Below are 57,031 nucleotides of genomic sequence, written 5' to 3'. Positions count from 1 at the left end.
TCGACGAAGTCGGCCCGATCAACGCCGAGGACCATTGGGTCATCCACCGCGAGGCGCCCTCGTACGACGAGCAGGCCCTCGCCAACGAGCTGCTGGAAACCGGCATCAAGGTTATTGACCTGGTCTGCCCGTTCGCCAAGGGCGGCAAGGTCGGCCTGTTCGGCGGCGCCGGCGTGGGCAAGACCGTCAACATGATGGAACTGATCAACAACATCGCCAAGCAGCACAGCGGCCTGTCGGTGTTCGCCGGCGTGGGCGAGCGTACCCGCGAAGGCAACGACTTCTACCATGAAATGGAAGAGTCGAACGTGCTGGACAAGGTCGCGATGGTGTTCGGCCAGATGAACGAACCCCCGGGCAACCGTCTGCGCGTGGCGCTGACCGGCCTGACCATGGCCGAGAAGTTCCGCGACGAAGGCCGCGACATCCTGTTCTTCGTCGACAACATCTACCGCTATACGCTCGCCGGTACCGAAGTCTCGGCTCTGCTGGGCCGTATGCCGTCCGCGGTGGGTTACCAGCCGACGCTGGCCGAGGAAATGGGCAAGCTGCAGGAGCGCATCACCTCGACGAAGACCGGCTCGATCACCTCCATCCAGGCCGTCTACGTGCCCGCGGATGACTTGACCGATCCGTCGCCTGCCACGACCTTCCAGCACTTGGACTCCACCGTGGTGCTGTCGCGTGACATCGCTGCGCTGGGTATCTATCCCGCCGTCGACCCGCTGGATTCCACCAGCCGCCAGCTGGATCCCCAGGTGGTGGGCGAAGAGCACTACGCCGTTGCCCGTGGCGTGCAGCAGACGCTGCAGCGCTACAAGGAACTGCGCGACATCATCGCGATTCTGGGCATGGACGAACTGTCGCCCGAAGACAAGCTGGCCGTGGCCCGGGCCCGGAAGATCCAGCGTTTCCTGTCGCAGCCGTTCCACGTGGCCGAAGTGTTCACGGGTTCGCCGGGCAAGTACGTGCCGCTGGCCGAAACCATCCGTGGCTTCAAGATGATCGTGGACGGCGAGTGCGACACCCTGCCGGAGCAGGCCTTCTATATGGTCGGCACCATTGACGAGGCCTTCGAGAAGGCCAAGAAACTGCAATAAGGATTCGGTATGGCTACCCTGCATGTCGACGTGGTCAGCGCGGAAGCCGCGATCTTCACCGGTGAGGCGAAGTTCGTGGTCCTGCCTGGCGAAGCGGGCGAACTGGGCATCCTGCCCGGCCACACCCCGCTGATCTCGCGAATCCGCCCGGGTACGTTGAAGATCGTCCGCGAGGACAATAGCGAAGAGAACGTCTTTGTCGCCGGCGGGATTCTGGAAGTCCAGCCGGGCAGCGTGACGGTACTGGCCGATACGGCCATCCGCGCTTCCGACCTGGACGAAGCCAAGGCCGAGGCCGCGCGCCAGAAGGCGGAAGAAGCCTTGCGCAATGCCAAGGACAAGGCGGATATCGCCGTGGTGGAAGCCGAGCTGGCCATGCTGGCGGCGCAGGCTGCCGCCGCGCGTCGCCTGCGGGCAAGCTCGGGCCGCCGCAACTGAGTCCACATGCCGTTTCTCGCAGCCCGCGCAACCGCGCGGACAGCGGGCCAGCGGCACGGGTGACAGCACGGCGGTATGGGCGGAATGCCCGCTCGATGGCCCTCTGCCGGATGCGGGTACGTTCCTTCGTAAAAAAGCCAGGCTTTTGAACTGACCCCCGAAAGTTGGATCTCGTCCAACCTTCGGGGGTCAGTTCATTTTGCCCGGCTTTTTCTATTTCTCGCGTGGGGGCGTCCCACCTTGACGGGTCGCCGCTTGAAAGGGCGTTCAACCTGGCGGGCAGCGCTTGAAAGCGCGTCCACCCTGGCGGCTTGCGGCTTCAGAAGGAGCCCCCCAGGCGGACGCCCGGCGCGTGGTCCCGGGCGGTCGTCGGCCGGCTTACTTCAGGCCGGCCTTGCCCAGGCCGAACATCTCGTCCGCCGAGCCGGGAACCGGCCGGAATGCCACGCTCAGGCGATTCCAGCCATTGATGCCGACGATCAGGAATGTCAGGTCGGAGACCTCCTCTTCGCTGAAATGCTCGCACACGCTTTCGTATGCCTCGTCAGGCACGCCGTGGGCAGGCAGATGCGTGACGATTTCGGTCCAGGCCAGGGCCGCCTTTTCGCGTTCGTTGAATTGCGGCGATTCCCACCAGATGGCCACGTGGTGCAGGCGCAGCTCGCGTTCGCCGTGGATCTTCCCTTCCTTGACGTGCATGTCCACGCAGAAGGCGCAGCCGTTCAGTTGCGAGGCGCGCAGCGTGACCAGGTGCCCGAGTTCCGCGATGACGGGGCGGTTCTTCAGGGACTGGCTGAAATCGATGTACTTCTTGGCGGTTTCGGCGCTGGCTTTGTAGTAGTTCAGGCGTTGGCTCATGGCACTTCCTTGGCGCAGGGTGGATCGGCGAGGAACTGCCGTCGATGCGCGGGCGGGGTGACGTCCGGGATCGGCGGGGTACTGCCGGGTTGACGCCATGATGGTCCAGTAAAAAACCTCTGTGAAGCACCAAGAATATGCACCGGCGCTGGACCATCCCGCGCAAGGCTTCAAATGACTACAATAGTGAGATAGATTCTTATTATTAACATCGTGGGCGTGGCCTGGAGCTCGGCAGCATGGGGAAACTGTCCCTCAAGACCTGGTTTGAAATACACAAGTGGAGCAGCCTGGTGTGCACGGTGTTCCTGCTGCTGCTGTGCGTGACAGGGTTACCGCTGATTTTCTCGCACGAGATCGATCATTGGCTGGACGATGCCAAGCCGTATGCCGAGGTCGCGTCCGGGACACCGCGCGCGAGCCTGGACGCCATGGTGGCGGAAAGCAAACGGCTGTATCCGGACGACGCCATCGAATTCGTCTTCATCGATGACGACGATCCCCAAGTGGTGATCGGGCTGAACCCGGAACTGGGAAACCAGGATCGCGCGCACCGCTTGCGCTTCGACGCGCATACGGGCGAGCTGCTGAAGCGATTCCCGCCCGCCGAACAGGAGGGCCACGGCTTCATGGAGATCATGCTGCACCTGCATGTCGATATGTTCGCCGGGCTGGCCGGCGAACTCTTCCTGGGCTTCATGGGGCTGCTGTTCTGCGTTGCCGTGGTTTCCGGCGTGGTGCTGTACGGACCCTACATGAAGAAGATCCCGTTCGGCAGCGTGCGGGCCGAGCGTTCGGCCCGCATCAAATGGCTGGACCTGCACAACCTGCTGGGTGTCGCCACGTTGGCGTGGGCGTTCGTGGTGGGGTTCACGGGTGTCATCAATGAGTTGTCGACGCCGATGTTCAAGTACTGGCAGGGCACGGCGATGCAGACGCTGCTGGCGCCGTACCAGGGTAAATCCACACCGCAATCCACGGAACTCAGCTCCGTCGATGCCGCCTACGCCGCGGCCCAGAAGGCACAGCCGGGGATGAAGGTCAATGTGGTGACGTTTCCGGGCAATCCCTTCGGCAGTCCGTATCACTATTTCGTCTGGCTCAACGGCGATACCGCGTTGACTTCCCGCCTGTTCAGCCCCGTCCTGGTGGACGCGCGCACCGGCGCCGTGGACACGCAGCTGGAGATGCCGTGGTACCTGCGGGCGCTGGAGGTGTCGAGGCCGCTGCACTTCGGCGATTATGCCGGCATGCCGCTCAAGATCATTTGGGCGGTGCTGGATGTGATCACGATCATCGTGCTCGCCACTGGGGTGTACCTGTGGATCGCCCGGCGCAGGTCCGCAGCCGCCCGTATCGCGGAACTGGAAGCCCGGCACAAGGCATGGGCCCGGGAGGCCAAGGCCTGAGTCGGTTCCTGCGTGCTTTCCCCTACGTACAAGCCGCAGTGTGGACTTTGCGAATTGCCGGACACGGCACCGCTATCTAGGCTTGCTGCTTCGACCAATACGGAGGAGTAGCGATGCGCGAGACGCTAGATTGCGGCGTACTCATGGTGCCGGAACATACCGGCTGGATAAACGAGTGGATGGAGCGGCATGCGGCGCATATGGCGCGCGTGCGGCTGCACGCGGTGACGCTGGATAACGGCGCGCTGCTGGTCGCCGCCGGCGGCGTGGCCGCCGCGTACTCGGGGACGCAGGCGGCCACGCACTCGCTTGCCCGCCTGGCGATGTCCCTGCGTCGCTTCGACGCCTGCCTGTTGCCGGTAGCTCCCGACACGCTGGGCTGGACCCGGACGGCGCTGTCCTGCGCGCGCGGCGGCCTGCGCACGCCGCTGATCGGGCTGGCCCGGGGGCTGAAGGCGGCGGCGGTAGAGGACCTGCTGGCCCTCGGCATGTGCGATTTCGTGCGCGACCCCTTATGCCCGGAAGAGCTGCGGGTCCGTGTCGACCGGGTGGCGAGCGGCCGCCGGCCGCTCGCCGGACCGTCCCCGGCAGACGCGGCTGTCGAGGACACCGCCGACGCCGCCCCGCGCGACACGTTTGCCGCGATCTACGATGCCCGGACGGACGCCGCGGATCCCGATCACGGCGCTGCCCCGGCACCGGCCTCGGGTTCGGCTATGCGTTCCTGCAAAACCCTGCGCGAAGCGGGCGTGCGCTATGCCGGCCATGATGCCGGCCCCGCCGCCTGGGCCATCGCCTCCGCCCCCATGGCCGGCAGAATGGCATCGCTGCAAAGCGAAGGCCGGCCGCGCTTGCCCCGCGAGGCCATCGACAGCAGTCTGCTGGCTATCCAGGCCGCGCCGCGCGTTCATCCCGACGAGCCGTTCCGCATCGCCAAGTCGCGCGTCGTCGACAGCTTCGAACGCGATTATGTGCGCACTGCATTGTCGCGCCACGCCGGCAATGTCGCGCGTGCCGCCCGCGCTTCCGCCAAGCATCGCCGTGCCTTCTGGGCGCTGATGCGCAAGCACCATATCGATGCCGCGCCGTACCGCCCGCGCCAGTCGTGCAAGGACCCGGCGGCTTGACGGCGTCCCGCCGGGTAAAATCCAGGCCGTGGATCTTTCAAGGAAAATCGTGTCAGCCGTCGCCTTGCAAAACGATGTATTCCTGCGCGCCCTGTTGCGCGAGCCCGTGCCTTACACACCTGTCTGGCTCATGCGGCAAGCAGGGCGGTATCTGCCCGAATACAACGCCACACGATCGCGCGCCGGTTCTTTCCTGGGCCTGGCGCAGAATCCGGAATACGCCACCGAAGTCACGCTGCAGCCGCTGGCGCGGTTTCCGCTCGATGCGGCCATCCTGTTTTCCGACATCCTGACGGTGCCGCATGCCATGGGCCTGGGCCTGGATTTCCGTGCCGGAGAAGGGCCGTACTTCGAGCGTCCGGTGCGTACCGAGGCGGAGGTGCAGGCCCTGGCCGTGCCGGACCTGGACCGCCTGCGCTATGTCTTCGACGCCGTCAGCCTGATCCGCCGCGAGCTCGACGGGCGTGTGCCGCTGATCGGCTTTGCCGGAAGCCCCTGGACCATCGCCTGTTACATGGTCGAAGGCAAGGGCAGCGATGACTATCGGCTCATCAAGGGCATGGCCTACGGCCGTCCCGACCTGATGCATCGGATCCTGCGCGTGAACGCACAGGCGACCATCGAATACCTGAATGCGCAGATCGCCGCTGGGGCCCAGGCCGTGATGGTGTTCGACAGCTGGGGCGGGGTGCTGGCCGATGGCCTGTTCCAGGAATACTCGCTCGCCTATACGCGTCAGGTCGTCGCCGGCCTGACGCGGGAACAGGGCGGGCGGCCGGTCCCGGCGATCGTCTTCACCAAGGGGGGCGGCATGTGGCTGGAGCAAATCGCAGCCTGTGGGGCGGACGCGGTGGGCGTGGACTGGACGGTAAACCTGGCCCAGGCCCGCCGGCGCGTGGCCGACGCGGTGGCGCTGCAGGGCAATCTGGACCCTATGGCATTATTCGGCGGCGCCGCGGTGGTGCGCGCGCAAGCCAGGCGAGTGATCGACGATTTTGGCCAGGTCGGGAAGGGCGGACATGTGTTCAATCTGGGACATGGGATATCGCAATTTACTCCGCCGGATGCCGTAGCCGAGCTGGTGGATGAGGTCCATACCTACAGCCGCGCATTCCACGGTGCTCTGCCATGAAGTAAGTGATTGCTTTGGTGTGGAAAACGGCGATCCGCGCCTGATTTTCCCGACTTGTGCACAGCAGCGAATATTGGCCCTTGACAGCGCATCGCAGTCTGTGCCTTTTGAAGGCCGAATGTAAGTGCATGATTTATCGAGGGAAACCTCTTGGGAGATTTCCTTTCCCACTTTGACGCTGTTGTGGTACATGCACCTCTATTCAAAAAGCCAGGGCTTTTCCCCAAAGTTATCCACAGCGGCGTTCCGGCCACATTTTCTATCGCAGGCAGTACAGGCGCTTAGCGGGAACTTCGAGAATTCACTTTAAATAGAATGATGCGGGAACCCATGCTTTTGGCTTATGGCAATGATTGAGGCCGCCGCGCAGGATTGCCCCCGCGCGGCGCCAGGGCAAGTCGTCGCCTGGGTGAGGGTGGCACTGGACGTACCGCTGCAGGGACCGTTCGACTACAGCCATGCCAGCCTGCTCGCGCCGGGGGTAAGGGTGATCGTCCCGTTCGGCCGCCGCCGCCTGGTAGGTATTGTTACGGAGACGCTGGAAACGCCCTCCATCGACCCCGTCCATATCAAGCCTATAGAGCGCGTCCTGGACGACCTTCCTGCCTTCACGCCGGACTGGATGCGTCTGGCCCGCTTCGCGGCCGCCTACTACCACCGGCCCCTTGGCGAGGTCATGCTGCCGGCCCTGCCGCCCCCCCTGCGCAAACCGTCCGCCTACGAAGGCAAGCGTTCCGGGGCGGGGCCGGTTGCGCGGCTGGATGCCAGGCAAGCGAAGCGCCGCGGGCCGGCTCGCGCGCCCGCGGCTACCGGCGACGAGGCGGCGGCCGAGACCGGCGTCGCGCCGGTGGAACCGGTCCTGAACGCGGAGCAGGAAACCGCCGTGCAAGCCATCCGCGACTTGCGCGGTTTCAAACCGGTCCTGCTGCATGGGGTCACCGGTAGCGGGAAGACCGAGGTCTACCTGAGGGCAGCGCGGGATGTCCTGGCGCAGGGCAGGCAGGTGCTGCTGATGGTGCCGGAAATCAACCTGACGCCGCAGTTGCAGGCCGTGCTCGGCAGCCGCCTGGAAGCCGTGGCGGGTCCGGACTGCCTGGCCGTGCTGCACAGCGGCCTTTCCGATGGCGAACGCCTGCAGGCGTGGGTGCGCGCCCAGCGCGGCGAGGCGCGGGTACTGCTGGGAACCCGCATGTCGATCTTCGCGCCCTTGCCGGAACTGGGCCTGATCGTCGTCGATGAAGAACATGACGCGTCCTACAAGCAGCAGGACGGCTTGCGCTATTCGGCGCGCGACCTCGCCATATGGCGCGCGCGGGACCGCGATATCCCCGTGCTGCTGGGTTCGGCGACGCCATCCCTGGAAACCTGGCAGCAGGCCGAGCGCGGCCGCTACCTGCGCCTGACGCTGCCGGCACGCGCCAAGGCCAGCCAGTTGCCGGCCGTGCGGCTCGTGGATACGCGGCGCCTGCCCATGAAGCAAGGCATGTCGCCGCAATTGGTCGATGCGATCGGCAAGCGGCTGGAGCGCGGCGAACAGTCCCTGGTGTTCCTGAACCGCCGCGGCTACGCGCCGGTGCTGCATTGCGCCTCCTGCGCCTGGGTCAGCCAGTGCCCCCGCTGCACCGCCTTCACGGTACTGCACCGGGGGGCGGGGCCGGGAGGGCACGTCCTGCAATGCCATCACTGCGGCTATCAGGCGCGTGTGCCGCGCGCCTGTCCCGAGTGCGGCGACCAGGATCTGCAGCCCATGGGGCGCGGTACCCAGCGGGTGGAGGAACACCTCGCCGATCTGTTTCCGCAAGCCCGCATCCTGCGCATCGACGCCGACAGTACGCGCCGCAAAGGAAGCGCGCAGGCGCTCTTCGCCAGCGTGCATGCCGGCGCGGTGGATATCCTGGTGGGCACACAGATGGTGGCCAAGGGACATGACTTCGCCCGCCTGGGCCTGGTCGGCGTACTCAACGCGGACGCCATGCTGTTCGCGCATGACTTTCGCGCGCCGGAGCGGCTGTTCGCCCAACTGATGCAGGTTGCCGGCCGCGCCGGCCGGCATACGGAAGGCGGCGAGGTGCTGATACAGACCGGCTACCCCGAACAGCCCGTCTACCAGGCGCTGGTGCGTCACGATTACGCCGGCTTTGCCGGGCCCGCACTGGCGGAACGCGAAAGCACGGGGCTGCCGCCGTTCGCCCATCAGGCACTGTTGACGGCGGAAGCGCGCGAACTGGCCCAGGCGCTGGCATTCCTGCAGGAGGCCCGCGATCTTCCGGATGCGGGAATGGCCGATCGCTTTCCGACGGCGGCCGCCGTAACGCGCTACGATCCTGTTCCCCTGCGGGTGGTGCGGGTGGCCAATATGGAACGGGCGCAGTTGCTGGTCGAAAGCGCCAGCCGTCCCGCCCTGCAGGCTTTCCTCGGCACGTGGTCCGCGATGCTGCACGATCTGCCCGCCGCGTCCCGCGTGCGCTGGCAGCTAGAGGTCGATCCCCTGGAAATCTGACGCCCCATGTCCGAGTCCCTACCCGCCGGCTTGAACCCCGCGCAACGCGAAGCGATCCTGTATCTGGGCGGCCCCTGCCTGGTACTGGCTGGCGCCGGCAGCGGCAAGACGCGGGTCATTACGCAGAAAATCGCCTACCTGCTGCGCGAATGCGGCTACATGGGCCGCAATATCGTGGCGCTGACGTTCACCAACAAGGCAGCGCGCGAAATGGACGAGCGCGTCAAGACCCTGGTGGACCGCAAGCTCGCCAAGGGCCTGACCATCAGCACCTTCCATGCGCTGGGTGTGCGCTTCCTGCGCGAGGAAGCGCGCAATGCCGGCCTGAAGCCGCAGTTCTCCATCCTGGACGCGGACGACGCCATGGGCATCATCCAGGAGCTGCTCGCGACGACGGATCGCGGCTGGCTGCGTACCGTGCAGACGACGATTTCGCTGTGGAAGAATGCCCTGCTGGACCCGGACGCCGCGGCGGCGCAGGCCACGACCAAGGCCGATGTGGAAGCCGCGCGCGTGTATCGCAGCTATGCCGCCACCCTGGCCGCCTACCAGGCGGTGGACTTCGACGACCTGATCCGCATTCCAGCCCTGCTGCTCGAAGGGAACGAAGAAGTCCGCACCCGCTGGCAGAACCGCGTGCGCTATCTGCTGGTGGATGAATACCAGGACACCAACGTGTGCCAGTACCGCCTGGTCCAGCTGCTGAGCGGCGACCGCGCCATGTTCACCGCGGTGGGGGACGATGACCAGGCGATCTACGCGTGGCGCGGCGCCACCATCGAAAACCTGGCCAAGCTGACGACCGACTACCCCAATCTGAAGCTGATCAAGCTGGAGCAGAACTACCGGTCGGTGCAGCGCATCCTGGCCGCCGCCAACAAGGTGATCGAAAAGAATCCCAAGCTGTTCGAGAAAAAGCTGTGGTCCGACCTGGGGGTGGGCGAGCCCATCGTCATTACGCCGATGGATAGCGAAGAAGCCGAAGCGGAGGCGATCGCGATGCGGATCTCCGCCGCCCGCTTCGAACGGCAGGGGCAGTGGAAAGACTATGCCATCCTGTACCGCAGCAACCACCAGTCGCGGATCCTTGAGCAGGCGCTGCGCAATCTGAAGATACCGTACACGATTTCCGGCGGCCAGAGCTTCTTCGACAAGGCCGAAGTGCGCGATGTGCTGGCCTATCTGCGGCTGATCGCCAACGACGAGGACGATCCCGCCTTCATCCGCGCGGCCACCACCCCCAAGCGCGGCATCGGGCAGGGCACCTTGCAAACGCTGGGGCAGTACGCCGCGGAACGCCAGCTTTCCCTGTTCGCCGCCGTGTTCGAGCAGGGCGTGGATGCGTTGCTGCAGCAACGCCAGCTGGAATCCCTGCGTACCTTCGCGGAATTTGTCCGGCGCATGCAATGGCGGGCCGGACGCGGCGCTCCGGACGGCAGCAAGCCGGCATCGGCCGAGCCCGCGGGCGTGCTGCTGGATGACCTGCTGGGCGCCATCCAGTATGAACGCTATCTTTACGATATGTTCGACGAGAAGCCGGCGCAGACACGCTGGCAGAACGTCCTGGAACTGACCGGCTGGCTCAAGCGCAAGGCCGACGAAGACGGCATGACCTTGTTCGAGCTGGTGCAGCACGTCGCGCTCGTTACCATGCTGGAACGTGGCGAGGAAGAGGAACCCGACGCGGTCAAGCTCTCGACGCTGCATGCGTCCAAGGGGCTGGAGTATCCCCACGTCTATATGGCGGGGGTGGAAGAGGGGCTGCTGCCCCACCTGGGCAAGGACGACGAAGAAGGCGATCCCGCGCGCGCCGCCGAATCCCTGGCGAGCCGCATCGAAGAAGAGCGCCGCCTGATGTACGTGGGCATTACGCGCGCGCAGCGCAGCCTGAACCTTAGCTGGTGCAAGAAGCGGCGGCGCGCGCGCGAAGACCTGGTGCGCGAGCCTTCCCGTTTCATCGAGGAAATGGGCCTGGGCGACGCGCGCTTTCCCGAAGACGAAGCGACGCGCGCCCTGAGTCCCAAAGAACGCCTCGGCATGCTGAAGGCGCTGCTTAACAAAGGCCCGGCATAAAGCAAAGGCCCGGCGGCTGCGGACATCGGCGGGAACGGACCGGTGGGTGGCTGCCGGCGGCGGCTTCCTCGAGATACGCGCCGGGGCGGCGTCGATTCGCCGCTTGGAGTGCATTGAATCCTACATGGCGACACAATCTTCGCCTCATTCAAACATCCGATTGCCAGCCCTTCGTGAACGGTTCCTACATCTCGATGGGACGCTTATGACAGGTCGTTCGGCAATCCGCCCGAATGGCGTCTTCGCCACTGTGTTCGCCGTGACGCGTTCAGGATTTTCTCGTTAGGACACGCGAGAAAACTCCCTATCCTGCCGCGACTCGAGTGCCGGAATACACATCAGCGGCGGTGGAGATGGCGCGATGCCGCGCATCGCTCACCAGGCCCCGCGGGTGGACGGCATTCTTCAATGAACGAATGCAGTGGGGTTCAAATGACAGTATTCACCGTCTTCAATCACGGGACATGCGCAAGCCGCGATGATCAAGGGGAAATCGTTGCGGAGTTCGGTCGCCTGGCCGCGGGCAGGGAATATCGCGATTTCCTGATATGCGATGGTCCGGGCAGCAGTCCGACCAGCAGCGTGACGCCGGGCCAGTTCAATCCTTTCACGCGCGACAAGCAGTCGAAGTCCGCCCTGGGCAACAAGGAACTTGGCAATACCCATATCAACTGGACCTTGACGGGGATGGCGACGGGCGCCGGCTGGGACGACAACGTCATACATGCCATCGCCACGATCGCCGAACTGGATCGGCTCCCTCACGTCATCAATATGCTGGGCTGGAGCCGGGGCGCGGTGACGTGCACGAAGCTGGCGTACAAGCTGAACGAGTTCTTTCCCCAGGTCGGCGTCAATATCTTCGCCGTCGACCCGGTGGCGGGTCTCGGGCACAAAAGCGATATCGACACCAGCGTGATCCCGCGCAACGTCAGGAATTACTGCGCCGTCCTCTCCATGCACGAGACGCGCGGGTTCTTCAAGCCCCAGGACGCGCAACGCGTCAAGTTCATGAGTCCGGCCACCAATGCCATTTTCATACCGTTCCCCGGCAATCATGGCGGCCAGGTCAACCTCGATAAGAACGTGAAGCGAAACCTCGGCGAGGCGGCGCAAATGACGTGGTTTCTTGCCTGGAAGTTCCTGCAGAAGTTCGGGTCCCGGTTCACCGCGGCGCCTTCGCCATGCTACGACGGCCTGGAGCAATGCAACCTGTATGCCCGGATGAAGCTCAAGATGCCGGAATACAGGGAAACCAGCCCCGGCGCCGGCGAAGCCTTGCTCATGGGCGGCGCGTCTACGCGCGACTTCCTGGCCAAGAACATCGATCGCTACGTGGAGCATGCGAAGTTCTTTATCAACGAGCATCATCGCCGCATATTCCAGCGCACGCTACCGTATCTGTACAGCTGGGTCTTCGACGGCCGCGAAACCGATCGCATCGCCGTGATGCAGGACTTCAAGAAGACGGAGTTCTATTCCGCGCTGAACCGGACTTTGCTGGATATCGGTTTCCGGCCGGCGAAGTCGGTGGCTTCGTCGGCGACGCTTCCGCCCGGTGGCGTCGGCAGGCAGCCCATACAGATCGACCGCAGCCAGATCAGGGCCGACATGTCCAGGATGGGTTTCTACGCCTGAGGCGATCTCGTGGCCAGGAGCCGCGGGGGGGACGCGCGGGCACGCCTTGGCGGCGCGCGGGAACGTGCGGTGCGCGCGGCCGACCGAGGAACGGTGCGGTCGCCGGTGGTCCGGCCCTAGGGGGAACACCATGGCAAACCGGCGTCATCCCTGGTAAGGTGCGAGGCGCGCGTTTTTGTATCCAAGCGGATACCAAGCCCTATCCATCGCCCATTCGTTTCCGTGTCCATCGACGCTTCCGCAACCCCGGCCGCCCGTGACGGGGCAGTACCTGGCCCCATCATCGTGTTCGATCGCGTCGATGTGGCGCTGGGCGGCCAGCGCATTTACGACAAGCTCAGCTTCCAGGTCAGGCGGGGCGAATTCCTCTGCATCCTGGGCCCATCGGGCTGCGGCAAATCGACTTCCCTGCGGGTGATGGGCGGGCTGCTGCCGGTCGCCGGCGGCCAGGTCAGCGTGGCCGGACGGGCTCCCGGCGAAGCCTGGCAGGAAATCGCCTTCGTGTTCCAGTCGCCCCGGCTGGTGTCGTGGCGCAATGCCGTGGACAACATCCTGCTGGCGTCGGAACTCCGCTTCGGCAGGGCCACCAGGCTGGAGGCCGGGCGCCGCCGCGAGCGGGCCCTGGAACTGCTGGCCATGGTGGGGCTTGCGGCCGACGCGCAAAAATACCCGTCCGCGCTGTCCGGCGGCGAGCGCCAGCGGGTGGCGATCGCCCGCGCGCTGGCGGTGGACCCGCAGATCATTTTCATGGACGAGCCGTTTTCCGCGCTCGACCCCAACACCCGCCAGCGCATGCGCGCCGAGATCGAACAGATCTGGCAGCGCACCGGCAAGACCGTGGTGTTCGTGACGCACGACATCGACGAAGCCTTGCAGTTGGCCGACCGCATCGTCCTGTTTTCCGGCAAACCGACCACCGTGCTGGAGACCCTGACGATCGATACCCCGCGGCCGCGCCGCGCGGACCATGCCGGTCTCGCGGCCCATCGCGATCATCTCGTCGGCCTGTTCCGCGCGATGGAGGCAATGCCCGTCGACGAACGGGCCGCGATGTCCTAGGAGTTTGCCCATGCATCGTCGCAGTGTTCTGAAACTGGTCGCGCTGCCCGCGCTCTATGGGATAGCGGCGCCCGTGCTGGCGCAACAGCGCCCCACCATCACCTACGCGTATCTGCTGGACCCGGCCTACGACGTCGTTACCTGGGCGATGCGCAATGGCAAGGTGCCGTCCGCCACGATCGATGTGCAGGCGCGCGCGCTGGCGATTCCGCAATTGATCCAGGCCACCTCGGCCAAACAATACGACGTCATCATGGCGGCGGTGGTCAGCCTGCCGGCCGCCGCGCAACGCGGCCTGGCGGTGAATGTCCTGGCGGCCTCCCTGCGCGCCGCCCCCGCCGGCGAAGGCGCCGGCGTATGGGTGCCGCGCGATAGCGCTCTGAAGACGCCCCAGGACCTGAAGGGCAAGACGCTGGGGTCCTACGGATTGCGCTCGACCGGCTATACGCAGATCCGCATCGCGCTGGCGAAGAAGTACGGGCTGAACATGGCGCTGGAGGGCGGCGATGTCAACCAGGTGGAAATCCAGGCGCCCAATCTGCCGGGCGCGCTGGCCTCGGGCAAGCTCGACGCCGCGACGCTGATACATAGCCAGGCCTACCGCGCGCTGAAGTCGGGCGAATACCGGCTGATCGCGGAAACGGCGCGCGACAACAACGAGATCTTCAAGACGCGCTTCGTCAGCGCCGTCAACATCGCTTATCCGGAGCGCCTGTCCAAGCAGCCGGACGCCTACGTCGAATTCTGCCGCGTTTTCCGCGAGTCCCTGAAATACGCCATGGCGAACAAGGCGGAAGTCTTCGGCGCGGTGGGCAAGGAAAGCGGCCTGGAGCCGGATTTCTTCGAGTGGTGGTTCAGCAAGAATTCCGAAGTGCCCGGCTACTTCAGCGAGGAACATGCCGAGGCGATCATGCTGTTCTACCAGCAGGCGCGCGACCTCGGCGTGCTGAAGTCCTATCCGGACATCCGCACGCTGGTGTGGGACAAGGCCCCGCGCGCCTGAGGCCGGCTTCATGTCATCCAGTATCAGCGCGCGCGGCCCCGCGCCGGCACGCATGCCGCGGCGGTCCTGGGCGCCGCATCTCTTTACCCTGGCCTTCCTGGCGGCGTGGGAAGGCGCGTCGTGGCTGCTGCCGCCGTTCCTGCTGCCGGGGCCGGGAGAAGTGGCGCGGGGGCTGTACCGCTTCCTGCTCAATCCGCATCAGTTGTGGCACCTGGCGGTGTCCATCGGCCACGTGCTGGGCGCGATCGCGCTGTCCTTCGTCATCGGTGCCCTGCTGGCCCTGCTGCCGTACTACTTTCCGGTCTGGCGCTTCGCGGTCCAGCACCGGCTCGCGCCCCTGTTGAACGCCTTTCCCGGCGTGGGCTGGACCTTGCTGGCGGTGATGTGGTTCGGCATCAACTCCGGCGCGGTGATCTTCGCCATCAGCGCCGTATTGACGCCGTTCGCGCTGGTGAACCTGTGGGCGGGGCTGCGCAGCATGGACGACGAACTGCTGGAGATGTCGCGCAGCTATACCCGCTCGCGCTGGCGCCAGTTCCGCCATGTGGTCGTGCCGCTGCTCTATCCGTTTGTGTTCGCCACGCTGCGCATCATGTTCGGCGTGGCCTGGAAGGTGACCCTGACGGCCGAGCTTTTCGGCGGCAATTCCGGCCTGGGCTACCTGATCAACATGGCGCGCCAGGATTTCGATACCACTACGATTTTCGTGTCCATCGTGCTGATCGTGCTGTTCGTCTACGGCACCGATCGCTTCGTCTTCTCACCCCTGCAGCAGCGGCTGTCACGGCAATATGCGCAATAGCTCCGCACCCGTGCGCGGCGCCGAGGCGCCCGGTTGGAAAGCCCGCCTGCTGGGCGAAGGCCTGGTCGTGGCACTGCTTGCCGGATGGTGGCTGACGGCGCGCGGCCTGCCGGAGTTCGTGCTGCCCGGACCCTTGGCCGTCGGGCGGCGCTTGCTCGATCTGTTCATCGATCCGGCGTTCCTGGGCCACACCGCCATTTCGACGCTGCGCGTGGTCGTTTCGGTGCTTCTGGCCGGGCTCATCGGCAGCGCGCTGGCCTTTTTGTCGCAGGCCGTGCCGGCGTGCGAAGCGATCGTGCAGGAACGGATCAAGCCCGTACTGAATTCCTTTCCTTCCATCGGGTGGGCGATCCTGGCGGCCATCTGGTTCGATGCCGGGGACTTCAGCGTCATCTTCGTGGAAGTGGCCATCCTGATCCCGTTCTGCCTGGTCAACGTGACGGAGGGCCTGCGGGCGATCGACCGCGAGCTGATGGAGATGGGCCGCAGTTTTACGCGCCACGCGCTGCGGGTGTGGTGGCGCATCACCTTGCCGCTGCTGGTGCCCTACCTGTTGTCCGCCATTCGCATCGCCTACGGTATCGCCTGGAAGATCGCCCTGGTGTCGGAGCTGGTAGGCGCGCCCAGCGGCCTGGGATACCTGATGCTGCGCGCCCAGACCACGGCGGACAGCGTGACTTTCCTGGCGACCTGCTTCGCCATCGTGTTGCTTTTCGTGGCGGGGGAGCGGCTGGTCATCGTGCCGCTGGAACGCCGCTTTGCCGCGCGATAAGGCGCGGGCGACCACACCATGACATTGTTGACCCCATGCCGCCGGCCGACGGAATCCAGATTCCGCAAGTCGCCCGGCCCGCGGGTCTGGAGACTTTCATGACAGATGCAAGCCTATCCATGCCCGTTGTCGCCACCCGCGCCGGCAAGCTGCGCGGCCGCATGGAAAACGGCGTCGCGGTGTTTCGCGGCATTCCCTACGCCGCGCCGCCGGTGGGCGAGCTGCGCTTCGAGCCGCCGCGCGATCATGCCGCCTGGCCGGGCGAACGCGACGCGCTGGCCGACGGCCCCATCGCGCCGCAAGGCCGCTCGCGCCTGGCGCACATCATGGGCGACTTCGAACGGCCGCAAAGCGAGGATTGCCTCACGCTGACGCTATGGACGCCGAAGGCCGATGCCGGCGCGCGACCCGTCATGGTGTGGCTGCATGGCGGCGCGTATTCCAGCGGGGCGGGATCGCTGCCGTGGTACGCGGGCGACCGTTTCGCGGCCAACGGCGACGTGGTCTTCGTGTCCGTGAATTATCGCCTGGGCGCGCTGGGCTTCCTGTATTTGCCCGGTACCAGCGAGGGCAACCTGGGCCTGCTGGACCAGATGCAGGCCCTGCGGTGGGTGCGCGACAACATCGCCGCCTTTGGCGGCGATCCCGGCAACGTGACGGTGGTCGGGCAATCCGCGGGCGGCGGCTCCATCGCGGCCATGATGACCATGCCGGATGCCAAGGGCCTGTTCCATCGCGCCATCCTGCAAAGCCCAGGCATGGGGCGCCCTTCGCGCGGTGCCGCGGAAGCCGCCGAACTGGGCGCGCGCTACGCGCATATCGTCGGCATCGAACCCGGCGACGAAGCGGCGCTGAAGCAGGTGCCGGTGGGCAAGCTGCTGTCCGCGCAGGGCGAGCTGGCGCGCAGCCTGGCGGGCTTTGCCGTGCTGTCGCTGCCGTTCTCGCCGGTGCGCGACGGCCGCGTCATCGAGGGCAACATCGTCGAACGCCTGCAGGCGGGGGCCGGTGGCGACGTGGACGTCATGGTGGGTACGACGCGCGAGGAGATGGCTGCCTTCCATTGCGTGGACCAGGCCGTCCTGAATGCCGACGAGGCCGCCGCCCGGCAGGTATTCGAGCGTATCTGCGGCCCCCGGTTCCAGGACTACTACGACGAATTCCGCCGCCTGCGCGCCGTGCCCAGCCCCGCCGCCATGCTGGGCGACCTGACCACCGACCAGGTCTTCCGCATGGGCAGCCTGAGGTTGGCGGAAGGGCAGGCGAAGGCGGGCCGTGCCGCCTATGTCTATCAGTTCGACTGGCAGTCGCCGGTACCGGGATTCAAGTCCTGCCATTGCCTGGAGATCCCGTTCGTCTTCAATAACCGCGACAACTGGCGCGACTCTCCCATGCTGGAGGGCGCGGACGAAGCGGAGTTCCAGGGGATCGCCCATGCCATGCATCGGGCATGGATCGCATTTGCGCGCGGCGGCAACCCCAATCACGCCGGCCTGCCGCACTGGGAACCGTATGGCCTGGAGCGGCGCGCCACGATGCGCTTCGATACGCTGATCGGAACGGTGAATGACCTGGCGGGGCTGTCCTATCGCTTGCCCTGGCCGTCGATCTGATTCTTTCGATCCTTGTCGCGGTACGGCCCGCCGGAAAGGGGGCTCGCGGGCCGCTTCGTTCGACGGCCAGGCGCCTGGCCGTCAGGCAGATGCCTAGGACTTCAGGAAAAACACCCCGGCACGGCGTCGAAACCGGCCGCCGCCAGCACGAAACCGTTGACCTTCAGGCAGCCGCCCACGCGATCCAGATCGCCATCGCAAGCCTGCGATAGCGCGGCGAGCAGATTCAGCATGCACAGGCGCGCCGCCGCGTAGCCGCGTTCCACATCGTCCGGCCCGTGCAGGGCGCCCGCATAGATCGCCTTGCCGTCGCGGGAACTGGTTTGGCCCGCGAGATAGACGAGGTCGCCATGGCGGCGGAAGGGAACGTAGCTGCCGGCGGGTTGCGGCAGGCGGGGAAGCTCCAGGCCGAGTTCACGCAGGCGGTCGGTAATGGGAGTCGTCATGGCTGCAAAGGATGAAGCAAGCGAATGGGTAGCGTCAGGATACGGTCAACTATTCCAGGTCCTTGAGCAGCAAATGCCAGAATTTGGCGCGCGCCGCCAGGGTGCTGACCAGGATGTGCTCGTGCAGCGTATGCGCGCCGTCGCCGTCCGCGCCCAGGCCGTCCAGGGTGGGGACGCCCATCGCGGAGGTGAAGTTGGCGTCGCTGCCGCCGCCCGTCATCGGCGCGTCGTCCAGCGTGAAGCCGGCGGCCGTGGCGAACAGCCTGGCCTTGCCCAGCAGCTGGGTGGTGGCTTCGGTCTTCACCATCGGCGGGCGATTCAGTTCGACGTCGATGTCCAGGCTGACGTCCTGGCCGACGGGCGTCAGCCCGCGCATGCGCTTGAGCGTATCTTCGGCCGCGGGCATGTCGGGCACACGGAAGTCCACCACGCAGCGGCATAGCGCGGGCACGGTGTTGGTAGCCGTGCCGCCTTCGATGGTGCCGACGCTGACGGTGACGCCGCGCGCGTAATCGGTGATGCCTTCCAGCGCCAGTATCTGGTGCGCCATTTCGCGGATGGCGCTGCGGCCTTTTTCATGGGCGACGCCGGCGTGGGCGGCGTGGCCCTTGATGCCAAGCCGCAGCATGCCGGTGCCCTTGCGGGCCGTCACGCATTTGCCGCCATTGGCGCGGGCCGGCTCGCAGACCAGGCCGTAGCGGGCATTGCGTGCGTAGGCTTCGATAAAAGGCCGCGAGGCATGGCTGCCGGTTTCCTCGTCCGGTACCAGCACCATGTCGACCGGCAGCCGGCTCGCGCCTGGCGTCGCCAGCCGGCCCATGGCCAGCAGCGCCATGTAGATGCCGGCCTTCATGTCATAGCAGCCCGGGCCGTACAGCTTGTCCCCCTCGATGCGATAGGGCGTTTCCCGCAGCGTGCCGACGGGGTGGACGGTGTCCATATGCGCCAGGATCAGGATGCCGGGCCGGGTATCGTCCGCGGCGCGATTGGAGACGACCAGCAGCGGGCCCGTCGTGTCGCCCAGCGGCTTCAGTTCCGTGCGCAGGCCGGCGGCGTGCGCCTCGGCCTGTACCAGGCCGGCCATGGCGGCGACACCCGCGGGGAAATGGGTGGGCGATTCGCATTCGATCCAGGATCGCAGCCCCGCGGCGATGTCGGCCGACGAGGGCAGGGCGGAAAGAGAAGGTTGAGCGGACATGGCGTTTCCTTGTTGTGGGTTTGCTCAGGCAACCGTTTTGCCGGCCAGCGCGGCCATTTCCGTGTCGTCCGGCATGCGGCCTTCGAACCACAGGCTGGCACAGACGGCGGACATGGCCTTGCCGTCATGGCCGATGCCGGGCACCGATTGCAGGGTCCAGTTGAACGGCACGCCCAGGCGGGTGGCCGCGCGCTTGCCGGCTTCGAAGTAGTTGTGGGCGCGCGCGTAGCGATGCGGGCCCTGGCGCTGGGCTGCCGGTTCGGAGGGCAGGTTGGGATCGCTGGTGGCAATGTCCTGGTCGCCCGCCAGGATGGTCATCGGGTAGCCCAGCAGGCGCACCAGATGGTCCTGCGTCAGGCCCACGCCATCCAGTCCCTCGGGATAGGGATGATCGAAGGTGGGCAGGGTGTACCAGCCGGGATTGCCGATCGTGACCGCCCTGAAAGGGACGTGCGATTGACTGCTCATCAGCCGATGCACGAACTGGCCGCCCGCGGAATGGCCGAACAGATAGGCCTGCTCGACCTCGGTGACGCCGGCGGCGCGCAGGTCGTTGAATACGCGTTCGACCAGCACATACGTCCAGCCGGCCACGGGGCGCACATTGCCGCTGGGCGTGAACACGCGGCCGTTGTTGTAGCTTTCGGTGCCGGGCCAGATCTCGTTGGAGAAGGTGGGCGCGACGATCAGCACATTGTGCTTGTCGGCGGCGGGAATCCAGAAGTCCCGGTAGTCGTCGCCGTTGCGCAGCACGCCATGCTGGACGAACACCACCGGACGGTCGGGTGTGTAGTGGTACGGCCGATAGGTGTGCAGCGTGAACGGCCGGTCGCTGTTGCGGTCCTCGTCGACGTAGGGAATGGCGTTGCGTCCGGGGTGGTTCAGGTCCAGGCTGATGCGTTCGGCGTTGGAGGCATTCATGATTGTCCTTGGGGCATCGGGTCCGGCGGTATGCGGGGCGGTCTTTGTTGCTCGAATCCTGCTGTGCTGGCGCGCGGGCGCTTTCAGCCGGGCGCATCGTTCAAGTGGCAGGCCGACCAGTGCGCGGGCGCGATTTCGGCCAGCGGCGGCGTTTGTTCGCGGCAGCGCGGCATGGCGTGAGGACAGCGGGGATGGAAGGCGCAGCCCGACGGCGGCGCCAGCGGAGAGGGGATCTCGCCCTGGATGGGCGTGAACCGGCGGCCGCGCCGCTTCACGTCCGGGACCTCCGCCAGCAGCGCCTGCGTGTAGGGATGGTTCGCCGCGCCGAAGATCTCCGCGGCCGGCGCGGTTTCCACGATGCGGCCCAGGTACATGATGGCGACGCGGTCGGAGATATGCCGCACCACCCCCAGGTCATGGCTGATGAACAGATAGGTGAAGTTGTTGCGCTCGCGCAGGTCCATGAACAGGTTGATGACCTGCGCCTGGATGGATACGTCCAGCGCCGCCACGGGTTCGTCGCAGACCAGAAAGGAGGGCGCCACCATCAGCGCGCGCGCGATGCCGATGCGCTGGCGCTGGCCGCCGGATATCTGGTGAGGGAAGCGGTCGCGGTAGTCCGCGCCCAGGCCGACGTCGGCCAGGGCGCTGTCGACGCGCGCGGGGATCTCGGCCGGCGCTGCCAGCTTGTGCACCTTCAGCGCTTCTCCGAGGATCTGCCGCACGCGATGGCGCGGATTCAGCGAAGCCTGCGGGTCCTGGAACACCATCTGTACGCCCAGGATATAGTCCAGGCGCTCGCGTCCGCGCAGGTCGGCCACCGGTCGGCCGTGGTAACGCAGTTCGCCCTGTGTGGGCGCGTGCAGGCCCGCCACCACGCGGCCCAGCGTCGATTTGCCGCAGCCGGATTCGCCGACCAGGCCGACCACTTCGCCGGCCGCGATCGTCAGGTTGACGCCGTTCACCGCGTGGACCACGGTGCGGTCGTTGCGGCGCCCGGCCAGGGCGAGCAGGCGCTGCGCGAGATCGGGACGCTGCCCGAAGCGCTTGTGGATGTCGCGCAGTTCGATGACGGGTGCGTTCATGGGGGAAGCGCTCATGGCTGTGCTCCCGGCCGCGCCACCGGCGCGTAGCAATGGAAGCTGCGGGCGCCTTCGCGCGTGGGGCCGGGGAATTGTTCCGTGCAGCGCGTGACCGCGTTGCCGCAGCGCGGTCGGAAAGGGCACCCCGAGGGGCGCGCGGCGAGGCTGGGCGCCATGCCGTCGATCTGCCGCAGGCGCGCGCCGGGTTGGGCGGTGCCGGGCATGGAGCGCAGCAGGCCCTGCGTATAGGGATGGCGCGGCGCATCCAGCACTTCGTCCACCGGACCGGTCTCGACGATGCGGCCGGCGTACATCACCGCGATGCGATCGGCCAGTTCCGCGACCACGCCCAGATCGTGGGTGATCCAGATCAGCGCCGTATTCTGCGTGCGGCAGATCTCCTGCATGCGATACAGAATCTGCCCCTGGATCGTGACGTCCAGCGCCGTGGTCGGCTCGTCGGCGATGATCAGGTCGGGCTTGTTCAGCAAGGCGATGGCGATCGCCACGCGCTGGCGCATGCCGCCGGAGAATTCGTGCGGGAAGCTGCGCAGGCGGGCCTCGGGCGAGGGGATGCCGACCATGGCCAGCGCCTGCGCGCAGCGTGCCATGGCATCGGCGCGGCTGACGTCTTCGTGCGTCAGTATGGTCTCGGCCATTTGCTCCCCGATGCGCAGCACGGGGTTGAGCGTCATCAGCGGATCCTGGAAGATCATGGCGATGCGGTTGCCGCGCAGGCGCCGCATTCCTTCCTCGTCGCGCGTACGCAGGTCTTCGCCCTTGAAGCGCACTTCGCCGGCGACGACCTCGCCCGGAGGATCGATCAGGCCCATCAGCGAAAAGCCGGTCACGGATTTGCCCGAACCGGATTCGCCGACCAGGCCCAGGATTTCGCCACGGCGCAGCGTCAGGTCCACGCCGTCGACGGCCGGCCATGCGCCGGCGGGGGTATGAAATGCGGTGCGCAGTCCGCGCACCTCCAGAAGCAGGTCGCTCATCGGCGTGGATCCAGGCTTTCCCGAAGGCGATCGCCCAGGATGTTGATGGTCAGGATAAGGAACAGGAGTGCCAGGCCGGGGAACAGGCTGATCCAGTAGTCGCCGGACAGCAGGTATTGGAATCCGTTGGCGATCAGCAGGCCCAGGGAAGGCTCGGTGATCGGCACGCCCACGCCCAGGAAGGACAGCGTGGCCTCCAGCGCGATCGCGTGGGCGATCTGCACCGTGGCGTAGACCAGAATGGGGCCGACGCAGTTGGGCAGGAGGTGCACGATCATGATGCGCCACGCCGGAAAGCCCAGGTTCATGGCCGCTTCGACGTATTCCTTGCGCCGCTCCTGCAGCGCGCGGCCGCGCATGATGCGGGCATAGTGCGCCCATTGCACCAGCACCAGCGCCAGGATGACCTTGTCGACGCCGCGTCCCAGCACGGCCAGCAGTACCAGCGCGACGAGGATGGAGGGAAAGCCCAGGACGAAATCGACCAGCCGCATCAGCATCGCATCCACGCGGCCGCCCGCGTAGGCAGCCAGCAGGCCGACGGTACTGCCGATGGCGGTGGCGATGGCCACCGCGGACAGGCCGACGATCAGGCTGATGCGTATGCCGTACAGGATGGCGCTGAGCATGTCGCGCCCCTGGTCGTCGGTACCCATCCAGTACGTATGTCCGTCCAACGATACGGAACGCGGCGGCAGGCGTCCGTCCATGATGCTCAGGTTGGCAAGATCGTAGGGGTTCTGCGGTGCGAAGAAAGGGGCGATCACAATGATCAGCGCCAGCACGGCGAGTACGAGCAGCGTGCCGCGGGCGGTGGGCCGGCCGCGCAGCTTGCGCAGGATCGCGGCTCGCCTCGGTGTCTCGGCCAGGGGCGGGACGGTGCGCGTGCGGCCGGAGGAAGCGGAATCGGGCATGGCGTGGGTATGAGTATGTCGGATGCGGGCAGGCGGCGCTCAACGCGCCGGCGCGGTCAGCTGCACGCGCGGATCGAGCACGGCATACAGGATGTCGACGATCAGGTTGATCAGGACGAACAGGAAGGTGACGAACATGACGTAGGCCACCACCACCGGCCTGTCCAGCTGGTACACGCTGTCGATCAGCAGCTTGCCCATGCCGGGCCACGCGAAGACGGTTTCGGTAATGGTCGAATAGGCGATCAACTGGCCGAACTCCATGCCGACCACGGTGACCACGGGGATCAGGATGTTGCGCAGGATGTGGCGGCTGACGATGCGGCCCGGGCGGATGCCCTTGGCGCGGGCGAACTTGACGTATTCCTGGCTCTCGGCTTCGGCTACCCCGGACGCGGTCATGCGCAGCACCAGCGCCACGTTGGCCAGCGCCAGGTTCAGGGCCGGCATCGCCATGTGCGCCAGGCCGTCACGCGTCAGGAAGGAAAACGGGATGCCCAGCACGCTTACCGTTTCGCCCCGGCCGGAGGCCGGCAGCCATCCAAGCCAGACGGCGAACATCAGTATCAGCATCATGCCCAGCCAGAAGGCAGGCAGGGAAAAGCCAAGCACGGATGTCGCGAGGATGCCGCGGCCCAGCGCCGTGTCGCGCCGCAACCCGGCCAGCAGGCCCAGCGGAATGCCCAGCAGACAGGTCAGCAGGATGGCGGCGACCACGAGTTCGAAAGTGGCCGGCAGGCGCTGCAGGATCAGGGAGATCGCCGGTACGCCCTGTACGAAGGATATGCCCAGGTCGCCGTGCAGGGCGCGCCACACGAAGCCGGCATATTGCTGCCACACGGGCAAATCCAGGCCGAGCCGGGCGATCATCTGCTGGCGATCGGCCAGGCTGACTTCGGGACTGACCAGGAGTTCGATGGGATCGCCGACGGCATAGACCGCGAAAAAAACGACGACGGATACGGCAAGCAGGACGAACAGGCTCTGTATGAGCCGGCGCAGGATGAACAATGCCACGCGGCAATTCCCCGGATGATGTCTTTGGATGTGGCGCAAGCGCTTGGCCGCTACTTTACTGCGTGCGGCAGCGGCGGGATAGCCCGGGGCAGCGTGCGGCGGTCGTCGCGCCTCAGCCGCCGGTAATGGGGCGCGCCAGGCGCACGACGGTGACACCGGCCCGCACATTGGCCAGCGACGGCATGATCAGCACGCAGTCGTCGTAAGGGGTGACGACCGGCTCGCCCTCGGACCAGCCGATGACGGTGCCTGCCTTGGCCAGTTTTTCCAGGCCTTTCCAGGGTTCGGCGAAGCGGAAATCCGTGCTCTTGGCGGCGATGGCGTGCGTGACCAGCAGGGCCTCCTGGCTGGGCGCCGTGGGCGCGAACCAGGCGCCGGGCAGGTCGGTGGATTCGACGATGCCCGACGCGACCAGGAAACGCGCGGTCTGGTCCACTGCCACGTCGCGGGCGGCCAGGGCGCCATGGAAGCCGCATTCGATCAGCAGCGAGCGCGTGCCGTTGTCGCCTTCTTCGCCGAATTTGCCGTAGTCGCGCATGCGTACGCCGGCGGCGTGGCCGGCGTCGGCGATGATCTTCGCCGGATTGCCCAGCGTCAGGGCCAGATCGATGTTGCGCTGCTGCACGCCGGCCATTTGCAAGGGCACGACCGAATTGCTCATGGAGTGGATGTCCAGCAGCCAGTCGGCTTTCCTCAGCCAGGGCAGGATCGCGGCGGCGCGGCGGCGTTCCTGGGTGCTGTCGTCGGATAGCCTGTCGCCGGTCCAGATACGGTTCATGTCTTCGTCGACGTACCGCGATGACGCGTAATTGGCCGCATCGAAGCGGTCGAAGGCGGCAAGGTTGCAGAACGCCAGCGTCAACGCGCCGGTTCGCGGGCGCACGCCCTGCGCCAGCACGGCCTTCAAGGCCCAGGCGCCGCACAGTTCGTTGCCATGGATGAGTGCGGTCAGCATGACGCTGCGCCCGGGCAGGCCGGAATCGAAGTGCCAGATGCCTTCCGTTCCCGTATTGCCGGCGCGTTCCACGTTCAGGTCGGGGCAGGGTAGTTCAAAGGGACGAATGGGAAGGGTGGCATCGGCGGGCATCGGGGCTCCTGCGATACGGTTCAGGTTCGGCAGCATGGGAAACACAAGAGGCGGGCGGCGCTCGCCGGAATCGGGCGGCGGGTCGGGAGGGGGATTCTGTGATGCCATGATCCAAAAGCGAAAGCGGCAGCGCGGTAAACCTGTGACGTGAAAGGGGGCCGGATGTCACGGCATGCCCGTGGGGCAAGCGTCCCGGCGCTGGCGCCGATGTTGCGGTTACATCGGCTTTGCGATCCCCATGTGATGGCTTTTTCTTTCGATTCTAAGGGCCGCGCGAGGCCCAGGGCTATTAGAATATTTCGTCCTTGTATTGCCAAAAAGGCAAACCCTTGCCTTGCCGCCCGAGAGGTCGCCCATGCACGGTGTCGCTCTGAAGTATTTCGCCGAGGTCGCCGCCACGGGCAGCCTGAGCGCCGCGTCGGAACGCCTTTTCGTGGCCGTGTCGGCGATCAGCCGGCAGATCGCCAAACTGGAGGCGGAGGTCGGCACGCCGCTGTTCACCCGCATGTCGCGCGGCATGGTGCTCAGCGAAGCCGGCGAACTGTTGCTGGCCCATGCCCGCCGCACCCTGTTGGAAGCGGATGCCGTGCTGCAGGACATCACCAGCCTGCGCGGCGCGCCCAGCGGGACCATCCGCGTGGTCGCCACCGACGGTCCGGCGCATCATTTCCTGCCAGAGCTCATGTCGGCTTTCCGCACGCGCCATCCGCATGCGCGATTCAGCCTGCATGTGTGTCCGCAGGCCGAAGCGGTGCGCCGGGTGGCGCAAGGCGAGGCCGACCTGGCCGTGTCCTTCAGCTCGGAAGCAACCCAGGGCACGGTGGCGCGCCATTCCATGCCCGCGCCCATCTACGCCGTTATGTGCCGGACGCATCCGCTGTCCCGCCAGGCTTGCGTCATCCCGCGCGAGCTGCTGCCTTATGCGCTGGCGACGGGCGACGCTACATCTGCCACGCGCAAGCTGCTGGAGCGCTGCTGGCGGATGGAAGGCCTGAGCTTCGAGCCCGTGTTCGTCAGTAACCTGTCGGCCGCGCTGATGTCGTTCGTGCGCAACTCTGACCGCGTGATGCTGGGGGCGTATCTTCCGGCGGAATCCGCCCTGCGGCGCGGCGGCCTGGTGGCGCGGCGGCTGGACCACCCGAAAATGGCGATGCGGCGGCTGCAGGTGCACACCATGGAAGGCCGCCTGCTGCCGGGGATGGTAGAGGAATTCCTCGGGCATATCGCCACGTCGCTGCAGAATGTCGCCGATAGCATCCCCGCCCAGGGCCGGACCCGTGCGGGCGCCCCGGCAACACCGCGCGCGCGGCGGGCCTCGTCCGCCGGCAAGACACCCGCATTGGTGTGATACCCCCACGGCGGGTTATAGTTTCCGGCCACACTCCCTACGGCGGACGCCATCATGCACACCGACTACGCCGAGCTCGTCCGGCGCACCATCCGCAGCGTGCCCGACTGGCCCAAGCCAGGAGTGGTCTTCCGGGACATCACACCGGTACTCCAGGATCCGCGCACTTTTCGCGTCCTGATCGATCTGTTCGTCTACCGCTATATGCGGCAGCGGCTGGACCTGGTCGCCGGCGTGGACGCGCGCGGCTTCATCATAGGCAGCGTACTGGCCTATGAGCTGAACCTCGGTTTCGTCCCGGTGCGCAAGCAAGGCAAGCTGCCTTACCGCACGGTGGCCGAATCCTATGCGATGGAATACGCCAACGCCGCCGTGGAAATGCATGCGGACGCCGTGCGTCCCGGCCAGCGCGTGCTGCTGGTCGACGACCTGATCGCCACCGGCGGGACCATGATCGCCGCGATCAAGCTGCTGCAGCGCCTGGGCGCCAATGTCGTCGAAGCGGCCACCATCATCGACCTGCCGTTCCTGAAGGGCGCGGCCGCCGTGGCGGAAACCGGCACGCCGCTGTATTCCGTCTGCCGTTTCGAAAGCGAAACGGCCTAGGCCGGGCACGCATACGGATCATGCGGTACGGCGACGGTTTCCGAACGGGAGCACGATGAGCGTCAAAACGGCCTTGCGGGTTATCGAGATCATCGAGGTCTATGCGCGGGAAAAGCGGCCGCTGGCACTGTCGGAGCTGGCGCGCCTGCTGGAAGTGCCCGTCTCCAGCTGCCTGGCGCTGATCCGCACGCTGGCTGAACTGGGTTATCTATACGAGGTGGGCCGCCGCAACGGCTATTACCCCACCAGCCGGCTGCTGGCCATGGCGCAGCAGATCGCCCGCAACGATCCCGTGCGCGACCGCGTGTATCCCAGCCTGCTGGAATTGCGCGAAGCCACGCGGGAAACCGTGGTGTTCGGCAAACTGACGCCGGATTACCGGGTCGTCTACCTGGAGGTGCTGGACTCCCCGCACACCATCCGCTATGCCCCGGTGGCAGGCGAATTCCGCGAACTGCATGCCAATTCGCTGGGCAAGGCGCTGTTGTCCACGCTGCCCGTGGACAAGCAAAGAGAGCTGCTGCGGCGCGGGCCGCTGGTCCGCTACAACGACAGGACCATGGTCGCGCCCGAAGCGGTGGAGGCCGATATCGCCGCGTCGCGCCAGCGCGGCTGGTTCCGCAACCTGGGCGAGTCGCTGGCCGAGGTCGGCGCCATCGCCTGGCCGTTGGCGCTGGGCGGCGAGCATTATGCGATTTCGGTCGGAGCCCCCGTCTATCGCATCGAACCCAACCAGGACGCCTACGCCCGCATCCTGCGCGCCGCCTGCGCCGCCCTGGAACAGAACGCGCAATAACCCGAAAAAAGTCAGTAGGATTTAGGCAGGCCCAGCACTTTTTCCGCGATAAAGCACAGGATCAATTGCGGGCTGACGGGCGCGATGCGCGGGATATAGCTTTCGCGCAGCAGGCGTTCCACATGGTATTCCTTGGCGTAACCCATGCCGCCCAAGGTCATTACCGCGGTCTGGCAGGCGTTGTGGCCGGCTTCCGCCGCCAGGTATTTGGCCGCGTTGGCATAGGGCGCGCAAGGTTGCCCGGCGTCGTACAGGGATGCTGCCTTGAACACCATCAGATCGGCGGCTTCCAGCTGCATCCAGGCCTGGGCCAGCGGGTGCTGCACCCCCTGGTTTTGCCCGATGGGGCGGCCGAATACCGTGCGTTCGCCGGCATAGCGCACGGCGCGGTCCAGCGCCGCGCGGCCGATGCCCACGGCTTCGGCGGCGATCAGGATGCGCTCCGGGTTCAGGCCGTGCAGGATGTATTCGAAGCCGCGGCCTTCTTCGCCGATCCGGTCGGCCGCCGGGATGCGCAGCCCGTCGATGAACAGCATATTGGAGTCGACCGCCTTGCGCCCCATCTTGTCGATTTCGCGGACTTCCACGCGTTGGCGATCCAGGTCGGTGTAGAACAGCGAAAGCCCGTGCGTGGGCTTGTCCACATCCGCCAGCGGCGTGGTGCGCGCCAGCAGCAGCATCTTGTGCGCGACCTGCGCCGTCGAAATCCAGATCTTGCGCCCATGCACCACGTAGTGGTCGCCTTCGCGCACCGCACGCGTGGCCAGACGGGTGGTGTCCAGGCCCGCGTCGGGCTCCGTGACGGCGAAACAGGCCTTGTGCCTGCCGGCGATCAGGTCGGGCAGCCAGCGGGCGCGCTGTTCCGCGTCGCCGAAGACGACCACCGGATTCAGGCCGAAGATGTTCATGTGCACCGCCGAAGCGCCGGCGAAGCCGGCACCGGAAGCGGCGATGGTTTGCATCATCAGCGCGGCTTCGGTCATGCCCAGGCCCGCGCCGCCGTATTCGGCGGGCATGGCGATGCCCAGCCAGCCGTCGCGCGCCAGGTCGGCATGCAATCCATGCGGAAAGCCGCCTTCGCGATCGCGTTCCAGCCAATAGTCGTCCGGATAGCGGGCGCAGATCTGTTCCACCGCGTCGCGGATGGCGACTTGTTCAGGCGTGAATGCGTAGTCCATCAGCGTTTCCCATCGTAGGTGGCCTGGGCGTCCAGCAGCGCCTGGATGGCCGATTCGGCGAAGCCCGCTTCGCGCAGGACTTCGATGCTGTGTTCGCCCAGGCGGGGCGCGGGCCGGCGCAGCGTCGTCGGCGTCGCATCGAAGCGGCCCAGCGGCGCCGGTGTGCGCAGGCGCCCTTCCGTGGGATGCTCCACGGTGCGGATAAACCCCGTGGCCCGCAGATGCGGGTCGGCGACCAGATCCTCGATGCCGTACAGGCGCGAGGCGGGGATGTCGGCGGCGGCCAGCAGCCGCAGCCAGTCTTCCGTGTCGCGTGTCAGCATGACCTGGGCGACGTAGGCGTAGACCGCGCCGATGTGCTCGGCGCGCGCCGTATGCGTGTAAAAGCGCGGGTCCGCCGCCATGGCGGGCTGGCCGATGGCCTCGAAGAAATTGCGCCAGTGCTTGTCGTTGTAGATCAACAGGCAGATGTGGCCGTCGCGCGTGGCGTAGGGTTTGCGGTGGGGCGCCAGCAGCCGCGCATAGCCGGTTTCCCCGAGCGGCGGGTCGAAAGTCCAGCCGCCCAGATGATCGCCCAGCACCATATGGGCCATGCCCTCGAACATGGGGATCTCCAGGCTCTGGCCCTGGCCGCTCGCGCGCGCGTGCAGCACGGCGGCCAGCAGCGCGATCGCCATGTGCAGGCCGACGGCGCGGTCGGCCAGGGTCAGGGGCGCGTAGCGCGGTTCGCCTTCGCTTTGGCGGCGGAACAGGTCGGCGATGCCGGTCTGCCCCTGGATCAGGTCGTCGTAGGCCGGCCGCCCCGCATATGGGCCGTTTTCGGCATATCCGTAAGCGCCGGCATAGACGATATCCGGCCGCCGCGCCGCGAAGGCGGCGTAGTCCAGGCCGAGCCGCGCCATGGCCCGCGGGCGGATGTTGTACAGCACCGCATCGCAATCCCGCGCCAGCGCCAGGCAGGCATCGCGTCCGGCGGACTGCTTCAGGTCCAGCACGATGGAGCGCTTGTTGCGGTTCAAGTGCAGGTACAGGTGTCCCATGCCGGGGTTGCGCATGGGACCGACGGCGCGCATGTTGTCGCCCGCCGGGGATTCCACCTTGATGACATCGGCACCCAGGTCGGCCAGGACCTGGGTGGCGTAGGGGCCCATCACCACGGCGGTCAGGTCCAGGATGCGTACCCCGGCCAGCGGGCCGGCGCTGGGCTCGCCGGTGCGCCCGCGCGCTGCGTCGTCTTGTGTCATTGCTGCTCTATTCCCGCGTCCTTGATCAATTTGCCCCACAGTTGCAACTGCTGCGAGACGAAGGCGGAGAAGTCCTCGGGTGTGCCGCTGAAGGCATCGAAGCCCAGGCCCGCCAGCTGCTTGCGTACCCGCGGGTCGGCGACGATTCTATTGATGGCGGCGTTCAGCGTATGGACCACGTCCGCCGGCATCCCGGCCGGGCCGAAATAGCCGTTCCAGGAATTGATGTCGAAGTCGGATATTCCCTCGTCTTCCATCGAGGGGATATCCGGCACCACGCTGCTGCGCGCCGCTGTCGAGACGGCCAGCGCGCGCATCTTGCCGGATTGGACGAAGGGCAGCCCGGACGCGACGTCGGTGAACATCATGTCGACCTGGCCGCCGACCACGTCGGTAATGGCCTGGGGCGTGCCCTTGTAGGGAATGTGCACGATATCGATGCCGGCGCGGCGCGCCAGGGTGGCGCCCGCCACGATGCCGGTGCTATTGCCGCTGGCATAGGTCAGCCTGCCGGGATGGGCCTTGGCATAGGCCACCAGCTCGCGCACCGTCTTGACCGGCAGCTTGGGGTTGACCACCAGGATGAAGGGCAGGTTGCCGCCGCGCGCGATAGGCGTGAAGTCCTTTACCGGATCGTACGGGACGTTCTTCATCAGGTACGGCGCGGCCGAATGGGAAGTATTGGTGGTGACGAACAAGGTGTATCCGTCAGGCTTGGCGCGCGCCACGTAGGAAGCGGCGATCGTGGCGTTGCCGCCCGGCTTGTTCTCTACCACGACCTGGCCGTTCAGCAGACGGCCCAACTCGGTGGCGAAAATCCGCCCCACGGCATCCGTGCCGGAGCCGGCCGGGAAGGGCACGATCAGCGTGATGGGCCGGTCCGGATAGGCGGCCCGGGCCTCGGGCTGGGCCAGCAGCGCGGCCAGCCCGAAAGCGGCGGCCGCCATGGCGGCCAGGCGGCCGACGAAGCGAATACGGTTCATGGTGGTTGTCTCCTGTGTGGGTTTTTTTATGCCTGCCGGATGACCCGGTCAGGGTTTTCCTCGTAAGGCGGGGTGTAGATCACCAGCAGGCGCGCCGGCTGTTCGCTGGTGACGGTGAAGACGTGGGGGATGTCGGGCGGGAAGTAGCAGCAGTCCCCGGCCTGCATGTCGGCAGCGACGCCGTCGACCTCCGCCCGCGCGGTTCCGGAAAGCAGGTAGCAGACCTGCTCGATGCCGGGATGGGCGTGCGGCAGCGCCCCCTTGCCCTTTTCGATGACGCCCAGAATCACTTCGACACTGCGGGCGCCCACATTTTCCCGGCCGATCAGCCGGCGATTGGTGGTGCCCAGGTGGTTGGCGGGGTGGTAGCCGGCTACGTCGGCCTCGCGGACCAGCCAGGCGGGAAGGGAAGTGGCCATTGTGTCTCCAGTTTTCGGTATTGTGAATGTATTTTCACAACCATGAAAAATAGAGTCAAGGGCGAAGTGAAGCACGGGAGGCGGGCGGGTCGCTTCCCGGCGGGCAGGGCGGTGGGGGCTAGCGCTGTTCCTGCAGACGCGGCTGGATGAAATCCAGGAAGGCGCGGGTCTTGGCGGGAATCGTGCGCGAGGGCAGCAGGGCGAACAGCGGCAGGGGCGTCAGGCTCCATTCGGGCAGCACCCGGACCAGGCCCACGGCGGCGATGGCCTTTTCCATCGCATGGAATACGGGCAGCGGCACGATGCCCATGCCGCGTGCCGCCAGGCGCGCCAGCATGCCGGTGTTATTGGCGATCAGCCTGCCGAACACCGCCACCCGTTCGACGCGTTCGCCGGAATGGAGCATCCAGTAGGACGTCGCGCCTTCGCCGGAGGGAAAGCGCAGGCAGTCATGGTGGCTGAGATCCGCCGGCGTCAGCGGCTGCCCGTGGCGTGCCAGGTAATCGTGGGACGCATAAAGTTGATGATCCATCAGCATCAACTGCCGCGAAATCAGGCTGGAATCCGGCTGTTGGCCGGCCCGCAGGACCACATCGAAGGGATTGCTGATCGGGTCCAGGGGGCGGCCGCTGAGGTCGAATTCGCATTCGATGTCCGGGTATTGCTCCGTGAATTCGCGCATGACGACCGGCAGCACCAGGTGCGCCAGGCTGACGTACATGGAAACGCGCAGCCGGCCGCGGGGTAGTGCCGCCATATCCTGAAGCTGCTCGTGGGCCACGCGGGCTTCTTCGATGATGTGGCGGCAGCGTTCGAAATACAGGGCGCCCGCTTCGGTCAGGTCGATGCGGCGCGTCGTGCGCGTCAGAAGTTGCAGGCCGACACGGCGCTCCAGTTCGGTAACGCGCTTGGAGAGCGTAGCCGAAGGGAGGCCCAGCGCTTCGGCCGCATGGCTGAAGTTCTTGCGCTTGGCGACTTCGACGAACAAAGCGATGTCATTGAGCTGGATGTCCATCCGGCGCGTCCCGCTGGGTATGCCCGCGACTGCGGGGTCGATCAGAGTATCAGTTTATAGGCCGGATTTTCCGTCTCGTTCCAGCAGGGATACGCCAATTCGGCGATGAACTGCTTGAACTGCTTCTTGTCCGACGGCGGCACCTGGATGCCGACCAGGATGCGGCCGTAGTCCGCGCCCTGGTTGCGGTAATGGAAAAGGCTGATGTTCCAGCTGGGATTCATGGCGCTCAGAAAGCGCATCAGCGCGCCGGGGCGTTCGGGGAACTCGAAGCGGTACAGCAGTTCGTCGTGCGCCAGGGACGACCGGCCGCCCACCATATGGCGCAGGTGGGTCTTGGCCATTTCATCGTGCGTGAGGTCCAGCGTGTCGAATCCGTGGCGCCGGAAGTTGGTGGCCAGTTTTTCGGGTTCCGCCGGCGACGACACCTGCAGTCCGACGAACACGTGGGCGCGTACGGCATCGGATATCCGGTAGTTGAATTCCGTGACGCTGCGGTCGCCCACCAGTTCGCAGAACTTGCGGAAGCTGCCGCGCTGTTCGGGCATGGAGACGACGAACACCGCTTCGCGCATCTCGCCGACCTCGGCACGCTCGGCGACGAAGCGCAGGCGGTCGAAATTCATGTTGGCGCCGCAGGCGATCGCCGCCACGGTCTTGTTCTTCCACTTATGCTGGGCCAGGTACTGCTTGGCGCCGGCTACCGCCATCGCGCCGGCCGGTTCCAGCACGCTGCGGGTATCCTGGAATACGTCCTTGATCGCCGCGCAGATGGCATCCGTATCGACGACGACGAAGTCGTCCACGTACTTGCGAACCAGCCTGAAGGTTTCCGCGCCCACCTGCTTGACCGCCGTGCCGTCGGAAAACAGCCCGACGTCGTTGAGCACCACGCGCCGTCCGGCACGCACGCTGCGCAGCATGGCGTCGGAGTCTTCCGTCTGCACGCCGATGATTTTTACTTCCGGCCGCAACTGCTTGATATATGCCGCCACGCCGGAAATCAGGCCGCCGCCGCCGATGGCGACGAAAATCGCATCGAGCTGGCCCGGATGCTGGCGCAGGATTTCCATGCCCACGGTGCCCTGTCCGGCGATGACGTCCGGATCGTCGAAGGGGTGCACGAAAGTCAGCTTCTGCTTGCGTTCCAGTTCCTTGGCGTGGGCATAGGCGTCGGAGAAGCTTTCGCCCGCCAGGACGACTTCGCCGCCAAGACGCCGCACGGCGTCGACCTTGACGTCGGGCGTGGTGGTCGGCATGACGATGACGGCGCGGCATCCCAGCCTGCGGGCCGACAGCGCGACGCCTTGCGCGTGGTTGCCGGCCGAGGCCGCGATCACGCCGCGCGCCAGTGCCGCGGGCGCCATGTTGGCCATCTTGTTGTAGGCGCCGCGCAGCTTGAAGCTGAACACCGGTTGGGTGTCCTCCCGCTTGAGCAGCACCGTGTTCGAAATTCGCTGGGACAGCAGGGTGGCCGGTTCCAGCGGGGACTCGACGGCGACGTCGTAGACCTTCGAAGTGAGGATGCGTTTCAGATAGTCGGTGGACATGGACTGCAAGGCACGGGTTTGGAAAGCGTCGGGCAGATTACCACAGGGTTCCGGCTACACTGCGCGGCATGGAAGCAGCCCTGACGTCCGCCGTGAACTGGCTCCTTGCCACGTTGGCGCTGCCCGACGTCGGCCTCAGCGCCATATTCATTATCAGCCTGGTTTCCGCGACCCTGCTACCCCTGGGCTCGGAACCGGCGGTGTTCGGCTACGTGAAGCTGATGCCCGATATGTTCTGGCCGGCCGTCCTGGTCGCCACGGCGGGCAATACCGTGGGCGGGGCGATCAGCTACGCCATGGGCTGGGGCGCCTGGCGCGCCGCCGAACGCTGGAAGGAAAAACACCCGCACCGCGCCCACGAGGCCCGCGCCGGTGCCGGGCAGGGACGCTGGCACCAAAAAGCCCACGACTGGCTGCACCGCATGGGCCCGCCGGCGCTGTTGCTTTCCTGGATGCCTGCCGTGGGGGACCCGCTGTGCGCCGTGGCGGGATGGCTGCGCCTGGCATTCTGGCCTTGCCTGGTGTACATGGCCATCGGTAAATTCCTGCGCTACCTGGTGATGACCGGCAGCCTGGTATGGATGTTTCCGCACGTCTGAGCGCGGGCGGGCTCCCTGGCGGGCGCCGCCCGCTTGCGCGCTGCGCGATACCGACGGGCGTCGCCGGCCGGTGGCCGGACGCCGGCTTCAGCACGGTGTCAGCCCGTGCCGCCCTGGGGGTTTTCCGGAGCGGCATCATCCTATGGCTTAAAATGATTTTTTAAGGGCCACCCTTCAGCATCCATGAACGCCCCCCTCGCCAGCCAGCTCTTGAACGCGGCGGTCCCGCCGGCACCCGGCACCCGCCTGCGTGAAATCCCCTACAACTACACCTCGTTTTCCGATCGCGAAGTCGTCGGCCGCCTGCTGGGCGAGGACGCCTGGCAATTGCTGGCCGATTTGCGCGCCGAGCGCCGCACGGGCCGGTCCGCGCGCATGCTGTACGAGGTGCTGGGCGACATCTGGGTGGTGCGCCGCAATCCTTACCTGCAGGACGACCTGCTGGACAATCCCAAGCGCCGCCGCCTGCTGATCGAGGCGCTGCATCACCGCCTGGGTGAGATCGACAAGCGCCGCGAGCCCAGCCGCATCGACTTCCAGGAAGGGCGCGACCTGTACCGCGACGAAAAGGTGCTGCAGCTGATCGACCGTGCGCGCGCCGCCGTCGCCAGCTTCGAGGCGCAGTTCGACCAGACCGCGCAGTTGCGCCGGCAGGCGCAGAAGGTGCTGGGACGCGTGACCGCGCGCGACAACATCAAGTTCGATGGCCTGTCCCGGGTATCGCACGTGACCGACGCCACCGACTGGCGCGTCGAGTACCCCTTCGTGGTGCTGACGCCCGACAGCGAGGACGAAATCGCGGCGCTGGTGCGCGGCTGTTTCGAACTCGGATTGACCATTATTCCGCGGGGGGGCGGCACCGGCTATACCGGCGGCGCGATCCCGCTGACCTGGAAATCGGCGGTCATCAATACCGAGAAATTCGAAACGCTGGGCAAGGTCGAACTGACCCCGCTGCCCGGCGTCGCGGATCCCGTGGCCACGGTGTTCACCGGTGCCGGCGTGGTGACCAAGCGCGTGGCCGACGCGGCCGCGCAGGCCGGCTACGTCTTCGCCGTGGATCCCACCTCGGCCGAGGCATCCTGTGTGGGCGGCAATATCGCCATGAACGCGGGCGGCAAGAAGGCCGTCCTGTGGGGCACCGCGCTGGATAACCTGGCCTGGTGGCGCATGGTGGACCCGGAGGGCAACTGGCTGGAAGTCACCCGGCTGGAGCACAACCTGGGCAAGATCCACGACGTGGACGTCGTCCGCTTCGAGCTCAAATGGTTCGACGGCCGGGGCAAGCCCGGCGGGACGCCGCTGCGCAGCGAAACCCTGGAAATCGAAGGGCGCCGTTTCCGCAAGGAAGGGCTGGGCAAGGACGTCACGGACAAATTCCTGGCCGGGCTGCCCGGCGTGCAGAAGGAAGGCTGCGACGGCCTGATCACGTCCGCGCGCTGGGTACTGCATCGCATGCCGGCGCATACGCGCACCGTCTGTATGGAGTTCTTCGGCCAGGCGCGCGATGCGATCCCGTCGATCATCGAAGTCAAGCATTACCTGGACACCGAGGGCAAGCAGCGTGGCGCCATCCTGGCCGGGCTGGAGCACCTGGACGAACGCTACCTGCGCGCGGTGGGCTATGCCACCAAGAGCAAGCGCGGCCAGTTGCCCAAGATGGTGCTGATCGGCGACATCGTCGGCGACGACGAATCCGCCGTGGCCACCGCCGCCAGTGAAGTCGTGCGCCTGGCCAACACGCGCCACGGCGAAGGCTTCGTCGCGGTCAGCGCGGAAGCCCGCAAGAAATTCTGGGCCGACCGCTCGCGCACCGCCGCCATCGCGCGCCATACCAACGCCTTCAAGATCAACGAAGACGTGGTGATCCCGCTGGGCCGGATGGGCGAATACACCGACCATATCGAACGCATCAACATCGAGCTGTCCACGCGCAACAAGCTGCGCCTGCTCGACGAGCTGGAGACCTTCCTCGGGCAGCCGCTGCCGCTGGGCAAGGCCGAAGACGCCGAGGACGCGGAAATCACGCGCGCCGAAGTCCTGGCCGAACGCACCCGCCAGGCGCGCGAGCTGATCGCCGCCACGCGGGCCCGCTGGCAGTACCTGCTGAACGAGCTGGACAAACCGCTGAGCCAGGCGCTGCCGGACCTGGCCGGTCTGGGCATGAGCCACATGCAATCGACCCTGGCCGACCGCATCGGGGCGCAGGCGGACGCGCGGGTGTTCGACGTCGTGCAGGACCGCACGGTGCGCGTCTCCTGGAAGACCGAGGTCCTGGCGCAGTTGCAGGGGATTTTTTCCGGTTCGGCCTGCCAGAAGGTGCTGGACGAGATGCGCGCCATCCACGCGCGCGTGCTCAAGAGCCGCGTTTTCGTCGCACTGCACATGCATGCCGGCGACGGCAACGTGCATACGAACATTCCGGTCAATTCCGACGATTACGGCATGCTGCGCGAGGCCAACGAGGCCGTCGCCCGCATCATGCGGATCGCCCGCGACCTGGACGGTGTTATTTCCGGCGAGCACGGCATCGGCCTGACCAAGTACGAATTCCTGACGCAGGAAGAACTGCAACCCTTCCAGGACTACAAGCGCCGCGTCGATCCGCACGATCGCTTCAATGCGGGCAAGTTGATGCCGGGCGCGGACCTGACGCATGCGTGGACGCCCAGCTTCAACCTGATGGGCCACGAGTCGCTGATCATGCAGCAAAGCGATATCGGCGCCATCTCTTCGTCCATCAAGGACTGCCTGCGCTGCGGCAAGTGCAAGCCGGTATGCGCCACCCATGTGCCGCGCGCCAATCTTCTGTATTCGCCGCGCAACAAGATCCTGGCGACCTCGCTGCTGGTAGAGGCCTTCCTGTACGAAGAGCAGACGCGCCGCGGCGTCAGCCTGAAGCACTGGGAGGAATTCGAGGACGTGGCGGACCACTGCACCGTCTGCCACAAGTGCTACAACCCCTGCCCGGTGGACATCGACTTCGGCGATGTGTCGATGAATATGCGCGCGCTGCTGCGCCGCATGGGACGAAAGTCCTTCAACCCCGGCACCACCGCGGCGATGTTCTTCCTGAACGCCAAGGATCCCGCCACCATCAACGCCACCCGCAAGGCGATGGTGGGCGTGGGCTACAAGGTGCAGCGCGCGGCCAACGACCTGCTGGCCGGCCTGGCGCGCAAGCAGACGCGCCATCCGCCGGCCACCGTCGGCAAGGCGCCGCTGCGCGAACAGGTGGTGCACTTCATCAACAAGAAAATGCCCGGCGGCCTGCCCAAGCAGACGGCCCGCAAGCTGCTGGATATCGAGGATGCCAACTACGTTCCCATCATCCGAGACCCGCGCACCACATCTGCCGATACCGAGGCCGTGTTCTATTTCCCGGGATGCGGGTCGGAGCGCCTGTTCTCGCAGGTGGGCCTGGCGACGCAGGCCATGCTATGGCATGCCGGCGTGCAGACGGTGCTGCCGCCGGGCTACCTGTGCTGCGGCTACCCGCAGCGCGGCAACGGCATGAACGACAAGGCCGAGCAGATCATCACGGATAACCGCGTGCTGTTCCACCGCGTCGCCAACACGCTGAACTACCTGGACATCAAGACGGTCGTGGTCAGCTGCGGTACCTGCTACGACCAGCTGGCGGGCTACGAGTTCGACAAAATCTTCCCGGGTTGCCGCCTGGTCGACATCCACGAATACCTGCTGGAAAAGGGCATCAAGCTGGACGGTGTGCAAGGCGTGCGCTACATGTACCACGATCCTTGCCATACCCCCATGAAGCTGCAGGATCCGATGAAGACCGTGAAGTCGCTGGTCGGCGACGGCACGCTGAAAAGCGACCGTTGCTGTGGTGAGTCCGGCACGCTGGCCGTCACGCGTCCCGACGTCTCCACGCAGGTGCGCTTCCGCAAGGAAGAGGAACTGCGCAAGGGCAACGAGGCGGTGCGCGCCGATGGGTTCGACGGCGACGTCAAGGTGCTGACCTCCTGCCCGTCGTGCCTGCAGGGCCTGTCGCGCTACAAGGGCGACACCGCGATGGAGGCAGACTACATCGTGGTGGAAATGGCGCGCCATATCCTCGGGCAGGATTGGATGCAGAACTACGTCAGGCAGGCCAACGCCGGCGGGATCGAACGCGTGCTGGTGTAGGACGAACCCCGGAAACCGCGGCTTCGGCCGCGGTGTTTTTGAATTTTGGCGGTAAGCCGATTTCGGCCTCTATCGGGTTGTATCATTCTGTTATGCGCCACGAGCGCGACCGAACGATTGCCTTCAGGAAGGGGTATGGAAATCAAGGCGCCGGCCACTATTCCGTACCTGCTCTACGAGCAGGTACGCAAGATGATTATCGACGGCACCTTGCCCCCCGGCCAGCCGCTGCGCGAGCAGGAGCTGGAACGGCGTTTCGGCACCAGCCGCAGTCCCATACGCGAAGCGCTGCGCCTGCTCGAGCTGAGCGGGCTGGCCACGCATGCGCAGCGGCGGGGGTTTCGCGTGGTGCTGTACACCGAGCGTGAAATCCGCCAGCTCTATTTGCTGCGCGCCGAGCTGGAAGGCTATGCCATTCGCGGCTTGTCCGAGTACCAGGACCTTGAACCGCTGCTGGGCCGCCTGCGCGAGGTGCATGGCCGCCTGGAGCGCTGCGAGCCGCAGCGCGCCGTGCTGAGCTATCTCTCCACCGTGCGCAGTGCCTTCCTGGAAATTGTCGATTTCGTCGGCAACGAGCCTTTGCGGGAGGCCGTGCATCGGCTGAACGAGCGCTGCGAGCCCTTGCGCTACAACCTGTACCGCCGCGGCTTTTCCGACGTGGGCGCAGTGGCTTCTTTCGTCGGCCGGGTGAGCGAAGCGGTCGCCAGCCGCGAATTCGACCGGGCGGCGGCGGCCCGGCGCGAATGCGCGCATTGGATGTTGCCGATGGTGCTACGCGCCTATGCCGAAGAAGTCAGCGCGCGCGGAATCGGCGCGGCCTGATCAGTCCGCGCGCCGTTGCCGGAACGGCCCGCGCCGCCGGCAAATCGGCCCTCAGGCCGGCGTGCGCGCCGAGGCCACCGTCTTGATCGCGATGCCCGCTTTTTCGAGCGCCGCGCGGATGCCGCTGGCGAAGACCAGGGCATTGGGCTGGTCGCCGTGGATGCAAAGCGTGTCGGCGCGCACCGGCACGTCCTTACCGTTGACCGAGCGGACCTTGCCTTCCTGCACCATGCGCAGCACCTGTTCGACCGCCTTGTCGACCTCGGTGATCATCGCGCCCGGGTGGCTGCGCGGCGTCAGCGAGCCGTCGTCCTGGTAAGAGCGATCGCCGAAGACTTCCTGCGCCACCGGCACGCCCAGCGCCTCGGCGGCGCGGATATGTTCGCTGCCCGCCAGCCCGTATAGCACCAGACCGGCATCGACGTCGCGCATCGCGCGGCAGATCGCTTCCGACAGGGCGCGGTCCTTGGCGGCCATGTTGTACAGCGCGCCGTGCACCTTCACATGGTGCAGCCGCGCGCCCTGCGAAGCGGCCACGCCGGCCAGCGCGCCGATCTGGTAGACCATGAAGTCGTAGGCTTCGGAGGCGCTGATCTGCATGACGCGGCGACCGAAGCCGGCCAGGTCGGGCAGGCTCGGATGCGCGCCCAGCGCCACGCCGCGCGCCAGTGCCGCGGCCACCGTGCGGCGCATGGTGCCGGGATCGCCGCCATGGAAACCACAGGCGATGTTGGCCGACGATACGTACTCCAGTACGCCTTCATCGTTGCCCATTTTCCAGGCGCCGTAGCTTTCGCCCATGTCGCAGTTCAAATCTATGGATAAACCCATGGCTGTGCTCCGTCAGTCCGGTTCGTATGTATGGCGCGCATACAGCGCGCGCAGGGGCGCGAGGGCCGCGGCCAGGTGCGCGAATGCGGTCTCCCGATCGCTGTCCAGCCGCTGTGCCTGCTCCAGGGAAATCATTTCAAAGCGTATGGTGCTACCGGGCGCGGTTTGTGCCAAGGCCGGGAGATCGACGCTGGCGACCTGGGCGATTTTGGGATAGCCGCCGGTGGTCTGGCGGTCTGCCATCAGCACGATGGGCGCGCCATCGGCGGGGACCTGGACTGTGCCGAAGCAGGTAGCCTCCGACAGCATCTGGCGTGGGGTGTCCATGGCCAGCGCCGGGCCGTCCAGCCTGTATCCCATGCGGTCGGACTGCGGCGTCACGATGAACGGCTCCTGGCCGAAGGCCGCGCGCGCCGCGGCGCTGAAGTCTTCCCATTGCCGTCCCGGCATCGCCCGCACCGTGGCCCGCGTCCGCGCGGCCAGCGTGCCCGGCAGGTACAGCCGCGTCTGCCATTGGGCATCCTCCAGCGCATCCAGGCCGTCGTCGCGCAGGTACAAGCGCAGCTCGATGGTGTCGCCCTTGGCCAGCGCCCGCCCATGGTGGCCGCCGAAACCGCTGCGCAGATAGGTGCTTTCGCTACCCATCAGCGGCGGTACCGCGAAGCCGCCGTGGACCGCCAGATAGGCGCGCAGGCCCGGCGCCGCGCCGGGCGCGGTCTCGCCGGGCGCGAAGATGGGCGCGCCGAAAGAGAGCTCGTCGCCCGCGCGAGCCAGCAGCGGCCGGTTAACCGGTAACGGTTGGCCGTTCAGCGCGGCGCGCAGCGATGCGCCGCCCAGGGCGAAGCAGGCGGCACGTTCGAAGCGCAGCGTCGGCCCCTGCAGGGTGATTTCCAGCGAGGCGGTGCGCGCCGGGTCGTTGCCCGCAAGGAGGCTGGCCAGGCGGTGGGCCCTGGCGTCCATGGCGCCGGCGGCCGGTATGCCCTGGTGCTGGTAGCCCAGCCGTCCCAGGTCCTGCAAGGAGGACAGCAAGCCCGGCTTCAACACGCGAACGCTCATGCCTGCTCCGCCCGCATGCGCGCGAAGGTGGCCGCATCGATCGGAACGAAGCGGATCCGGTCGCCGGGCTGCAGCAGCGACGCCGGTTCGCGTGCCGGATCGAACAGCTTCAATGGCGTGGCGCCGATGATGTTCCATCCGCCCGGCAGGCGGCTGGGATAGATCACGGTCTGGCGGTTGGCGATGGCCACCGATCCCATCGGCACGGCGGTGCGCGGCGAGGCGCGCCGCGGCAGGTTCAGGCGCGCGTCGTGCACGCCGATATAGGGATGGCCCGGCGCGAATCCCAGCATGAACACCATGCTGCCGGGCTGCGTATGCAAGGCGACGATCTCGTCCGGCGTGACGCCGACAGCGCGCGCGACTTCCGGCAGGTCGGGGCCGTGCTCGCCGCCATAGCAGACGGGCACTTCCACGTCCCGGGCGGTATTGTCCGCGTCCGGTATGCCCGCGGCCAGCAGGGTTTCGATGCGGCGGGCCAGAAATGCGAAGGTCGGGCCGGCGTTATCCGGCCCGGGCGAGTAATGCACCGCCACCGCGACGAACGAAGGGACGACGTCGGTGACGCCGGGCAGCCCGGCGTCGCGCAGCAGGGCCGCCACGGCCAGGCAGCGCCGCCCCACGCCGGCGTCGATGGAATCGCCGAACACGACCAGCAGGCAGCGATCGCCCTGCGGATAGATGTGCCAGACCGGCGCCGGCTGACCGGGCGCGGTGTCCACGTGCCGCCGCGCCCTATTTGGCGAACAGCGAGTCCATGTTCTTGAAGGCCTTGAACTCCAGGGCGTTGCCCGACGGATCCAGGAAGAACATCGTCGCCTGTTCGCCGACTTCGCCCTTGAAGCGGATATAGGGCTCGATGACGAACTTGGTACCGGCCTTGGTCAGCTTGTCCGCCATGGTTTCCCATTGCTCCATGGAGAGCACGGCGCCGAAGTGGCGTACCGGCACGTCATGATCGTCGACGGCGCTGGTCTGCTTGTGGCCGCATTCGTCGGGCGCCAGGTGGGCGACGATCTGGTGGCCGTAGAAATTGAAGTCCACCCATTCCGGCGCGCTGCGCCCCTCCGGACAGCCCAGCAGGTCGCCATAGAAGCGCCGGGCCTCGGCGATATCGCGGACCGGGAAGGCCAGGTGGAAAGGGGGCATGGCGGCTTGGGCACTCATTCGGGACTCCAGGGTGGGGTAGAAAGCGAATGCTAGTTTATGGATTGTTTTTTTGATTGAAAAACGATATTTTTTTGGACTTACAATCAATTTTAATGATGCTTACCGAGTTCCGCACCTTCGTCGCCGTGGCCCGCGACGGCACCTTCACGGGGGCCGGGCGCCAGCTCGGCCTGACCCAGTCCGCCGTCAGCGCGCAGATCCGCCGGCTGGAAGAGTTCCTCGGCGTGTCGTTGTTCGACCGCACGGCGCGGTCCGCCACCTTGAATGACGCGGGGCGCGACATCCTGGCGCAGACCGAGGAAGTGCTGGGCCTCGTTAACCGCATGGTGGCGCAGGCGGGCAACGGCCACGTTACCGGTTCGCTGCGCGTGGCGGCCATCGCTTCCGTGCAGCAGGATCTGCTGGTGACCGCCTTGCGTCTGTTCAGGGCCGATTTCCCCGATGTCAGCGTGCGCATCGTGCCCGGCGTGTCGCTGTCGCTGCTGGCTCATGTGGATGCCGCGGAAGTGGACCTGGCGGTACTCATCCGCCCGCCCTTCAATCTGCCGCCGGAGCTGGCGTGGCAACCGTTGCTGAGCGAACCCATGGTCCTGGCCGTGCCCGCCGCGATGCCGGAGATGGGCTGGCGCGATGCCCTGGGCGCACGGCCCTTCATCCGCTACGACCGCGCCTCGTTCGGCGGGCGGCTGGTGGATGTGTTCCTGCGCCGGCATCGCCTGGCGGTCCACGAAGCCGTGGAGCTGGATGAGATAGACGCCATCGCGAATCTGGTGCGCGCCGGCCTCGGCGTGGCGCTGTTGCCGCGCACGCGGCACCTGGACACGCGCGACCTGCGCTTGCTGGACCTCGGCGCGGCCGGCTTCGAACGCGAAATCGGTATCGTCAGCCGGCGGGCTGCCGACGCGGCGGGGGTGGCGTCGCGCATGGCCGCCTGCCTGCGCGCCGCGGTGCAGGCAGGTCCTGCGGGTGGATGAGCCAGGGCCCTAGATGCGCTGGCAGCGGATCGTCACCGGATGGCCGCACAGCGTCTTCATGATGTCGTCGTTCACGATGCCATCGACGTCGGTCACGACATAGCCGATATCGCCGCGGGTCTGCAGGTTCTGGCTAAGGATGTTCAGGCCGTGCTGTGCCAGCAGATTGTCCAGCGTGCCAAGCGCGCCGGGCACGTTGCGGTGGATATGCAGGATGCGCGCGCTGCCGGTGCGTTCGGTGAACGGTAGTTCGGGGAAATTGACGGCGCCCTTGGTGGTGCCGGCCTGCAGGTAGCGCACCAGCTTTTCGGCGACCTCGCGCCCGATGTTCTCCTGCGATTCCTGCGTGCTGCCGCCGATGTGCGGGGTAAGGATCACATTGGGCATGCCGATCAGCGGGCTGGCCAGGGGCTCGTCCACGCTTTTCGGCTCCGTCGGGAACACGTCCAGCGCCGCGCCGGCCAGATGCCCGGAGGCCAGCGCGCCGTGCAGCGCGTCGATGTCCACGACGGTGCCGCGCGATGCATTGATGAGGATGGCGCCGCGCTTCATGCGCGCCAGCGTGTCGGCGTTCATGATGTTCTGCGTGTCGCGCCCGCCCGGTACGTGCAGCGTGACGACATCGCTTTGCGCCAGCAGTTCGGCCAGCGTGTTCACGGCGTGCGCATTGCCCAGGGGCAGCTTGGCCTCCACGTCGTGATACACCACGCGCATGCCCACGCTTTCGGCCAGCGTGCCCACCTGCGAACCGATGTTGCCGTAGCCGATCACGCCCAGCGTCTTGCCGCGCGCCTCGTAGGCGCCGGATGCGGTCTTGTCCCAATGGCCCTGATGCACGCGCGTGCTTTTTTCGGGAATGCGGCGCAATAGCAGGATGGCTTCGGCCAGGACCAGCTCCGCCACCGAGCGCGTATTCGAAAACGGCGCGTTGAACACGGGCACGCCGTGATGCAGGGCGCTGTCCAGGTCGACCTGGTTGGTGCCGATGCAGAAGCAGCCCACGACCCGCACATCGGGGAATTGCTCGAAGTGCGACGCATCCAGGTGCGTGCGCGAGCGGATACCCACGGCATCCGCGCCGCGCAGGGCGCTGCGCAATTCGTCAGGCGGCAGCGAGGACGAATACGTTTGGATATCCGTGTAGCCGGCGTCGCGGAATACCGCCACGCCGCTGGGATGGATGTTTTCGAACAGGACAATACGCGTCATGCTGCATGCTCCCTGTAAATCCGGATATCCGGATGCGCAATCATCATGCCAGGGAAGCGCGCGCGGACGCGCCTTGGCCCCACCCGGAGCAGGGCGAATCCGCATGGCGTATCGCTACGGGCCGCCCCGAGCAGGCCGCGCGGGTGTCAGGCCCCGTCGCTGTCGACCACGCGTTCGGGCGGGAAAAGCAGCGAAAACGTGCTGCCCTTGCCCACTTCGCTGGCGATGCTCAGCTCGGCATCGTGGCGCATGGCGATGTGCTTGGTGATCGCCAGCCCCAGGCCCGTGCCGCCCACCGCGCGCGAGCGGCCGCGGTCGACCCTGTAGAAGCGTTCGGTCAGGCGCGGGATGTGCCGCGCGGCGATGCCGATGCCGGTGTCCTGCACGCTGTAGCGCGCGCCGCCTTCCGGCAGGCGTTCCCAGCGTACCGTGATCGTTCCGCCTTCGGGCGTGTAGCGCACCGCGTTGGTCAGCAGATTCGAAATCGCCGACGATAGTTCGCTTTCCGAACCCAGCAGGTCCAGGCCTTCATCGAGATGCCAGGCCACGGCATGGCGGCCGGCCGACAGCGCCTCGGTCTGCTGGCGGGCGGTCTGCAGCAGAGCGGCCATGCGCACGCGGTGCGGCTCGGCGTTGGGCGAAGATTCCAGCGTCGACAATGTCAGCAGGTCGGCGACGATGGCCTGCATCCGTTGCGCCTGCTCGTGCATCATCGTCAGGTACTGCTCGCGCTGTTCCCGCGTCAGGGCCTCGTCGGGCATTTCCCGCATGGTTTCCAGGAAACCCGCCAGTACCGTCAGCGGCGTGCGCAGTTCGTGCGAAACGTTGGCCACGAAGTCGCGCCGCGTCGTTTCCAGTTTCTCGATCTGCGTGACGTCGCGCGTGATCAGCAGGCGCTGGTCGCGCGCGTAGGCGGTCAGCTGCATCATCAACAGGCGTTCCTGGCTGCCTACCGCCATCCTGACCAGGATGGGTTCGGGCCAGTCTTCCTGGCGGCTGTACTCGATGAACTCGGGCGCGCGCACCAGGTTCAGCAGGTTGCTGCCGCGGTCGGCCGGCAGGCGCAGCCCCAGGTGCTGGCGCGCGACGCGATTGCACCAATCGATCTGCAGATCCTGATTCAGGGTGACCGCGCCATCGGGCAGCGCCTGCGCGGCCGCCAGCATGCCCTGCATCGCATCGCGGCTTTCCGTCAGCTGGCGCGCCTGTCCGCGCAGGTAGCGGTACAACGGCGCCAGGATATCGTCCCAGGGGCCCACTGCGGCGGGCGGCGCCGTTTCGGGATTGCGGGCCCATTGCGCCACCCTTTGCAGGCGCGTGCTGCGCGCCAGCAAGGTCAGGACCAGGCCCCCGCACATCAGCGCCCAGCCGATGGGGTTGCCGAGCAGCCATTGGGCCAGCGCGGCCAGGATCGCCCACAGGGCGATCAGGAGTATCGTGCGCAACAAAATCATTGTGCGCTGGTTTTACCGGGCGGAAGCTGTGCTGTAAACCGGTAGCCGCTGCCGCGGACGGTTTCGACGTGCATATCGTGGCCGGTCGGCTCCAGCGCCTTGCGCAGGCGCCGGATATGGACGTCGACGGTGCGCTCTTCGACGAAAACGTGATCGCCCCATACCTGGTCCAGCAGCTGCGAGCGGGAGAACACGCGTTCCGGATGCGTCATGAAGAAATGCAGCAGGCGGAATTCCGTCGGCCCGATCTGCAGGGGATGGCCGCCGCCGTTCAAGCGATGCGTCACCGGGTCCAGTTTGAGGCCGGCCACATCGATGACGTCGTCCGTCAGCTGCGGCGCACGGCGGCGCAGTACCGCCTTGATGCGCGCCATCAGCTCCTTGGGCGAGAACGGCTTGGTGATGTAGTCGTCGGCACCGGCTTCCAGGCCGTCCACTTTGTCCTGCTCCGAGCCCTTGGCGGTCAGCATGATAACGGGGACGGTACGGGTGCGCTCCTCCGTTCGCAGCTTGCGGGCCAGGGACAAGCCGGAAGTGCCCGGCAGCATCCAGTCCAGCAGGATCAGGTCGGGCAGTTCCGCCCGGATCAAGGTCTGCGCCTGGTCTGCATCGAAGGCGCGCAGCACTTTATGCCCGGCGAAGGACAGGTTGACGGCGATCAGTTCCTGGATGGCCGGTTCATCTTCGACTACGAGTATGGTGCTGGACATGTTGTGTGCTGCGTAACGGTGGCGGCCCTGGGGAAGGATGGGCGCGAACGTTGCGATAGTATGGCCGTAATATTTCAGGTATGTGACGCAGCTTGGCCCGATGCGCCCGTACCACCGCCGGGAAGCCTGCGCCATCGGCTACCATACCCGGTTGATTCGGGAATCCACTATGCAAAACCCCAATTCCGCGCCCGGCGATGACGCTGCGTCCTCCGGGACTACCCATTTCGGTTTCAAGACGGTGCAGGAAACCGAAAAAGCCCGCAAGGTCGCCGAAGTCTTCCATTCCGTGGCCTCCCGCTACGACGTCATGAACGACCTGATGTCGGCCGGCCTGCACCGGGTCTGGAAAGCCTTCACCATCGGTCGCGCCGCCGTGCGCCCCGGCATGAAGGTACTCGATATCGCCGGCGGCACGGGAGACCTGGCGCGCGCGTTCGCGCGGCGTGCCGGTCCGGAAGGGCAGGTGTGGCTGACCGACATCAACGATTCCATGCTGCGCGTGGGCCGCGACCGGCTGGCGGACAGCGGGCTGCTGCTGCCGGTGGCCGTCTGCGATGCCGAGCGGCTGCCCTTCCCGTCCGGCTATTTCGACCGGGTCAGCGTGGCCTTCGGCCTGCGCAATATGACGCACAAGGATCGGGCCCTGGCCGAAATGGCGCGCGTGCTCAAGCCCGGCGGCAAGCTGCTGGTGCTGGAGTTCTCGCGCGTCGCCAAGCCGCTGGCGCCGGTCTACGACTGGTATTCGTTCAACATCCTGCCGTGGCTGGGGCGCAAGGTGGCCAAGGACGAGGCGAGCTATCGCTACCTGGCCGAATCGATCCGCATGCATCCGGACCAGGAAACGCTGGCCGGCATGCTGCGCGACGCCGGGCTGGAGCGCGTGCAGTACTTCAACCTGAGCGCCGGCGTGGTGGCGCTGCACGAAGGCATACGGCTGGGCTAACGCGCGCCTGCGCCTGCGTCGCTTGTTGCCCAGGCAAAAGTCGGATATCCTGTAGTTGTTCAGGTTTCTGTAAGAAAGCTTTTTTCGCCTCTGTGGCGGCCCGGCATCCGCGGCCGCCGGGCCGGGAAAGGGCCACACCGGAAACCCAGGCAAAACCCAATGACGTGCGCGAGGGGGCAACCCCGTCCGCGTAAGGGGCGATACGAGCCATCCGGCGCCGGCGTCTCGCGCACGACTACAGGAGCACACCATGTCAGGTTCTTTTTACCGTCGATTCCTGGCCGCGGCGCTTATCGCCGTGACCGGTATGGCCATGATCGCCACCTCGTTCGACGCCGAAGCCCGCCGCCTCGGCGGCGGCGGCAGTATCGGCCGCCAATCGCCCAATGTGACCATGCAGCGCCAGGCGACCACGCCGCCGGCCAGCACCGGTTCGGCTGCTTCGGCCGCGGCGCCTGCCGCCGGGGCCGCTACCGCGGGGGCGGCAGGCGCCGCCCGCAGCGGCGCGTCGCGCTGGCTGGGGCCTATCGCCGGTATCGCTGCCGGCCTGGGCCTGGCGGCGCTACTGTCGCACATGGGCCTGTCGGGCGCGTTCGCGGAAATGCTCTCCAGCCTGTTGCTGATCGGTCTGGTTGTCTTCGCGGTCCTGTTCATCGTTCGCCGCCTGCGCGGCGCCGGCCCGCGGCCGGCCATGCAAGGTGCCTACGGCATGGCGCGCCAGGCCGATACCGATACGCCGGTCCGTCCGGTTGCGTCGGGGCGTGATGCGCTGCCCGCCGGCGGTGCCGCACCCGCGTCCGCACCCGCGCCTTCTGCGCCGTCGTCCGCTTTCGGTGCGTCCGCCGCCGCCCCGCAGGCCGGTGCCGAAGGCAACTGGTTCATCCCCGGCGATTTCGACACGCAGGGCTTCCTGAAGCAGGCCAAGGAACAATTCGTCCGCATCCAGGGCGTATGGGATAGCGGAGATACCGAACGCCTCCGCGAATACCTGACCGACGATCTGATCGTCGAACTCAAACCGCAACTGACCGAACGCCAGGGCGCCCCCAACCAGACGGAAGTGGTGCTGCTCAATGCCGAGATGCTGGGTATCGAGGCGGTTTCGGATGGCCACCTGGCCAGCGTCCGATTCTCCGGCATGTTGCGCGAAGCTCCGGGTACCGAAGCCTTCCGTTTCGAAGAGGTCTGGAACCTGTTCAAGCCCACGCAGGGCGGATGGCTGCTGGCGGGTATCCAGCAGATTCCCGTTCAGTACGCCAGCTGATAGCCGCGCTGTTCCTCCGTGCTTCCGCGGTTTGCCTTGCTCGGGCAACCGCCCTCACGCCGGCTCCCCAGGGGCCGGCTTTTTTTCGGCTACGCGCGGCCGGTTGCCAGCGGCGCCCGCCCGCCCGCCGGCACGGCTTTCCGGTCCCGATAACGCGGGCGCCGGGCGGGCTGGCCGGGCGACCCGTTAAACTTGCGGTCTGACCATCCCAGGGCGCCGTCGCCTTCCGTCGTAAATCCATGCTTCCGATCCCCGCCTTGCCCGATCCCGGCCGTCCTGCCGTACGCGCGCTCAACGCCTTGCTGCGGCGCGAGGACTGGGCCCGTGCTCGCCTGAGCCGCCATGCCGGCAAGACCGTGCGCCTGGCCGTCGGCGCGTTCAAACTGTCGCTGACCATCGACAGCGAAGGCTATGCGGATCTCGCGGATCCAGCGGTGGTGCCGGATGTGACCCTGACGGCGGACCCTGCGCGTTTCCGCATCGCGCGGCTGTTCCAGGCCGGCACGGAAAGCGCCGATCCCGCCGCCGCGGCCCGCGCGCGCGCCGACGCCATTGCCGACATGACGCACATATCCGGAGACGCCGGCCTGGCCCAGGTCGTGGCGGAACTGGCCGCGCAGTTGCGCTGGGATGTCGAGGACGACCTCGCGCGCTGGTTCGGCGATATCGCCGCGTCCCGGCTCGTCGGCGGGGCGCGCGCCCTGTCGTCCGGCCTGCGCGGGGCCGCCGCGCGGCTGGGGAACAATCTGGCCGAGTACCTTTCGCAGGAGCGGCCCGTCCTGACGCCGCGCGCGCTATTGGAAAACTGGGCCCGCGATATCGGACGCGCCAATGCGGCGCTGGACGCCGCGCAGGCGCGCGCTGCGGCGCTGCAGGCGCGGCTGCAGCGCTTGCAGGACGTCCAACGCGCGGCGGGTGCCCGCACTGGTGGCGCCTGAGCGATGCTGACTTTTCTTCGTTTCGTGCGCATCGTGCTCGTGGCCCTGCGCTACGGCCTGGACGAGCTGGTACTGTCCAGCCTGAATCACCCGCTGGCGACGCTGCTGCTGCGTGTCAGCCGCTTCGGCACCCGGCCGAGTTCGCCGCGCGGCGTGCGCCTGCGCCGCGCGCTGGAATCCCTGGGTCCGATTTTCGTGAAGTTCGGCCAGGTACTGTCTACCCGGCGCGATCTGATCCCCGCCGATATCGCCGCCGAATTGGCGTTGTTGCAGGATCGCGTTCCTCCCTTCCCGTCGGAGCAGGCCGCGCAATGCATCGAAGCCGCGCTGGGTGCGCCGCCGGCCACGTTGTTCAAACACTTCGAAGTCGATCCGGTGGCGTCGGCATCCATCGCGCAGGTGCATTTCGCGGTGCTGCACGACGGCCGCGAAGTCGCGGTCAAGGTGCTGCGGCCGGGCATGCTGAACATCATCGAGAAAGACCTGACCCTGCTGCGCACCCTGGCCGCGGTGATCGAGCGGCTTGGGCCGGACGGGCGCCGCCTGAAGCCGCGCGAAGTCGTGGCCGAATTCGATAAATACCTGCACGACGAATTGGATCTGGTGCGGGAAGCGTCCAACTGCAGCCAACTTCGGCGCAACTTCGGTCCCGAGAGCGGGCGCGGCAGGATGCTGATCGTGCCGGAGGTCATCTGGGAATTCACCGCCAATACGGTCTTCACCATGGAGCGTATGTACGGCATTCCCGTGGGCCAGACCGGGCGGCTGAGGGCGGCCGGGATCGATATCCAGAAGCTCGCCCGCACGGGCGTGGAGATCTTCTTCACCCAGGTGTTCAGCGACGGCTTTTTCCACGCCGACATGCACCCCGGCAATATCTACGTATCCGATCGCGACGATACGCTGGGCCACTACATCGCCCTGGATTTCGGTATCGTCGGTTCGCTTTCGGAATTCGACAAGAACTACCTGGCGCAGAATTTCCTGGCCTTCTTCCGCCGCGATTACCGGCGCGTGGCACAGCTGCACATCGAATCGGGCTGGGTACCGGCGGATACGCGCGAGGAAGAACTGGAAGGCGCGGTGCGCGCGGTGTGCGAACCGTATTTCGACCGGCCACTGTCGGAGATTTCGCTGGGGCAGGTGCTGCTGCGCCTGTTTCAGACGTCGCGGCGCTTCAATGTGGAAATCCAGCCTCAGCTGGTCCTGCTGCAGAAGACCTTGCTGAACGTCGAAGGGCTGGGGCGCGAGCTGGACCCGGACCTGGACCTCTGGAAAACAGCCAAGCCCTACCTGGAGCGCTGGATGCGCGAGCGCATCGGCCTGGCGGGACTGAAGAAGCAGATGGAGAAAGAAGCGGCGCAGTGGTCCCAGATCCTGCCCGCGCTGCCGCGCCTGGTGCACGATCGCCTGAACCGCCCGAACGTCGAACCCGCCGTGCTGCTGGAGCTGGACCGGCTGCGCAAGGCCCAGGAGCATACCAACCGGCTGTTGTCCGTCGTCGCGGCGGTGCTGGCGGTGGGTGTCGCGTTGATTGTCTGGTTTTCCACCCGCTGAGGACCGCCGCGCCTGAACGCCGGTCCGTCCGCGTCCGTTTTTTTATCCCCTGTTGTTCAGTCAGCGGGCATACAACCCGGCCTGTTCGTCAGCGCGCCCCGCATACGCGGGCAACAGGCCTTTCGTCATAGTTCTGCCATGTATCTGTCATCAAGTATTCGCATGTAAAAGCGATAAAGGAATACCGCGAATGGGACTTATCGCCCATACGCGTTTTTTGCCCGGCTTTATCTCGCGTACGCACCACAAATCCATAAGCGATGCGCGCCCGCGCGGCCATGATATGGGGCCATACGAGTGCGGGGGACACTTACTATCTTTTCGGACCCAAACCATGCTTTATCCGCAACTTTTCAAATCCATGGAAGCCGTGCGCTGGAATATGTCGACCGACATCCCATGGGATGACTTCGATGGCGCCAAGCTGTCCGATGAACAGGCGCGGACCATCAAAATGAATGCGATCACCGAGTGGGCGGCGCTGCCCGCGACGGAGATGTTCCTGCGCGACAACCACGGCGACAGCGATTTTTCCGCTTTCATGTCGGTCTGGTTCTTCGAGGAGCAGAAGCATTCCCTGGTGCTGATCGAATACCTGCGCCGCTTCCGGCCGGACCTGATGCCCACGGAAGAAGAGCTGCACAAAGTGCGCTTCGAATTCGATCCCGCTCCGCCGCTGGAAACCCTGATGCTGCATTTCTGCGGCGAGATACGCCTGAACCACTGGTATCGTTGCGCCGCCAACTGGCACACCGAGCCGGTGATACAGGCCATCTACAAGACCATCTCGCAGGACGAAGCGCGCCATGCCGGCGCCTATCTGCAGTACATGCGCCGCGCGCTTTTCGATCGCGGCGAAACCACCCAGGCGCAGGCGCGCCTGGCATTCTCGAAGATCGGCATGCTGATGGCGTCGGCCGGCCGCACGCCGCAGGCCATGCACCCGACCAACCTGCATGTGAACAAGGCCCTGTTCCCCAACGACACGGTGCAGTGCCGCCTGCCGGAACCTGGCTGGCTGGAACGCTGGCTGGATACGCAGATCCGCTTCGACGGCGTCTGGGAAAAGAAGGTCGGCGACCGCATCCTGCATATTCTGTCCAGGCTGCTGGATCGCAGCTTCGAGTCGGTCAAGGACCTGAACCGCTATCGCAAGGAAATCATGTCGCTGATGGAGCGCGGTGGCGATGCCGGCATGGCCGACGCGCGCGGGATGGCGTCCCTGGTCATGGGCTGAAGCACGGCCCGGGCAGCGGGGTCTGCCATGCGCGCGGCCGCAAGGCGACGGAGCGCGCCACGCAGGCCTGGCGTGCGCCGGCGCGCGCGCCCCGCGCGCATCGTTAAAATGCGCCCATGACAGCCCGCTTCGAATCCAAAATCCTGACCCCTCGGCAATGCGTGGACGCGCTCGCCGACGGCCGTCTGCCGCGGCCGCTGGTGTTCACCAATGGCGTGTTCGATATCCTGCATCGCGGCCACGTCACCTATCTGGACGAAAGCGCCCAGTTGGGCGCCGCGCTGGTGGTGGCAATCAATACGGATGCGTCGGCGCGCAGGCTGGGCAAGGGGCCCGAACGCCCGCTCAACAGCCAGGAGGACCGCGCCGCGCTGCTGGCGGCCCTGGCTTGCGTGGATGCCGTTACGTTCTTCGATGAAGACACGCCCGAAGCGTTGATCGGCCTGCTGCGGCCCGACGTCATCGTCAAGGGCGGCGACTACGACATGGAAACGCTGCCCGAAACCGCCCTGGTGCGCAGTTGGGGCGGACGGGCGGTGGCCGTGCCCTTCGAATTCCAGCGCTCTACGACGGCGCTGGTCCGCAAGATACAGGGCGGCTGAATGCCCCGGTAGCGGGGCGGCCCGTACCGCCTAGAACTTGAACTGGGACACCGTCGCGCCGCGCAGGGGCTTGATCACCGTTTCGAACAGGTTGACCGTCTCGAAGCTGGCTGCCGTCGTGCGCGTGATGCGGCAGGCAGTCATGACCGGAGCCGTCCCGACCACCACCACCATCCGGCCGCCGATGCGCAGCTGATACTTCAGGCCGTCCGGCACCACCGGCACGGAACCGGTCAGCAGGATGGCGTCGTATTCGGTCGTACCCCAGCCGTTGCGTCCGTCGCCCGTCTCGACCTTGACGTTGGCGGCATTGTTCATCTGCAGATTCTGCTGCGCGAAGGCCGCCAGCCGGCTATCGATCTCGATCGAGGTGACCTGTTGGGCCAGGGCGCCGAGCAGGGCGGCCTGGTAGCCCGAGCCGGTGCCGATTTCCAGAACGGCGTCCGTCGGCGCCAGCAGCAGTTCCTGGGCGAGCCGTGCCTCGACCTTGGGGGCGAGCATGCTTTCGCGCGTATCCACCGCATTGATCTGCAAGGGAATTTCCAGGTCGGAGAATGCCAGCGATCGCAGCGCGGGCGGCACGAAGAGCTCGCGGCGCACCTTGAAAAGGGCGGCCAGCACTTTCTCGTCCAGCACGTCCCAGGGGCGGATCTGCTGTTCCACCATGTTGAAGCGGGCTTGTTCGACGTCGGGCAGGGTTGAGGCGTTCATGACAGCGGAAAAAGAGTTCGGAGGCGAGGTAATTGTACCGATTTGCGTCCCGGGCCTACCACCACGCATGGAAATGATGTACGGGCCCGTGGCCCTTGCCGACGTCCAGCCGGTCCGCGTGGCGGATGGCCTCGGTCAGGTAGGCTTTGGCGCGGCGCGCCGCTTCCGGGATATCGCCGGTCTGCGGGATCAGCGCCGCCAGCGCCGCCGAGAGCGTGCAGCCGGTGCCGTGGGTATTGCGGGTGGCAAGGCGCGCCCCGGGCAGTTCGATCATGCGGTCGCCGTCATGCAGCAGGTCGATCGTGTCGTCGCCGGGCAGATGGCCGCCTTTCACCATGACCCAGCGCTGTCCGTCGTGGGCCATTTTGTTGCGCAGGCGCTCGGCGACGCGGCGCATTTCCTTGACCGTCTCGACCGGCCTTTCCTCGAGCAGGACGCCGGCTTCGGGCAGATTGGGGGTAAGCAGGGTCGCCTGCGGCAGCAGCGCCTCGCGCAGCATGCCGATGGCGGTGCGTTCCAGCAGCAGATCCCCGCTCTTGGCTACCATGACCGGGTCCAGCACCACATGCGCGGGCCGCCAGCGCGCCAGTTTTTCCGCGACCACCTGGATCACGGGCTGCTGGCCCAGCATGCCGATCTTCACGGCGTCGATGCGCACGTCGGCGAACAGCGTGTCGATTTGCTGGCCGACGAATTCCGCCGGTACGGGCGCGACGTGGCTGACGCCCTGGGTGTTCTGCGCCGTCAAGGCGGCGATCACGGCGCAGCCGTAGGCACCCAGCGCGCTCATGGCCTTCACATCGGCCAGTACGCCGGCGCCGCCGGATGGGTCGACGCCGGCGATGGAAAGCGCGTTGGGGATCATCGCACCACGCCTTCCGTGGGCGAGGACGGCGAGGCGCTGTAGAGCTTTTTGGGCATGCGTCCGGCCAGGTAGGCTTCGCGGCCCGCCTCGACGGCCTTCTTCATGGCGCTGGCCATCAGGATGGGGTCTTTGGCGCCGGCGATGGCAGTATTCATCAGCACGCCTTCGCAGCCGAGTTCCATGGCAATGGCGGCATCGGACGCCGTGCCGACGCCGGCATCCACCAGGACCGGCACGCGTGCCTGGTCCAGGATCAGGCGCAGGTTCCATGGGTTCAGGATACCCATGCCCGAACCGATCAGCGAGGCCAGCGGCATGACGGCGACCGCGCCCAGGTCTTCCAGCATGCGGGCCTGGATGGGGTCGTCCGTGCAATACACCATGACCTTGAACCCATCCTTGACCAGGATTTCCGTGGCCTTGAGCGTTTCGGGCATGTTGGGAAACAGGGTGTGCGGGTCGCCCAGCACTTCCAGCTTGACCAGGTCGTGGCCGTCCAGCAGTTCGCGCGCCAAACGCAATGTGCGCACCGCTTCGTCGGCGGTGTAGCAGCCGGCGGTGTTGGGCAGGTAGGTGAAGCGCGACGGCGGCACGAAATCCAGCAGGCTGGGCTCGTTGGCGTTCTGGCCCAGGTTGACGCGGCGGATGGCCACGGTGACGATCTCGCAGCCGCTGGCGTCCAGCGCCTGGCGGGTTTGCTCGAAATCCTTGTACTTGCCGGTACCGACGAGCAGGCGGGACCGGAACGTACGGCCGGCGACGGTGAAGGTATCTTGGGATGGCATGGCGGATGAGGAGTAACTGCCGTCGCCCGGATGGCGCGCGGCACACCCCCTCATGATAAAGCAGCGGGGCGGCAGCGGCGCCGGATGCCCTGAGGGCAGCGTGTGTATCGGGCGCGATTGACGTGCCAGCGGGTTTCACATGGCGTACTACGACTTGGCCAGTGCCGGGCCCAGGCTCGACAGGTGCACTGGGAAAGACCGCGTCCGATAGCCGCAAGCGTCGTATGGTTGATCAGCGCCGGACTGCCTCGGCGCTGGCCTCACGGGCCCGATCCAGCGCCGCGCATAGCGTTTCCGCCGCGTCGATCAGGCGTGGACCCGGGCGATACAGCACGTCCGCATCGATACCGACGACGCGGCCGGCCAGCGCCGCCGGCAGGCCGAGCGCGCGCCAGGCTGCCGTGGTGGCCGCCAGGCTGGCCGGGTTCGCCATGCCGGTGACGACTACGTCAGGGCGCGCCGCCAGCACGGCTTCCTGCGCGACCTGCGGCGCGGTGACCGGCGCGTCGGCGAACACATTGACGCCTCCGCACACGCGCAAGGCGTCGCTGACGATGCTGCTGCCGTTCAGTGTGTAGACAGGCTCGCGGCCTGCCTGGATGAAGACCCGCACCGGCGCGCGACCGGCATAGCGGGCCGCCAGCGCGTCGATGCGAGCCCGCAGCGATGCCGCTGCCGGCTCGGCGACCGCCTGCGTGCCGAACAGCACGCCCATGCGTTCGACGGCTTCCGGGATGTCGCGCAGGGTGCGCGGATCGCTGTAGTACACCGGAACGTTCAGTGCCCGCAGGACGGGCAGCAGAGGCGCTGCGCCACCCGGCAGCCAGGC

The 57,031-nt window shown here is 66.5% G+C and carries 52 protein-coding genes; 26 read left to right on the top strand and 26 right to left on the bottom strand.

All coding sequences use genetic code 11. The features are described 5' to 3' along the window. On the top strand, positions 1–1,100 hold a 1,100-nt coding region (atpD, locus tag ACO1P8_RS19145), incomplete at its 5' end, for a F0F1 ATP synthase subunit beta (protein ID WP_486297475.1). Between the two features lie 9 nt (positions 1,101–1,109). Then, positions 1,110–1,538 (top strand): F0F1 ATP synthase subunit epsilon, encoded by a 429-nt coding sequence (locus tag ACO1P8_RS19140; protein WP_094844044.1) that lies wholly within the window; start codon positions 1,110–1,112, stop codon positions 1,536–1,538. Positions 1,539–1,916: 378 nt separating this feature from the next. Here the strand turns inward: ACO1P8_RS19140 and ACO1P8_RS19135 are convergent, their stop codons facing one another. Further along, complete coding sequence (locus tag ACO1P8_RS19135; RefSeq protein ID WP_486297474.1) at positions 1,917–2,396, bottom strand: carboxymuconolactone decarboxylase family protein; 480 nt, start codon at positions 2,394–2,396, stop codon at positions 1,917–1,919. Positions 2,397–2,635: 239 nt separating this feature from the next. On the opposite strand from ACO1P8_RS19135, the gene ACO1P8_RS19130 reads away from it, so the two are divergent. The 11 genes from ACO1P8_RS19130 to ACO1P8_RS19080 all read left to right on the top strand — a co-directional run bounded on the left by ACO1P8_RS19130 (position 2,636) and on the right by ACO1P8_RS19080 (position 17,521). After that, positions 2,636–3,805, top strand: coding sequence for a PepSY-associated TM helix domain-containing protein (locus ACO1P8_RS19130; protein WP_486297473.1), 1,170 nt, complete (start codon positions 2,636–2,638; stop codon positions 3,803–3,805). 113 nt (positions 3,806–3,918) lie between these two features. After that, complete coding sequence (locus ACO1P8_RS19125) at positions 3,919–4,932, top strand: helix-turn-helix domain-containing protein (protein WP_486297472.1); 1,014 nt, start codon at positions 3,919–3,921, stop codon at positions 4,930–4,932. Between the two features lie 49 nt (positions 4,933–4,981). Beyond that, positions 4,982–6,064, top strand: coding sequence for a uroporphyrinogen decarboxylase (hemE, locus tag ACO1P8_RS19120; protein WP_486297471.1), 1,083 nt, complete (start codon positions 4,982–4,984; stop codon positions 6,062–6,064). A gap of 349 nt (positions 6,065–6,413) precedes the next feature. Beyond that, entirely contained in the window at positions 6,414–8,564 is a 2,151-nt protein-coding gene (locus tag ACO1P8_RS19115; protein WP_486297470.1) for a primosomal protein N', read from the top strand. A gap of 6 nt (positions 8,565–8,570) precedes the next feature. Beyond that, on the top strand, positions 8,571–10,637 hold the full coding sequence (locus tag ACO1P8_RS19110; protein ID WP_094844039.1) for a UvrD-helicase domain-containing protein: 2,067 nt from the start codon (positions 8,571–8,573) through the stop codon (positions 10,635–10,637). Between the two features lie 432 nt (positions 10,638–11,069). After that, the gene (locus ACO1P8_RS19105; RefSeq protein WP_486297469.1) at positions 11,070–12,275 is read left to right on the top strand and encodes a hypothetical protein; all 1,206 of its coding nucleotides are present in this window, start codon (positions 11,070–11,072) and stop codon (positions 12,273–12,275) included. A gap of 285 nt (positions 12,276–12,560) precedes the next feature. Beyond that, on the top strand, positions 12,561–13,334 hold the full coding sequence (locus tag ACO1P8_RS19100; protein ID WP_486297468.1) for an ABC transporter ATP-binding protein: 774 nt from the start codon (positions 12,561–12,563) through the stop codon (positions 13,332–13,334). A gap of 10 nt (positions 13,335–13,344) precedes the next feature. Beyond that, on the top strand, positions 13,345–14,337 hold the full coding sequence (locus tag ACO1P8_RS19095; RefSeq protein WP_486297467.1) for an ABC transporter substrate-binding protein: 993 nt from the start codon (positions 13,345–13,347) through the stop codon (positions 14,335–14,337). Between the two features lie 10 nt (positions 14,338–14,347). Continuing rightward, positions 14,348–15,139, top strand: a complete 792-nt coding sequence (locus ACO1P8_RS19090; protein ID WP_486297466.1) for an ABC transporter permease — start codon at positions 14,348–14,350, stop codon at positions 15,137–15,139. Further along, entirely contained in the window at positions 15,129–15,911 is a 783-nt protein-coding gene (locus tag ACO1P8_RS19085; protein ID WP_486297465.1) for an ABC transporter permease, read from the top strand. Before ACO1P8_RS19090 ends, ACO1P8_RS19085 begins: the two co-directional genes overlap by 11 nt. 98 nt (positions 15,912–16,009) lie before the next feature. Next, positions 16,010–17,521, top strand: coding sequence for a carboxylesterase/lipase family protein (locus ACO1P8_RS19080; protein ID WP_486297464.1), 1,512 nt, complete (start codon positions 16,010–16,012; stop codon positions 17,519–17,521). Between the two features lie 101 nt (positions 17,522–17,622). Here the strand turns inward: ACO1P8_RS19080 and ACO1P8_RS19075 are convergent, their stop codons facing one another. The 8 genes from ACO1P8_RS19075 to ACO1P8_RS19040 form a co-directional block, all read right to left on the bottom strand. Continuing rightward, positions 17,623–17,967, bottom strand: a complete 345-nt coding sequence (locus tag ACO1P8_RS19075; protein WP_486297463.1) for a RidA family protein — start codon at positions 17,965–17,967, stop codon at positions 17,623–17,625. A gap of 49 nt (positions 17,968–18,016) precedes the next feature. After that, positions 18,017–19,165 (bottom strand): M20 family metallopeptidase, encoded by a 1,149-nt coding sequence (locus ACO1P8_RS19070; RefSeq protein WP_486297462.1) that lies wholly within the window; start codon positions 19,163–19,165, stop codon positions 18,017–18,019. A 24-nt stretch (positions 19,166–19,189) separates the two neighbouring features. Then, positions 19,190–20,086 (bottom strand): alpha/beta hydrolase, encoded by an 897-nt coding sequence (locus ACO1P8_RS19065; RefSeq protein ID WP_486297461.1) that lies wholly within the window; start codon positions 20,084–20,086, stop codon positions 19,190–19,192. A gap of 83 nt (positions 20,087–20,169) precedes the next feature. Next, on the bottom strand, positions 20,170–21,186 hold the full coding sequence (locus ACO1P8_RS19060; protein ID WP_486297460.1) for an ABC transporter ATP-binding protein: 1,017 nt from the start codon (positions 21,184–21,186) through the stop codon (positions 20,170–20,172). Beyond that, entirely contained in the window at positions 21,183–22,166 is a 984-nt protein-coding gene (locus ACO1P8_RS19055; protein WP_486297459.1) for an ABC transporter ATP-binding protein, read from the bottom strand. Before ACO1P8_RS19055 ends, ACO1P8_RS19060 begins: the two co-directional genes overlap by 4 nt. Further along, the gene (locus tag ACO1P8_RS19050) at positions 22,163–23,080 is read right to left on the bottom strand and encodes an ABC transporter permease (protein ID WP_486297458.1); all 918 of its coding nucleotides are present in this window, start codon (positions 23,078–23,080) and stop codon (positions 22,163–22,165) included. The genes ACO1P8_RS19055 and ACO1P8_RS19050 overlap by 4 nt, the downstream gene beginning before the upstream one ends. Before the next feature lie 39 nt (positions 23,081–23,119). Next, positions 23,120–24,097 (bottom strand): ABC transporter permease, encoded by a 978-nt coding sequence (locus ACO1P8_RS19045; protein ID WP_486297457.1) that lies wholly within the window; start codon positions 24,095–24,097, stop codon positions 23,120–23,122. A gap of 112 nt (positions 24,098–24,209) precedes the next feature. Next, entirely contained in the window at positions 24,210–25,184 is a 975-nt protein-coding gene (locus ACO1P8_RS19040) for a M14 family metallopeptidase (RefSeq protein ID WP_486297456.1), read from the bottom strand. A gap of 355 nt (positions 25,185–25,539) precedes the next feature. Between ACO1P8_RS19040 and ACO1P8_RS19035 the strand changes: the two genes are divergently transcribed. Genes ACO1P8_RS19035 through ACO1P8_RS19025 form a run of 3 tightly spaced genes read left to right on the top strand, consistent with a single transcriptional unit; the run spans position 25,540 to position 27,934 of the window. After that, on the top strand, positions 25,540–26,532 hold the full coding sequence (locus ACO1P8_RS19035) for a LysR family transcriptional regulator (RefSeq protein ID WP_486297455.1): 993 nt from the start codon (positions 25,540–25,542) through the stop codon (positions 26,530–26,532). Between the two features lie 54 nt (positions 26,533–26,586). Further along, positions 26,587–27,138: an adenine phosphoribosyltransferase gene (locus tag ACO1P8_RS19030; protein WP_486297454.1), complete on the top strand. Its 552-nt coding sequence runs from the start codon at positions 26,587–26,589 to the stop codon at positions 27,136–27,138. Between the two features lie 55 nt (positions 27,139–27,193). Beyond that, positions 27,194–27,934, top strand: coding sequence for an IclR family transcriptional regulator (locus tag ACO1P8_RS19025; RefSeq protein ID WP_486297453.1), 741 nt, complete (start codon positions 27,194–27,196; stop codon positions 27,932–27,934). 11 nt (positions 27,935–27,945) lie between these two features. Here ACO1P8_RS19025 and ACO1P8_RS19020 read toward each other — a convergent pair whose 3' ends face one another. The 6 genes from ACO1P8_RS19020 to ilvA form a co-directional block, all read right to left on the bottom strand. Continuing rightward, positions 27,946–29,112: an acyl-CoA dehydrogenase family protein gene (locus tag ACO1P8_RS19020; RefSeq protein WP_486297452.1), complete on the bottom strand. Its 1,167-nt coding sequence runs from the start codon at positions 29,110–29,112 to the stop codon at positions 27,946–27,948. Further along, positions 29,112–30,356: a CaiB/BaiF CoA transferase family protein gene (locus ACO1P8_RS19015; protein WP_486297451.1), complete on the bottom strand. Its 1,245-nt coding sequence runs from the start codon at positions 30,354–30,356 to the stop codon at positions 29,112–29,114. The genes ACO1P8_RS19020 and ACO1P8_RS19015 overlap by 1 nt, the downstream gene beginning before the upstream one ends. Continuing rightward, positions 30,353–31,339: a Bug family tripartite tricarboxylate transporter substrate binding protein gene (locus ACO1P8_RS19010; RefSeq protein ID WP_486297450.1), complete on the bottom strand. Its 987-nt coding sequence runs from the start codon at positions 31,337–31,339 to the stop codon at positions 30,353–30,355. Before ACO1P8_RS19010 ends, ACO1P8_RS19015 begins: the two co-directional genes overlap by 4 nt. A 26-nt stretch (positions 31,340–31,365) precedes the next feature. Beyond that, entirely contained in the window at positions 31,366–31,758 is a 393-nt protein-coding gene (locus ACO1P8_RS19005) for a cupin domain-containing protein (protein WP_486297449.1), read from the bottom strand. A 118-nt stretch (positions 31,759–31,876) separates the two neighbouring features. Continuing rightward, positions 31,877–32,773 (bottom strand): LysR family transcriptional regulator, encoded by an 897-nt coding sequence (locus ACO1P8_RS19000; RefSeq protein WP_486297448.1) that lies wholly within the window; start codon positions 32,771–32,773, stop codon positions 31,877–31,879. Positions 32,774–32,814: 41 nt separating this feature from the next. Beyond that, a complete protein-coding gene (gene ilvA, locus ACO1P8_RS18995) occupies positions 32,815–34,323 on the bottom strand; it encodes a threonine ammonia-lyase, biosynthetic (protein ID WP_486297447.1) in 1,509 nt (502 codons plus the stop codon). Between the two features lie 68 nt (positions 34,324–34,391). Between ilvA and ACO1P8_RS18990 the strand changes: the two genes are divergently transcribed. The 3 genes from ACO1P8_RS18990 to ACO1P8_RS18980 all read left to right on the top strand — a co-directional run bounded on the left by ACO1P8_RS18990 (position 34,392) and on the right by ACO1P8_RS18980 (position 39,893). Beyond that, complete coding sequence (locus ACO1P8_RS18990; RefSeq protein ID WP_486297446.1) at positions 34,392–34,922, top strand: YqaA family protein; 531 nt, start codon at positions 34,392–34,394, stop codon at positions 34,920–34,922. Positions 34,923–35,105: 183 nt separating this feature from the next. Continuing rightward, positions 35,106–39,071, top strand: coding sequence for a DUF3683 domain-containing protein (locus tag ACO1P8_RS18985; RefSeq protein ID WP_486297445.1), 3,966 nt, complete (start codon positions 35,106–35,108; stop codon positions 39,069–39,071). A gap of 135 nt (positions 39,072–39,206) precedes the next feature. After that, positions 39,207–39,893: a GntR family transcriptional regulator gene (locus ACO1P8_RS18980; RefSeq protein WP_486297444.1), complete on the top strand. Its 687-nt coding sequence runs from the start codon at positions 39,207–39,209 to the stop codon at positions 39,891–39,893. Between the two features lie 51 nt (positions 39,894–39,944). Here ACO1P8_RS18980 and ACO1P8_RS18975 read toward each other — a convergent pair whose 3' ends face one another. From ACO1P8_RS18975 to ACO1P8_RS18960, 4 genes are read right to left on the bottom strand one after another with little or no spacing between them, the layout of a single operon-like run. Continuing rightward, on the bottom strand, positions 39,945–40,724 hold the full coding sequence (locus ACO1P8_RS18975; RefSeq protein ID WP_486297443.1) for a LamB/YcsF family protein: 780 nt from the start codon (positions 40,722–40,724) through the stop codon (positions 39,945–39,947). Positions 40,725–40,736: 12 nt separating this feature from the next. Next, entirely contained in the window at positions 40,737–41,780 is a 1,044-nt protein-coding gene (locus ACO1P8_RS18970; RefSeq protein WP_486297442.1) for a 5-oxoprolinase subunit C family protein, read from the bottom strand. Further along, entirely contained in the window at positions 41,777–42,502 is a 726-nt protein-coding gene (gene pxpB / locus ACO1P8_RS18965; RefSeq protein ID WP_486297441.1) for a 5-oxoprolinase subunit PxpB, read from the bottom strand. The genes ACO1P8_RS18970 and pxpB overlap by 4 nt, the downstream gene beginning before the upstream one ends. Positions 42,503–42,515: 13 nt before the next feature. After that, complete coding sequence (locus ACO1P8_RS18960; RefSeq protein WP_094844010.1) at positions 42,516–42,947, bottom strand: VOC family protein; 432 nt, start codon at positions 42,945–42,947, stop codon at positions 42,516–42,518. Between the two features lie 98 nt (positions 42,948–43,045). Here ACO1P8_RS18960 and ACO1P8_RS18955 point away from each other — a divergent pair, with 98 nt between their 5' ends. Next, entirely contained in the window at positions 43,046–43,924 is an 879-nt protein-coding gene (locus tag ACO1P8_RS18955) for a LysR family transcriptional regulator (RefSeq protein WP_486297476.1), read from the top strand. Positions 43,925–43,933: 9 nt separating this feature from the next. Here ACO1P8_RS18955 and serA read toward each other — a convergent pair whose 3' ends face one another. The 3 genes from serA to phoB form a co-directional block, all read right to left on the bottom strand. Continuing rightward, positions 43,934–45,133: a phosphoglycerate dehydrogenase gene (serA, locus tag ACO1P8_RS18950; RefSeq protein WP_486297440.1), complete on the bottom strand. Its 1,200-nt coding sequence runs from the start codon at positions 45,131–45,133 to the stop codon at positions 43,934–43,936. A 146-nt stretch (positions 45,134–45,279) separates the two neighbouring features. Continuing rightward, complete coding sequence (phoR, locus tag ACO1P8_RS18945; protein WP_486297439.1) at positions 45,280–46,587, bottom strand: phosphate regulon sensor histidine kinase PhoR; 1,308 nt, start codon at positions 46,585–46,587, stop codon at positions 45,280–45,282. After that, complete coding sequence (gene phoB / locus ACO1P8_RS18940; RefSeq protein ID WP_094844007.1) at positions 46,584–47,297, bottom strand: phosphate regulon transcriptional regulator PhoB; 714 nt, start codon at positions 47,295–47,297, stop codon at positions 46,584–46,586. Before phoB ends, phoR begins: the two co-directional genes overlap by 4 nt. Before the next feature lie 169 nt (positions 47,298–47,466). Between phoB and ubiE the strand changes: the two genes are divergently transcribed. The 6 genes from ubiE to rfaE2 all read left to right on the top strand — a co-directional run bounded on the left by ubiE (position 47,467) and on the right by rfaE2 (position 53,841). Then, the gene (gene ubiE, locus ACO1P8_RS18935; protein WP_486297438.1) at positions 47,467–48,243 is read left to right on the top strand and encodes a bifunctional demethylmenaquinone methyltransferase/2-methoxy-6-polyprenyl-1,4-benzoquinol methylase UbiE; all 777 of its coding nucleotides are present in this window, start codon (positions 47,467–47,469) and stop codon (positions 48,241–48,243) included. Positions 48,244–48,493: 250 nt separating this feature from the next. Beyond that, on the top strand, positions 48,494–49,507 hold the full coding sequence (locus ACO1P8_RS18930) for a Tim44 domain-containing protein (protein ID WP_486297437.1): 1,014 nt from the start codon (positions 48,494–48,496) through the stop codon (positions 49,505–49,507). A 239-nt stretch (positions 49,508–49,746) separates the two neighbouring features. Then, positions 49,747–50,445 carry a ubiquinone biosynthesis accessory factor UbiJ gene (locus ACO1P8_RS18925; protein ID WP_486297436.1) on the top strand — a complete coding sequence of 233 codons (699 nt, stop codon included), beginning with the start codon at positions 49,747–49,749 and terminating at the stop codon, positions 50,443–50,445. Positions 50,446–50,448: 3 nt separating this feature from the next. Continuing rightward, the gene (gene ubiB, locus ACO1P8_RS18920) at positions 50,449–52,002 is read left to right on the top strand and encodes a ubiquinone biosynthesis regulatory protein kinase UbiB (protein WP_486297435.1); all 1,554 of its coding nucleotides are present in this window, start codon (positions 50,449–50,451) and stop codon (positions 52,000–52,002) included. Between the two features lie 334 nt (positions 52,003–52,336). After that, positions 52,337–53,239, top strand: a complete 903-nt coding sequence (locus ACO1P8_RS18915) for a ferritin-like domain-containing protein (protein ID WP_486297434.1) — start codon at positions 52,337–52,339, stop codon at positions 53,237–53,239. A gap of 116 nt (positions 53,240–53,355) precedes the next feature. Further along, positions 53,356–53,841 carry a D-glycero-beta-D-manno-heptose 1-phosphate adenylyltransferase gene (gene rfaE2 / locus ACO1P8_RS18910; protein ID WP_486297433.1) on the top strand — a complete coding sequence of 162 codons (486 nt, stop codon included), beginning with the start codon at positions 53,356–53,358 and terminating at the stop codon, positions 53,839–53,841. Between the two features lie 30 nt (positions 53,842–53,871). On the opposite strand, the gene ACO1P8_RS18905 is transcribed toward rfaE2, so the two are convergent. The 4 genes from ACO1P8_RS18905 to ACO1P8_RS18890 form a co-directional block, all read right to left on the bottom strand. Continuing rightward, complete coding sequence (locus tag ACO1P8_RS18905) at positions 53,872–54,552, bottom strand: protein-L-isoaspartate O-methyltransferase family protein (protein WP_486297432.1); 681 nt, start codon at positions 54,550–54,552, stop codon at positions 53,872–53,874. Positions 54,553–54,607: 55 nt separating this feature from the next. Beyond that, a complete protein-coding gene (gene thiD, locus ACO1P8_RS18900; RefSeq protein ID WP_486297431.1) occupies positions 54,608–55,417 on the bottom strand; it encodes a bifunctional hydroxymethylpyrimidine kinase/phosphomethylpyrimidine kinase in 810 nt (269 codons plus the stop codon). Then, positions 55,414–56,202, bottom strand: coding sequence for a thiazole synthase (locus ACO1P8_RS18895; protein ID WP_094843999.1), 789 nt, complete (start codon positions 56,200–56,202; stop codon positions 55,414–55,416). Before ACO1P8_RS18895 ends, thiD begins: the two co-directional genes overlap by 4 nt. Positions 56,203–56,434: 232 nt before the next feature. After that, a partial coding sequence (locus ACO1P8_RS18890) for an ABC transporter substrate-binding protein (RefSeq protein ID WP_486297430.1) occupies positions 56,435–57,031 on the bottom strand: 597 nt, incomplete at its 5' end.

Source organism: Bordetella sp., from assembly GCF_057362025.1.
Note: the sequence above shows the minus strand (reverse complement) of the source record. Positions and strands in the feature narration are given on the sequence as shown.

Coding starts and splice junctions, on each gene's coding strand:
- ACO1P8_RS19095 (WP_486297467.1), top strand. CDS start 13,345: ATGCATCGTCGCAGTGTTCTGAAACTGGTCGCGCTGCCCGCGCTCTAT.
- ilvA (WP_486297447.1), bottom strand. CDS start 34,323: ATGTCCACCGACTATCTGAAACGCATCCTCACTTCGAAGGTCTACGAC.
- ACO1P8_RS18985 (WP_486297445.1), top strand. CDS start 35,106: ATGAACGCCCCCCTCGCCAGCCAGCTCTTGAACGCGGCGGTCCCGCCG.
- thiD (WP_486297431.1), bottom strand. CDS start 55,417: ATGATCCCCAACGCGCTTTCCATCGCCGGCGTCGACCCATCCGGCGGC.
- ACO1P8_RS19110 (WP_094844039.1), top strand. CDS start 8,571: ATGTCCGAGTCCCTACCCGCCGGCTTGAACCCCGCGCAACGCGAAGCG.
- ACO1P8_RS19020 (WP_486297452.1), bottom strand. CDS start 29,112: ATGGACTACGCATTCACGCCTGAACAAGTCGCCATCCGCGACGCGGTG.
- ACO1P8_RS19130 (WP_486297473.1), top strand. CDS start 2,636: ATGGGGAAACTGTCCCTCAAGACCTGGTTTGAAATACACAAGTGGAGC.
- ACO1P8_RS19115 (WP_486297470.1), top strand. CDS start 6,414: ATGATTGAGGCCGCCGCGCAGGATTGCCCCCGCGCGGCGCCAGGGCAA.
- ACO1P8_RS18930 (WP_486297437.1), top strand. CDS start 48,494: ATGTCAGGTTCTTTTTACCGTCGATTCCTGGCCGCGGCGCTTATCGCC.
- ubiE (WP_486297438.1), top strand. CDS start 47,467: ATGCAAAACCCCAATTCCGCGCCCGGCGATGACGCTGCGTCCTCCGGG.
- ACO1P8_RS19125 (WP_486297472.1), top strand. CDS start 3,919: ATGCGCGAGACGCTAGATTGCGGCGTACTCATGGTGCCGGAACATACC.
- ACO1P8_RS19050 (WP_486297458.1), bottom strand. CDS start 23,080: ATGCCCGATTCCGCTTCCTCCGGCCGCACGCGCACCGTCCCGCCCCTG.
- ACO1P8_RS18905 (WP_486297432.1), bottom strand. CDS start 54,552: ATGAACGCCTCAACCCTGCCCGACGTCGAACAAGCCCGCTTCAACATG.
- ACO1P8_RS19005 (WP_486297449.1), bottom strand. CDS start 31,758: ATGGCCACTTCCCTTCCCGCCTGGCTGGTCCGCGAGGCCGACGTAGCC.
- ACO1P8_RS19070 (WP_486297462.1), bottom strand. CDS start 19,165: ATGTCCGCTCAACCTTCTCTTTCCGCCCTGCCCTCGTCGGCCGACATC.
- ACO1P8_RS19040 (WP_486297456.1), bottom strand. CDS start 25,184: ATGCCCGCCGATGCCACCCTTCCCATTCGTCCCTTTGAACTACCCTGC.
- ACO1P8_RS19060 (WP_486297460.1), bottom strand. CDS start 21,186: ATGAGCGCTTCCCCCATGAACGCACCCGTCATCGAACTGCGCGACATC.
- phoR (WP_486297439.1), bottom strand. CDS start 46,587: ATGATTTTGTTGCGCACGATACTCCTGATCGCCCTGTGGGCGATCCTG.
- ACO1P8_RS19080 (WP_486297464.1), top strand. CDS start 16,010: ATGACAGATGCAAGCCTATCCATGCCCGTTGTCGCCACCCGCGCCGGC.
- ubiB (WP_486297435.1), top strand. CDS start 50,449: ATGCTGACTTTTCTTCGTTTCGTGCGCATCGTGCTCGTGGCCCTGCGC.
- ACO1P8_RS18955 (WP_486297476.1), top strand. CDS start 43,046: ATGCTTACCGAGTTCCGCACCTTCGTCGCCGTGGCCCGCGACGGCACC.
- ACO1P8_RS19140 (WP_094844044.1), top strand. CDS start 1,110: ATGGCTACCCTGCATGTCGACGTGGTCAGCGCGGAAGCCGCGATCTTC.
- ACO1P8_RS19015 (WP_486297451.1), bottom strand. CDS start 30,356: ATGACACAAGACGACGCAGCGCGCGGGCGCACCGGCGAGCCCAGCGCC.
- ACO1P8_RS19025 (WP_486297453.1), top strand. CDS start 27,194: ATGAGCGTCAAAACGGCCTTGCGGGTTATCGAGATCATCGAGGTCTAT.
- ACO1P8_RS19085 (WP_486297465.1), top strand. CDS start 15,129: ATGCGCAATAGCTCCGCACCCGTGCGCGGCGCCGAGGCGCCCGGTTGG.
- ACO1P8_RS18990 (WP_486297446.1), top strand. CDS start 34,392: ATGGAAGCAGCCCTGACGTCCGCCGTGAACTGGCTCCTTGCCACGTTG.
- ACO1P8_RS18980 (WP_486297444.1), top strand. CDS start 39,207: ATGGAAATCAAGGCGCCGGCCACTATTCCGTACCTGCTCTACGAGCAG.
- ACO1P8_RS19135 (WP_486297474.1), bottom strand. CDS start 2,396: ATGAGCCAACGCCTGAACTACTACAAAGCCAGCGCCGAAACCGCCAAG.
- phoB (WP_094844007.1), bottom strand. CDS start 47,297: ATGTCCAGCACCATACTCGTAGTCGAAGATGAACCGGCCATCCAGGAA.
- ACO1P8_RS19035 (WP_486297455.1), top strand. CDS start 25,540: ATGCACGGTGTCGCTCTGAAGTATTTCGCCGAGGTCGCCGCCACGGGC.
- ACO1P8_RS18970 (WP_486297442.1), bottom strand. CDS start 41,780: ATGAGCGTTCGCGTGTTGAAGCCGGGCTTGCTGTCCTCCTTGCAGGAC.
- serA (WP_486297440.1), bottom strand. CDS start 45,133: ATGACGCGTATTGTCCTGTTCGAAAACATCCATCCCAGCGGCGTGGCG.
- ACO1P8_RS19055 (WP_486297459.1), bottom strand. CDS start 22,166: ATGAGCGACCTGCTTCTGGAGGTGCGCGGACTGCGCACCGCATTTCAT.
- ACO1P8_RS18925 (WP_486297436.1), top strand. CDS start 49,747: ATGCTTCCGATCCCCGCCTTGCCCGATCCCGGCCGTCCTGCCGTACGC.
- ACO1P8_RS18975 (WP_486297443.1), bottom strand. CDS start 40,724: ATGGGTTTATCCATAGATTTGAACTGCGACATGGGCGAAAGCTACGGC.
- ACO1P8_RS19065 (WP_486297461.1), bottom strand. CDS start 20,086: ATGAATGCCTCCAACGCCGAACGCATCAGCCTGGACCTGAACCACCCC.
- ACO1P8_RS19090 (WP_486297466.1), top strand. CDS start 14,348: ATGTCATCCAGTATCAGCGCGCGCGGCCCCGCGCCGGCACGCATGCCG.
- ACO1P8_RS18895 (WP_094843999.1), bottom strand. CDS start 56,202: ATGCCATCCCAAGATACCTTCACCGTCGCCGGCCGTACGTTCCGGTCC.
- ACO1P8_RS19030 (WP_486297454.1), top strand. CDS start 26,587: ATGCACACCGACTACGCCGAGCTCGTCCGGCGCACCATCCGCAGCGTG.
- ACO1P8_RS19000 (WP_486297448.1), bottom strand. CDS start 32,773: ATGGACATCCAGCTCAATGACATCGCTTTGTTCGTCGAAGTCGCCAAG.
- ACO1P8_RS19105 (WP_486297469.1), top strand. CDS start 11,070: ATGACAGTATTCACCGTCTTCAATCACGGGACATGCGCAAGCCGCGAT.
- ACO1P8_RS19010 (WP_486297450.1), bottom strand. CDS start 31,339: ATGAACCGTATTCGCTTCGTCGGCCGCCTGGCCGCCATGGCGGCCGCC.
- ACO1P8_RS19075 (WP_486297463.1), bottom strand. CDS start 17,967: ATGACGACTCCCATTACCGACCGCCTGCGTGAACTCGGCCTGGAGCTT.
- ACO1P8_RS18915 (WP_486297434.1), top strand. CDS start 52,337: ATGCTTTATCCGCAACTTTTCAAATCCATGGAAGCCGTGCGCTGGAAT.
- ACO1P8_RS18960 (WP_094844010.1), bottom strand. CDS start 42,947: ATGAGTGCCCAAGCCGCCATGCCCCCTTTCCACCTGGCCTTCCCGGTC.
- rfaE2 (WP_486297433.1), top strand. CDS start 53,356: ATGACAGCCCGCTTCGAATCCAAAATCCTGACCCCTCGGCAATGCGTG.